This is a genomic window from Acidovorax radicis (assembly GCF_020510705.1).
Lineage (GTDB): Bacteria > Pseudomonadota > Gammaproteobacteria > Burkholderiales > Burkholderiaceae_C > Acidovorax > Acidovorax radicis_A.
In genome coordinates this window covers 3,211,720-3,267,255 of the sequence record NZ_CP075184.1, presented here as the reverse complement: position 1 = coordinate 3,267,255, position 55,536 = coordinate 3,211,720, and the positions used below count along the sequence as shown (strand labels likewise).

At 64.6% G+C, this 55,536-nt stretch carries 53 protein-coding genes, 1 tRNA gene and 1 riboswitch (2 of these 55 cut by a window edge); of the genes, 28 read left to right on the top strand and 26 right to left on the bottom strand.

From position 1 onward, the window contains the following. The 10 genes from cobN to cobT all read left to right on the top strand — a co-directional run. Positions 1-2,005: the 3' end of a cobaltochelatase subunit CobN gene (gene cobN / locus KI609_RS14925; protein WP_226444381.1), read on the top strand. 2,216 nt of this gene lie to the left of the window's left edge; the window shows 2,005 of its 4,221 coding nt (coding positions 2,217-4,221); its start codon lies off the left edge, out of view; its stop codon occupies positions 2,003-2,005. Positions 2,006-2,034: 29 nt separating this feature from the next. Continuing rightward, entirely contained in the window at positions 2,035-2,604 is a 570-nt protein-coding gene (gene cobO / locus KI609_RS14920) for a cob(I)yrinic acid a,c-diamide adenosyltransferase (RefSeq protein WP_226444380.1), read from the top strand. A gap of 113 nt (positions 2,605-2,717) precedes the next feature. Then, a complete protein-coding gene (locus tag KI609_RS14915; RefSeq protein ID WP_226444379.1) occupies positions 2,718-3,143 on the top strand; it encodes a DUF1636 family protein in 426 nt (141 codons plus the stop codon). 131 nt (positions 3,144-3,274) lie between these two features. After that, complete coding sequence (gene cbiB, locus KI609_RS14910) at positions 3,275-4,252, top strand: adenosylcobinamide-phosphate synthase CbiB (RefSeq protein WP_226444378.1); 978 nt, start codon at positions 3,275-3,277, stop codon at positions 4,250-4,252. Then, on the top strand, positions 4,249-5,361 hold the full coding sequence (locus KI609_RS14905) for an aminotransferase class I/II-fold pyridoxal phosphate-dependent enzyme (protein ID WP_226444377.1): 1,113 nt from the start codon (positions 4,249-4,251) through the stop codon (positions 5,359-5,361). Before cbiB ends, KI609_RS14905 begins: the two co-directional genes overlap by 4 nt. A gap of 4 nt (positions 5,362-5,365) precedes the next feature. Next, positions 5,366-6,151 carry a HipA family kinase gene (locus KI609_RS14900; RefSeq protein WP_226444376.1) on the top strand — a complete coding sequence of 262 codons (786 nt, stop codon included), beginning with the start codon at positions 5,366-5,368 and terminating at the stop codon, positions 6,149-6,151. After that, positions 6,138-6,530 (top strand): DUF3037 domain-containing protein, encoded by a 393-nt coding sequence (locus KI609_RS14895; RefSeq protein ID WP_226444375.1) that lies wholly within the window; start codon positions 6,138-6,140, stop codon positions 6,528-6,530. Before KI609_RS14900 ends, KI609_RS14895 begins: the two co-directional genes overlap by 14 nt. An 88-nt stretch (positions 6,531-6,618) precedes the next feature. After that, a complete protein-coding gene (locus KI609_RS14890; RefSeq protein ID WP_226450440.1) occupies positions 6,619-8,097 on the top strand; it encodes a cobyric acid synthase in 1,479 nt (492 codons plus the stop codon). Positions 8,098-8,118: 21 nt separating this feature from the next. Continuing rightward, a riboswitch (cobalamin riboswitch) is annotated at positions 8,119-8,309 on the top strand. 44 nt (positions 8,310-8,353) lie between these two features. Further along, on the top strand, positions 8,354-9,118 hold the full coding sequence (gene bluB, locus KI609_RS14885; RefSeq protein WP_226444374.1) for a 5,6-dimethylbenzimidazole synthase: 765 nt from the start codon (positions 8,354-8,356) through the stop codon (positions 9,116-9,118). Between the two features lie 78 nt (positions 9,119-9,196). Beyond that, positions 9,197-10,255, top strand: coding sequence for a nicotinate-nucleotide--dimethylbenzimidazole phosphoribosyltransferase (gene cobT / locus KI609_RS14880; protein WP_226444373.1), 1,059 nt, complete (start codon positions 9,197-9,199; stop codon positions 10,253-10,255). Between the two features lie 356 nt (positions 10,256-10,611). On the opposite strand, the gene KI609_RS14875 is transcribed toward cobT, so the two are convergent. The 5 genes from KI609_RS14875 to KI609_RS14855 form a co-directional block, all read right to left on the bottom strand. Further along, entirely contained in the window at positions 10,612-12,135 is a 1,524-nt protein-coding gene (locus KI609_RS14875) for an SLC13 family permease (RefSeq protein ID WP_226444372.1), read from the bottom strand. Positions 12,136-12,478: 343 nt separating this feature from the next. After that, complete coding sequence (locus tag KI609_RS14870; RefSeq protein ID WP_226444371.1) at positions 12,479-13,393, bottom strand: dioxygenase; 915 nt, start codon at positions 13,391-13,393, stop codon at positions 12,479-12,481. A 75-nt stretch (positions 13,394-13,468) separates the two neighbouring features. Continuing rightward, positions 13,469-14,452, bottom strand: a complete 984-nt coding sequence (locus tag KI609_RS14865) for a tripartite tricarboxylate transporter substrate binding protein (protein ID WP_226444370.1) — start codon at positions 14,450-14,452, stop codon at positions 13,469-13,471. A gap of 48 nt (positions 14,453-14,500) precedes the next feature. After that, positions 14,501-14,779 (bottom strand): muconolactone Delta-isomerase, encoded by a 279-nt coding sequence (gene catC / locus KI609_RS14860; protein WP_226444369.1) that lies wholly within the window; start codon positions 14,777-14,779, stop codon positions 14,501-14,503. A gap of 12 nt (positions 14,780-14,791) precedes the next feature. After that, the gene (locus KI609_RS14855; protein WP_226444368.1) at positions 14,792-16,012 is read right to left on the bottom strand and encodes a muconate cycloisomerase family protein; all 1,221 of its coding nucleotides are present in this window, start codon (positions 16,010-16,012) and stop codon (positions 14,792-14,794) included. 177 nt (positions 16,013-16,189) lie between these two features. Between KI609_RS14855 and cynR the strand changes: the two genes are divergently transcribed. After that, positions 16,190-17,056 (top strand): transcriptional regulator CynR, encoded by an 867-nt coding sequence (cynR, locus tag KI609_RS14850; protein ID WP_226444367.1) that lies wholly within the window; start codon positions 16,190-16,192, stop codon positions 17,054-17,056. 154 nt (positions 17,057-17,210) lie between these two features. On the opposite strand, the gene nth is transcribed toward cynR, so the two are convergent. Then, positions 17,211-17,849, bottom strand: coding sequence for an endonuclease III (gene nth, locus KI609_RS14845; RefSeq protein WP_226444366.1), 639 nt, complete (start codon positions 17,847-17,849; stop codon positions 17,211-17,213). Positions 17,850-17,896: 47 nt separating this feature from the next. Further along, the gene (locus KI609_RS14840) at positions 17,897-18,376 is read right to left on the bottom strand and encodes an AraC family transcriptional regulator (RefSeq protein WP_226444365.1); all 480 of its coding nucleotides are present in this window, start codon (positions 18,374-18,376) and stop codon (positions 17,897-17,899) included. A gap of 125 nt (positions 18,377-18,501) precedes the next feature. On the opposite strand from KI609_RS14840, the gene KI609_RS14835 reads away from it, so the two are divergent. Both KI609_RS14835 and KI609_RS14830 read left to right on the top strand, forming a co-directional pair. After that, positions 18,502-19,692 carry a PLP-dependent aminotransferase family protein gene (locus KI609_RS14835; RefSeq protein ID WP_056747178.1) on the top strand — a complete coding sequence of 397 codons (1,191 nt, stop codon included), beginning with the start codon at positions 18,502-18,504 and terminating at the stop codon, positions 19,690-19,692. 7 nt (positions 19,693-19,699) lie between these two features. Further along, positions 19,700-19,927, top strand: a complete 228-nt coding sequence (locus tag KI609_RS14830) for a SlyX family protein (RefSeq protein WP_226444364.1) — start codon at positions 19,700-19,702, stop codon at positions 19,925-19,927. 126 nt (positions 19,928-20,053) lie between these two features. Here the strand turns inward: KI609_RS14830 and KI609_RS14825 are convergent, their stop codons facing one another. Continuing rightward, a complete protein-coding gene (locus KI609_RS14825; RefSeq protein ID WP_226444363.1) occupies positions 20,054-20,698 on the bottom strand; it encodes a TetR/AcrR family transcriptional regulator in 645 nt (214 codons plus the stop codon). 103 nt (positions 20,699-20,801) lie between these two features. Here KI609_RS14825 and KI609_RS14820 point away from each other — a divergent pair, with 103 nt between their 5' ends. Next, positions 20,802-22,880 carry an NADPH-dependent 2,4-dienoyl-CoA reductase gene (locus KI609_RS14820; RefSeq protein ID WP_226444362.1) on the top strand — a complete coding sequence of 693 codons (2,079 nt, stop codon included), beginning with the start codon at positions 20,802-20,804 and terminating at the stop codon, positions 22,878-22,880. A gap of 71 nt (positions 22,881-22,951) precedes the next feature. Here KI609_RS14820 and KI609_RS14815 read toward each other — a convergent pair whose 3' ends face one another. The 3 genes from KI609_RS14815 to pstS form a co-directional block, all read right to left on the bottom strand. After that, the gene (locus tag KI609_RS14815; RefSeq protein ID WP_226444361.1) at positions 22,952-23,629 is read right to left on the bottom strand and encodes a 3'-5' exonuclease; all 678 of its coding nucleotides are present in this window, start codon (positions 23,627-23,629) and stop codon (positions 22,952-22,954) included. Between the two features lie 111 nt (positions 23,630-23,740). Next, complete coding sequence (locus KI609_RS14810; RefSeq protein ID WP_319003108.1) at positions 23,741-25,342, bottom strand: CYTH and CHAD domain-containing protein; 1,602 nt, start codon at positions 25,340-25,342, stop codon at positions 23,741-23,743. Positions 25,343-25,403: 61 nt separating this feature from the next. Beyond that, positions 25,404-26,474, bottom strand: coding sequence for a phosphate ABC transporter substrate-binding protein PstS (pstS, locus tag KI609_RS14805; RefSeq protein ID WP_226444360.1), 1,071 nt, complete (start codon positions 26,472-26,474; stop codon positions 25,404-25,406). A gap of 347 nt (positions 26,475-26,821) precedes the next feature. Here pstS and KI609_RS14800 point away from each other — a divergent pair, with 347 nt between their 5' ends. After that, positions 26,822-28,465, top strand: a complete 1,644-nt coding sequence (locus tag KI609_RS14800; protein WP_226444359.1) for a methyl-accepting chemotaxis protein — start codon at positions 26,822-26,824, stop codon at positions 28,463-28,465. Between the two features lie 125 nt (positions 28,466-28,590). Here KI609_RS14800 and KI609_RS14795 read toward each other — a convergent pair whose 3' ends face one another. Then, the gene (locus tag KI609_RS14795) at positions 28,591-29,877 is read right to left on the bottom strand and encodes a GGDEF domain-containing protein (protein ID WP_226444358.1); all 1,287 of its coding nucleotides are present in this window, start codon (positions 29,875-29,877) and stop codon (positions 28,591-28,593) included. A 93-nt stretch (positions 29,878-29,970) separates the two neighbouring features. Between KI609_RS14795 and KI609_RS14790 the strand changes: the two genes are divergently transcribed. After that, entirely contained in the window at positions 29,971-30,312 is a 342-nt protein-coding gene (locus KI609_RS14790; protein ID WP_226444357.1) for a DUF6172 family protein, read from the top strand. Between the two features lie 104 nt (positions 30,313-30,416). Here the strand turns inward: KI609_RS14790 and KI609_RS14785 are convergent, their stop codons facing one another. After that, positions 30,417-31,736, bottom strand: coding sequence for a DEAD/DEAH box helicase (locus KI609_RS14785; RefSeq protein ID WP_226444356.1), 1,320 nt, complete (start codon positions 31,734-31,736; stop codon positions 30,417-30,419). A gap of 293 nt (positions 31,737-32,029) precedes the next feature. Between KI609_RS14785 and KI609_RS14780 the strand changes: the two genes are divergently transcribed. Genes KI609_RS14780 through KI609_RS14770 form a run of 3 tightly spaced genes read left to right on the top strand, consistent with a single transcriptional unit; the run spans position 32,030 to position 33,106 of the window. After that, positions 32,030-32,497, top strand: coding sequence for a DUF2721 domain-containing protein (locus tag KI609_RS14780; protein WP_226444355.1), 468 nt, complete (start codon positions 32,030-32,032; stop codon positions 32,495-32,497). After that, positions 32,494-32,856, top strand: a complete 363-nt coding sequence (locus KI609_RS14775) for a translation initiation factor Sui1 (RefSeq protein ID WP_226444354.1) — start codon at positions 32,494-32,496, stop codon at positions 32,854-32,856. Before KI609_RS14780 ends, KI609_RS14775 begins: the two co-directional genes overlap by 4 nt. 37 nt (positions 32,857-32,893) lie before the next feature. Next, positions 32,894-33,106, top strand: coding sequence for a DUF3820 family protein (locus tag KI609_RS14770; RefSeq protein ID WP_226450436.1), 213 nt, complete (start codon positions 32,894-32,896; stop codon positions 33,104-33,106). A 177-nt stretch (positions 33,107-33,283) separates the two neighbouring features. Here KI609_RS14770 and KI609_RS14765 read toward each other — a convergent pair whose 3' ends face one another. Beyond that, positions 33,284-33,730, bottom strand: coding sequence for a group III truncated hemoglobin (locus tag KI609_RS14765; RefSeq protein ID WP_226444353.1), 447 nt, complete (start codon positions 33,728-33,730; stop codon positions 33,284-33,286). 17 nt (positions 33,731-33,747) lie between these two features. Beyond that, on the bottom strand, positions 33,748-34,485 hold the full coding sequence (ytfE, locus tag KI609_RS14760; protein WP_226444352.1) for an iron-sulfur cluster repair protein YtfE: 738 nt from the start codon (positions 34,483-34,485) through the stop codon (positions 33,748-33,750). Between the two features lie 89 nt (positions 34,486-34,574). Here ytfE and KI609_RS14755 point away from each other — a divergent pair, with 89 nt between their 5' ends. Next, positions 34,575-35,069: an RrF2 family transcriptional regulator gene (locus KI609_RS14755; RefSeq protein WP_226444351.1), complete on the top strand. Its 495-nt coding sequence runs from the start codon at positions 34,575-34,577 to the stop codon at positions 35,067-35,069. 155 nt (positions 35,070-35,224) lie between these two features. On the opposite strand, the gene serB is transcribed toward KI609_RS14755, so the two are convergent. From serB to mfd, 4 genes are all read right to left on the bottom strand, one after another. Then, entirely contained in the window at positions 35,225-35,938 is a 714-nt protein-coding gene (gene serB, locus KI609_RS14750; RefSeq protein ID WP_226444350.1) for a phosphoserine phosphatase SerB, read from the bottom strand. Positions 35,939-36,120: 182 nt separating this feature from the next. Further along, on the bottom strand, positions 36,121-36,309 hold the full coding sequence (locus tag KI609_RS14745) for a DUF3149 domain-containing protein (protein WP_226444349.1): 189 nt from the start codon (positions 36,307-36,309) through the stop codon (positions 36,121-36,123). A gap of 100 nt (positions 36,310-36,409) precedes the next feature. After that, on the bottom strand, positions 36,410-37,078 hold the full coding sequence (locus KI609_RS14740) for a hypothetical protein (protein ID WP_226444348.1): 669 nt from the start codon (positions 37,076-37,078) through the stop codon (positions 36,410-36,412). A gap of 76 nt (positions 37,079-37,154) precedes the next feature. Beyond that, positions 37,155-40,619 carry a transcription-repair coupling factor gene (gene mfd, locus KI609_RS14735; RefSeq protein WP_226444347.1) on the bottom strand — a complete coding sequence of 1,155 codons (3,465 nt, stop codon included), beginning with the start codon at positions 40,617-40,619 and terminating at the stop codon, positions 37,155-37,157. Positions 40,620-40,715: 96 nt separating this feature from the next. Between mfd and KI609_RS14730 the strand changes: the two genes are divergently transcribed. Beyond that, on the top strand, positions 40,716-41,681 hold the full coding sequence (locus KI609_RS14730; RefSeq protein WP_226444346.1) for an IspD/TarI family cytidylyltransferase: 966 nt from the start codon (positions 40,716-40,718) through the stop codon (positions 41,679-41,681). A gap of 56 nt (positions 41,682-41,737) precedes the next feature. After that, on the top strand, positions 41,738-42,244 hold the full coding sequence (ispF, locus tag KI609_RS14725; protein WP_226444345.1) for a 2-C-methyl-D-erythritol 2,4-cyclodiphosphate synthase: 507 nt from the start codon (positions 41,738-41,740) through the stop codon (positions 42,242-42,244). Positions 42,245-42,286: 42 nt separating this feature from the next. On the opposite strand, the gene KI609_RS14720 is transcribed toward ispF, so the two are convergent. Next, entirely contained in the window at positions 42,287-43,816 is a 1,530-nt protein-coding gene (locus tag KI609_RS14720) for an ATP-binding protein (protein WP_226444344.1), read from the bottom strand. A gap of 6 nt (positions 43,817-43,822) precedes the next feature. Next, positions 43,823-44,554, bottom strand: a complete 732-nt coding sequence (gene ompR / locus KI609_RS14715; protein ID WP_226444343.1) for a two-component system response regulator OmpR — start codon at positions 44,552-44,554, stop codon at positions 43,823-43,825. 217 nt (positions 44,555-44,771) lie between these two features. Between ompR and KI609_RS14710 the strand changes: the two genes are divergently transcribed. Beyond that, a complete protein-coding gene (locus KI609_RS14710; protein WP_226444342.1) occupies positions 44,772-45,485 on the top strand; it encodes an SIMPL domain-containing protein in 714 nt (237 codons plus the stop codon). Positions 45,486-45,725: 240 nt separating this feature from the next. On the opposite strand, the gene KI609_RS14705 is transcribed toward KI609_RS14710, so the two are convergent. After that, entirely contained in the window at positions 45,726-46,508 is a 783-nt protein-coding gene (locus KI609_RS14705) for a 3-hydroxybutyrate dehydrogenase (RefSeq protein WP_226444341.1), read from the bottom strand. Between the two features lie 116 nt (positions 46,509-46,624). Between KI609_RS14705 and KI609_RS14700 the strand changes: the two genes are divergently transcribed. The 3 genes from KI609_RS14700 to KI609_RS14690 all read left to right on the top strand — a co-directional run bounded on the left by KI609_RS14700 (position 46,625) and on the right by KI609_RS14690 (position 49,966). Then, a complete protein-coding gene (locus tag KI609_RS14700; RefSeq protein WP_226444340.1) occupies positions 46,625-47,593 on the top strand; it encodes an alpha/beta fold hydrolase in 969 nt (322 codons plus the stop codon). After that, positions 47,590-49,803 (top strand): RelA/SpoT family protein, encoded by a 2,214-nt coding sequence (locus tag KI609_RS14695; RefSeq protein ID WP_226444339.1) that lies wholly within the window; start codon positions 47,590-47,592, stop codon positions 49,801-49,803. The genes KI609_RS14700 and KI609_RS14695 overlap by 4 nt, the downstream gene beginning before the upstream one ends. A gap of 86 nt (positions 49,804-49,889) precedes the next feature. Continuing rightward, positions 49,890-49,966, top strand: a tRNA-Val gene (locus KI609_RS14690). On the opposite strand, the gene KI609_RS14685 is transcribed toward KI609_RS14690, so the two are convergent. Continuing rightward, positions 49,961-50,173, bottom strand: coding sequence for a hypothetical protein (locus tag KI609_RS14685; protein WP_226444338.1), 213 nt, complete (start codon positions 50,171-50,173; stop codon positions 49,961-49,963). The two genes, KI609_RS14690 and KI609_RS14685, sit on opposite strands and share 6 nt — an antisense overlap. A 24-nt stretch (positions 50,174-50,197) precedes the next feature. Then, positions 50,198-51,286, bottom strand: coding sequence for a mechanosensitive ion channel family protein (locus tag KI609_RS14680; protein ID WP_226444337.1), 1,089 nt, complete (start codon positions 51,284-51,286; stop codon positions 50,198-50,200). Between the two features lie 342 nt (positions 51,287-51,628). Here KI609_RS14680 and phaR point away from each other — a divergent pair, with 342 nt between their 5' ends. Further along, positions 51,629-52,141, top strand: a complete 513-nt coding sequence (gene phaR / locus KI609_RS14675) for a polyhydroxyalkanoate synthesis repressor PhaR (RefSeq protein WP_226450434.1) — start codon at positions 51,629-51,631, stop codon at positions 52,139-52,141. A 177-nt stretch (positions 52,142-52,318) separates the two neighbouring features. Then, positions 52,319-53,710 (top strand): 30S ribosomal protein S12 methylthiotransferase RimO, encoded by a 1,392-nt coding sequence (gene rimO / locus KI609_RS14670; RefSeq protein ID WP_226444336.1) that lies wholly within the window; start codon positions 52,319-52,321, stop codon positions 53,708-53,710. Positions 53,711-53,878: 168 nt separating this feature from the next. Here the strand turns inward: rimO and efp are convergent, their stop codons facing one another. Continuing rightward, on the bottom strand, positions 53,879-54,433 hold the full coding sequence (gene efp / locus KI609_RS14665; protein WP_226444335.1) for an elongation factor P: 555 nt from the start codon (positions 54,431-54,433) through the stop codon (positions 53,879-53,881). A 149-nt stretch (positions 54,434-54,582) separates the two neighbouring features. Continuing rightward, positions 54,583-55,536: the 3' portion of an elongation factor P maturation arginine rhamnosyltransferase EarP gene (earP, locus tag KI609_RS14660; protein ID WP_226450432.1), read on the bottom strand. 228 nt of this gene lie beyond the right edge of the window; the window shows 954 of its 1,182 coding nt (coding positions 229-1,182); its start codon lies off the right edge, out of view — the gene reads right to left on this strand; its stop codon occupies positions 54,583-54,585.

Here is a 55,536-nt window from a genome sequence, read left to right as displayed (position 1 = left end):
GCGCAAAGCGCTGATCGAGGCGCTGGGCGAAGACATCGACGAAGCCTTTCTCATCAAACACGACGCCGTACTGGCTGCGCGCCCCGCGCGCTGGCTGGAAGTGGCCTTGAAGGACGCCGAGGCCGCAAGCGTGCTGGACCTGCGCCCCGCGCTGCCCGACGCGCAGCCCGCGCAGGACGGCTTGGTGCGCGCCGAAGACCACGTGCCCAACCGCGCCGCGCGCAAGCCCATCGACACGCCCGCGCTGCAGCAGCTTGCCCAACGCGCGCAAGAACTGGAGCGCCTGCTGGCCACCGAAGGCGAAATGCCCGGCCTTCTGGCCGCGCTGGAAGGCCGCTACCTGCCTGCCGCCTACGGTGGCGACCCCATCCGCAACCCCGACAGCCTGCCCACGGGCCGCAACCTCACGGGGCTGGACCCGAGCCGCCTGCCCACGCGCCAGGCCTATGCCGTGGCGCAGACGCTGTTCAACGACTGGTTCAAGGACTACCAGGCGCGCCACGGCGGCCAGGCGCCAGAGCGCATGGCGCTGTCGCTGTGGGCGGGCGAAACGCTGCGCCACCAGGGCATCATGGAAGCCCAGGCGCTGGTGGCGCTGGGTATGCGCCCGGTGTGGGACGACGCGGGCCGCCCGGTGCGCGTGGAGACCATTGCCGCCGACGAGCTCAAACGCCCGCGCGTCGATGTGCTCATGAGCATCACCGGCTCGTACCGCGACCAGTTCCCCGCGCTCATGGCGCTGCTCGACCGCTCCGTGGCCCAGGCCGCCACGGCCGAGCCCGGCAATGTGATCGCACGCAACACAGCGCAGATCGACCAGGAGCTGCGCAAGCAGGGCGTGCCCCGCGCACAGGCCGAGCAGCTGGCACGCGTGCGCGCGTTCGGCAACGCGGTGGGCGACTACGGCACCGGCCTGTCCGACGCGGTGCAGAGCGACGGCCTGCAAACCAACGATGCGCGCCTGGGCCAGATGTTCCTCGAACGCATGAGCCAGCCTTATCTGGAGGGCGAACCGGTGACCGGCGTGGCGGGCGGTGTGGCGGCCCAGGCATTGGGTGCCCACCTGCGCCGCACCGATGCCGCCATCCTGTCGCGCAGCTCGCACCTGTATGCCATGGTCAGCTCGGACGACCCGTTCCAGTACCTGGGCGGCCTGTCGGCTGCAGCCCGGGTGGCCGGGCGAGCGCAGGGGCTGGAGCTGCATGTGGCCCAGCTGCAGGATGCAGGCGAGCCCACCACCGAGACCGCGCAGCGCGCCATTGCGCTGGAGATGCAGTCGCGCTACCTGCACCCGGGCTGGCTCCAGGCGCAGAAGGCCGAGGGCTATTCGGGCACGCTGCAGGTGCTCAAGGCCGTGCAGTTCGCCTGGGGCTGGCAGGCCGTCGCGCCCGACACGGTGCGCAGCGACCATTGGCAAAGCTTTTATGACGTGCTGGTGCGCGACAAGCACCAGCTGGGCCTGCCCGAGTGGCTCAAAGAGCATCCGCAGGCCTATGCCCAGTCGCTGGAGCGCCTGGTGCAGGCGCAGCGCCAGGGCTACTGGCAGGCCGATGCCGACACGCAAAAACAGCTCGCGCAGATGTACCAGGAGCTGACGCGCGCCGCGCCGCTGGCGGCCGAGCTGCCCAGCGTGCGCCGCTGGGTGGAGCGAGCGGCTCGTGGTGAGTCCGTAGAGCTGACCCCGCCTGCAGGCATGGCCATTGCCGCGCCGCAGTCGCCAGCCCTGGCAGCGCCACAGCCTGCGTCTCCCGCCGCTGACCTGCCCGCGCCGCCCGCCCAGGCAGAAGCACCACCCTCCGCGCCCGCCGTGCCTACCATGGGCGTGTTGCTGGAGCGCCAGCCCGAGCGCGAAGCCCCCGACGCCGTCAAAGAGCCCAGCCCCGTGGAGCGCATGGCGGGCATCGTGGCCCTGCTGGTCATGGCCCTGGTGGCGATGGCGGGTGCCGCGTGGCAGGCGCGCCGTCCGTCCTCGTTGTTTTCCCCGTTGCAACCGGCCGGCGTGTGATGCCCGGTCTCTCTGAAAGAACCGACACCATGCAGATCGAAACCCCGCCCACCGAAAAACGCTACGAAAAGCCCGAGGGCGAACGCCGGGGCCTTGTCATCGTCAACACCGGCGACGGCAAGGGCAAAAGCACGGCCGCCTTTGGCCTGGCGCTCCGCGCCCATGGCCGGGGCAAGGCCGTGAAGATTTTTCAGTTCATGAAAGTGCCCACGGCGCGCTTTGGCGAGCACCGCATGTTCGAGCAGATCGGCCTGCCCATCGAAGGCCTGGGCGACGGCTTCAGCTGGAAGAGCAAGGACCTGGAGCACTCGGCCCAGCTCGCGCGCGACGGCTGGGAAAAGGCGCGCGCCGCCATCCTGTCGGGCGAGTATTTTCTGGTGGTGCTCGACGAGATCACCTACCCGCTGATCTATGGCTGGCTGCCGCTCGACGGCGTGCTGCAGACCCTGCGCGAGCGTCCGAAGGAGGTGCATGTGTGCCTCACCGGCCGCCGCTGCCCGCCCGAGATCATCGAGCTGGCCGACACCGTGACCGAGATGCAGATGGTCAAGCACGCGTTCAAGGCGGGCATTCCTGCGCAGCGTGGCATTGAAGATTGATGAGCGCGTTGCCGCTGCCGCTACGGGTATCCATGGCACAGCCGCCTGCTCCTCAAGAAAGCCGGATGACCCGGACCGAGTGCGCTGTGGCGCCCAGTTATGAATCCAGCACCATGACCGAGACCCCATCCGAAATCACCCGTGAGTCCGCGATCACCGAAGTGATCGTCTGCACCACCTGTCGGCCCGCTGGTGCATCGCGTGACGAGCCCGCCGCCGGTGCCGGGCTGTTCGACGCCGTGCAGATTGCCCAGTTGCAGGACGATACGGGCGCATTCGACCGCGTGCGTGCGCGCGGCGTGGCGTGCCTGAACAGCTGCTCGCGGGCTTGCAGCGTGGCGTTTCAGGCGCCGGGCAAACATACCTACCTCTTTGGCGATCTGGTGCCGGATGCCGAGACCGCCCAGCAGGTGCTGGTATGCGCCGCCCTGCACGCCAGCGCCGTGGATGGAACACTGGTTCGCAACGATCGCCCGGCGCAGTTGCGCAGTGGAATCCTTGCCAAGCTGCCGCCCTTCCTGCAGGCGCTCGCCGCGTAGGTGGTGGTCAGGCCCGTGGTGCTGTTTACACTCGCCAGGATGGTTTTCAACCCCCTCTCCCAGAACCCCTGCCGCATGTGGGTTCCCCTGGCATCCAACCACCTCAGCGTGCACGCCCCATGGGCGGTTTGATGGCGTGGCTCGTTCCCGACGTGGGCTGGCACAGCCTGCGCGTGCTGCTGTGGGTGCCTGCGCTGGCCTTGTTGCTTGACTGGTGGCTGGGCGAGCCTCCCGCTGTCTGGCACCCCGTGGTGTGGATGGGCAAGGCGTTGCAGCGTGCGGGCGACTGGCTGGCGCCCACCGCGCCGGTGGCCCAGGATTGGAAGTGTTTTTGGCTCGCTGCGCTTGTGTGGTGTGCGCTAGCAGCTATTGTTTTGATAGTGTCTGCGTTCTTGCAGCACTCGGTATTGGCGTTGCACGACCTGCTCGCGGCGGCGGTGTTGGCGGTGCTGCTCAAGCCCCTGCTGGCCTGGCGCATGCTGCGTGGCGAGGTGCAAGCGGTCGAAGTGGCGCTGGGCCAGTCGCTGGCCGATGGCCGCACGCGCCTGTCGTGGCTGGTGAGCCGTGACGTGAGCACACTGAGCGCCCAGCAAGTGCGCGAGTCGGCAATCGAGTCGCTGGCCGAGAACCTCAGCGATTCAGTGGTGGCCCCACTGTTCTGGTTTGCCCTGCTGGGCTTGCCTGGCGCCGCGCTGTACCGGTTTGCAAACACCGCCGACGCCATGTGGGGTTACCCCGGCATGCGCGGCGGGCGCTATTGGCAGTGGGCGGGCAAATGGGCGGCGCGGGCTGACGATGTGCTGTCGTGGGCCCCCGCGCGCATCACGGGGCTGCTGGTGGCTGCGGGCATACGCGGCCTCACATGGCGGCGGCTGGCGCGTCATGCCTGCAAGACACCGTCGCCCAACAGCGGCTGGCCCATGGCGGCCATGGCTTTGGCGCTCGGTGTGCGCCTGAGCAAGCCAGGGGTCTATGCACTCAATGGCCGGGCGCGCCAGCCCGGGCCGATGGATACGCGGCGTGCCATGCGGCGGGGTGACGGCGTGGTGTTGGCCTTGGTGCCGCTGGTCGCGGCGATTCAGTTGCTGGTGGTGATGGCGTGGGCATGAGCGCTGCCGCATTTTCTGGCGCAAAGAGCGGCGGCCAGGCTCCGGGCCTCTGCGCAGCGCCCCATGGCGGGCCTGATGCAGAGGGCGTCCCCCTGCACGACTTTTCAACCAACAGCAATGCCTGCGGTCCGTGCCCGCAGGCGCTGCACGCCGTGCAGGTGGCCGATGCCACGCGCTACCCAGACCCTGCCTATACCGACCTGCGCGCGGCATTGGGCGCCTTCCATGGCGTGGCGGCGCACCGCATCGTGATGGCAGGCAGCGCCAGCGAATTCATTCACCGCATCACGGCGCTGGCGGCGCGGCGCGGGGGGGGCACCGTCGCCTTGCCTGCGCACAGCTATGGCGACTATGAGCACGCCGCGCAGGCCTGGGGCCTGCCGGTTGCTCGAGGCATCCCGGGCGCTGAAGAGCGCCCCCTGGCCCGCCTGCATTGGGCTTGCGAGCCCTCCAGCCCACTCGGGCTGCCAGACCCGGCGCTGCAGCACTGGCGCGCGCAGGATGACCGGCCCCACGCCGCGACGACTGGCCGCGATGAAGAGGTGCTGCGCGTGCTGGACTGTGCCTACGTGCCGCTGCGCCTTGACGGCTTTCGCACCGAGGTGCCACACACCGCCTGGCAGCTGTGGACACCCAACAAGGCGTTGGGTCTGACCGGCATCCGTGCTGCCTATGCGATTGCGCCAGCACAGGTATCAATGGACCTTGTTCACGCGCTGCAGAGCCTGGCGCCGTCGTGGCCTTTGGGCGCGCATGGCGTGGCGCTGCTGACGGCCTGGGTGCAGCCGCCGGTGCAGCAGTGGCTGCAGGCCAGCCTGCTGACGCTGCGCGGCTGGAAGATCATGCAACAGGCGCTGTGCCAAGCGCTGGGGTGGTATGAAGTGCCCGGCAGTCTGGCCAATTATTTTGTGGCGCGGGTGTCGCCTGTTGCGGCGCCAGCGCTGGCGTCGGCACTACAAGCTGTGCGAGCGCAAGGTATCAAGCTGCGTGATGGTGCATCGTTCGGGCTTCCTGGCCATGTGCGGCTGGGGGTGCTGGCGCCTGCATCGCAACAAGCGCTGCAGCAGGCGTGGCAACGCGCCATTCAACCGATGGAACAAAGGACCTGAACCCATGCGCACCATCACCGTCAGCCGTTACGTCACGCCGCTGCGTGAAGGGGGCTCCATGCCCGCAGTGGTCGAAGGGGACGACCTGGGTGTGTATGTGCTCAAGTTCCGGGGCGCGGGGCAGGGGGTGCGCGCCTTGCTGGCCGAGATCATCGCGGGTGGCATCGCTCGAGCCCTGGGTCTGCCGGTGCCGGAGATCGTGCTCGCCCAGCTCGACCCCGCCTTGGCGCAGACCGAGCCCGATCCGGAGATTCAGGACCTGATCCGCGCCAGCGCTGGCCTCAACGTGGGGCTCGACTACCTTTCAGGCGCACTCACGTTCGACCCCGCAGTGGACGAGGTCTCGGCTGACTTCGCCTCGCGTCTGGTGTGGTTCGATGCCCTGGTAGCCAATGTGGACCGCAGCGCGCGCAACACCAACCTGCTGATGTGGCACCGCAAGCCCTGGCTCATTGACCACGGTGCAGCGCTGACGTTTCACCATGCGTGGAACGGCGCGGTGGCAGACCCTGCCAAGCCTTTTCCATCCATCGCCGACCACGTGCTGCTGCCGCGGGCCAGGGCCCTGGCAGACGTCGATGCCGAACTTGCCGCGAAGCTATCCCCCGAGGTGCTTGCACAAATCCTGTCCGATGTGCCCGATGAGTTTCTGGCAGGGGCTGGCGCCGAGCACCCACAAGGGCCGCTGGCGGCGCCCCACACCCATCGCCAGGCGTACGTTGATCATTTCTGTGCGCGCCTGGCCGGGCGCGAGGCCTGGGTGAAAGGAGCGATCAATGCGCGCGGCTGATGTGTATGACTACGCCATCGTGCGGGTGGTGCCGCGTGTGGAGCGCGAAGAATTCATCAACGCTGGGGTGATCCTGTCGTGCCAGCGCACGGGATTTTTGCAGGCCGCGATGGCGCTGGACGTGCCGCGCCTGCTGGCGCTGGACCCGGCCGCCGACGTGGACACCGTGCACCGGCACTTGCAGGCCATCGTGGCCATCTGTGCGGGTGAGCCCGGGTGTGGGCCCATCGCGCAGTTGCCTTATCGGTCGCGTTTTCACTGGCTCACGGCGCGGCGCAGTTCCATCATCCAGACATCGCCGCTGCACACCGGGCGCTGCACTGACGCTGCCGCCGCACTTGAGCACATCATGGACCGCATGGTGCGGCCCTTGCGATAGCCACGTCGCCCCCGCCTGGTTTTTCCCCATGACTATGTATTCCAACGCGCCTTCCCGTTCCAGTTCACCCGCTCTGGCCCGTTGCGTGATGGTGCTGGGCACCACCAGCGGCGCTGGCAAAAGCTGGCTCACCACCGCGCTGTGCCGCTACTACAGCAACCAGGGCCTCAAGGTCGCGCCATTCAAGGCGCAGAACATGAGCAACAACGCGCGTGTGGTGCCGGGCCCCGCTGGCAATGGCGCGCAAGCAGGGGCCTTTGGCACCTGGGGCGAGATCGGCAGTGCCCAGTATTTCCAGGCCCTCGCAGCCCGCGCCGAGCCCGAGGTGCGTATGAACCCGCTGTTGCTCAAACCCGAGGCCGACACGCACAGCCAGGTCGTGTTGATGGGCCAGGTGAGCGCAGAACTGACCGCCATGCCCTGGCGCGGCCGCAGCGAAAAGGTGTGGCCGCAGATCGCCGCCGCGCTGGATGCGCTGCGCGTCGAGAACGATGTGGTGGTGATCGAAGGCGCGGGCTCGCCCGCCGAGATCAACCTGCACGCCAGCGACATCGTGAACATGCGGGTGGCCCGCCATGCCGATGCGCGTTGCCTGCTGGTGACCGACATCGACCGGGGCGGAGCGTTTGCCCACCTGTACGGCACCTGGGCGCTGCTGCCCGAGGACGAACGCGCGCTGATCCATGGATTTGTGCTGAACAAGTTTCGGGGAGACGCAGCGCTGCTCGCGCCCGCCCCACAGATGCTGCAGGAACTGACCGGCGTGCCCACCGTGGCCACCATCCCCATGCAGTGGCACCACGGCCTGCCCGAGGAGGATGGCGTGTTCGACGATCGCAGCACCACCGCAGGTGCCGTGCACACCACCGTGGCCGTGGTGGCCTACCCGCGCATCAGCAATCTCGACGAATTCCAGCCGCTCAAGAACGTGCCCGGCCTGCGCCTGCAATGGGTGCGCAGCCCGGCCGATGTGGCGGGCCTGCGGCCGACGGACTGGATCGTGCTGCCCGGATCGAAAGCCACGGCGGCCGACCTGGCCTGGCTGCGCGCTCAGGGGCTGGACCAATCCATCGCCGCGCACGCGGGCCGGGGTGGCACCGTGCTCGGCGTGTGCGGCGGCCTGCAGATGCTGGGCGAGGCGCTGATCGACCCCGAGGGCATCGACGGCAACGGCCCCGGCCTGGGCCTGCTGCCGCTGGTCACCGTGTTCGAGCCCGCCAAAACCGTGCGGCGCACCAGTGCGGCCTTCGGGCCGCTCGTGGGCGCCTGGGCGCCGCTCTCGGGCGTGGCTGCCTGCGGCTACGAAATCCACCACGGCCAGACCGCCCAGCACCCGGCCATGGCCGCCAAGGGCGACGTGGCGCGCGAGGTCATCCCCGGCATCGCGTGGCAGAACCCGGTGGGTAACGTGCTGGGCGTGTATCTGCACGGCCTGTTTGAAGACCCAGTCGTGTTGACAGCCCTGTTTGGCGCCCAGGCGCCCACGCTGGAGACGGTGTTCGACGGCCTGGCCGACGGCGTGGCTCGGCACTTCGCACCGGGCGTGCTGGATGCGCTGATCGCGTAAGAAATACGCAGCCTGCGGCTGCTATCATCGCGCCCCTCAGGTGCCCGATGCGATGAAGCAAAGGGAGAATCGGGAAGGCGGTGCAAACCCGCCGCGTGCCCAACGCTGTAAGGATGATGCCTCGCGCAAATGCCACTAGCTGCCAAGCCGGGAAGGTGTGTGAAGGCAGACGACTCCAAGCCAGAAGACCGGCCTGAATATCCAACGCGCTGCAAGGCCAGGCAGCGCGCTACCTATTCACGCACAGGGGACTGCAATGAATACCGCACCGGCGCAAGCCACGCAAAGCGTTCACGCCTTCACGCAAGAGGCCCGCGACGCCATTTACCACACCATCTTTTCACGCCGCGATGTGCGCGGGCAGTTTTTGCCCACACCCGTGCCCGATGAGGTGCTGAGTCGCATCCTGACGGCCGCGCACTACGCACCCTCGGTGGGCTTCATGCAGCCCTGGAACTTTCTGGTGGTGCAGTTGCAGGAGACCAAGCGCCGGGTGCACGGCGCCTTCGCCAAGGCACATGCCGAGGCCGCCGACATGTTTGAGGGTGACAAGCGTGCGGTGTACCAAAAGCTCAAGCTCGAAGGCCTCGTCGAGGCGCCCATCGGCATCTGCATCACCTGCGACCGCGAGCGCACCGGCCCGGTGGTGGTGGGGCGCACCCACATGAAAACCATGGACCTGTACAGCAGCGTTTGCGCCGTGCAGAACCTGTGGCTGGCCGCGCGCGCCGAAGGGCTGGGCGTGGGCTGGGTCAGCATCTTCCACCAAGCCGACCTGCAGGAGGCGCTGGGCATTCCCAAGGGCATTACGCCCATCGCCTACCTGTGCGTGGGCTATGTCAGCCACTTCCACGACAAGCCCGAGCTGGAAACCGCAGGCTGGCTGCCGCGCCTGCCCATGGAAGATCTCGTGTACTTCGACCAATGGGGCCAGCGCGACGACGAGCAGCCGCTCATCGCTCATTTGCAGCGTGACCAGGCGGCGGCGCAGCGCACCCGCCAGACCCTCGCCACGGCATAAGTCCGTCGCGGAACCACGATCCCACGCGCAGGCCCGTCTGCGGGCTGCGCTGAATCCTTGCTGAAAGTTGAACACGCCATGACCGCCCACCTTCCCCTGATTGCCGACCTCGCCGACCCACAGCTCACCCAGGCCCTGCAGCACAAGCTGAACAACAAAACCAAACCACTGGGCTCGCTCGGGCGCCTGGAAAACCTCGCGCTCACGCTGGGGCAGATCCAGGGCACAGAATCGCCCCGGCTGGAGCAGCCCCAGATGGTCGTCTTCGCAGGTGACCACGGCCTGGCAGCGCGTGGCGTCTCGGCCTTCCCGAGCGACGTGACCTGGCAGATGGTGGAGAACTTTCTGGCTGGCGGCGCTGCCGTGAGCGTGCTCGCGCGCCAGCATGGCCTGGGCCTCACGGTGGTGGACTGCGGTGTGGCCAAGCCCATCGCTGCGCGCGACGCCGCGCCCGGCCAGCCGCGCCTGTTGCTGCGCAAGGTGGCGCCCGGCACGCAGGATGCATCCGTAGGCCCTGCGATGAGCGCGGAGCAATGTGCCCAGGCGCTGGCCAACGGTGTGGAGGTGGTACGCGGGCTGCCGGGCAACGCCTTGCTGCTGGGCGAGATGGGGATTGCCAACACCTCGGTGGCATCGTTGTTGCTGGCGCGACTGGCAGGGCTGCCACTGGCCGAGGTGACGGGCGCGGGCACAGGCCTGGATGCCGCTGGCATCGAACGCAAGCGCGCCGTGCTGCAGCAGGCGCTGGATGTGAACGCCGAAGCCACGAGTCCCCTCGACGCGCTGGCCGCCCTGGGCGGCTACGAGGTGGCCACCCTGGTGGGCGCAGTGCTACAGGCCGCGGCCGAGCGGCGCGTGATTGTGGTGGACGGCTTCATCACCAGCGCGGCCGTGCTGGTGGCCAGCCGCCTGCAGCCCGCCGTTTTGCAGCGCTGTGTATTTGCCCACCGCTCTGGCGAACGCGGCCACAGCCTCATGCTGGCGCAGATGCAGGCCGAACCGCTGCTGGACCTGGGGTTGCGCCTGGGCGAAGGCTCTGGCGCGGCCCTGGCCTGGCCGCTGCTGCAGTCGACCTGCGCCGTGTTGCGGGAGATGGCGAGTTTTGAGGCTGCGGGGGTGGCTACGCAGTCGGTTTGAAGCCTTTTTTGCCTCTAGCGCCCGCGTAACAAGCGCGGAAAGCTATCAAAAGAGGAGCTTCATGGGGCATTCATCACCCCCGCACAACCGCCTGCATCTGACGCGCGCCCTTGGCCCGGTGGGGCGGCGTTGATGGGGCGTGGCAACGGGCGCCATTGCGACCGCTGATCGCGCGCGGCGCGCGCAGCGTGCTCAGAGCCGCCAAAGTTGCTAAGGGTGCCTGTCCGGCCCTGTCCCGCCGTGTTCTGGCCGGATTGCCGATAGGCCATCGGCACAGCCATACATGCTTCTAAAAAGAGAGCTGCTAGCGATTGATGGATAAGCGCTGGCGGCTATTTTTACCCCAAGCCCTGTTTTCAGGCACCCGGCAGTGTCATGTAGCCCATCCATGGCCAATAGGTCAGTGCAAAAACCACCAGCAGGACCATCGCGGCGAGCGTGATGACCAGGCCGGTGCGGATGAAGTCGCGCGCCTCGAAGGTGTCGGTGCCGTAGGCAATCATGTTCTGGGGGGCGTTCACTGGCAGGATGAAACCAAAGCTCACCACAAACTGCAGCAGCATGGTCATGCCGATGACGTTGATGCCCGGCGTTTGCACGGCCATGAGCACGCTGATGATGATCGGGACCATGGTGGAGGCCAGCGCTGTAGCGCTGGCAAAGCCCAGGTGGATGATGATCAAGAACAGCGACAGCAGCATCAGGATGGCGAAGGCGCTGGCGTTTTGCAGGCCCAGGTGCGTCACGATCAGGTGGGCCAGCCAGCCGGCGGCATTGGTCTTGAGCAGCGCCGAGCCCACGCTGATGCCCACGGCGAACAACACCACCGTGCCCCACGGAAACCCCTTTTGCGACTCCTTCCAGTTCATCACGCCGACGCGTGGCGCCAGCATGATGGCAATGGCGGCGATGGTGGTCGATGAGGTGTCGAAGTCGTGCAGTACCTTCTCGGTGGACCAGAACGCGAGCAGGGCCAGCACCAATGCCAGCAGTTTCCATTCTCTGGCCGTCATGGCGCCGAGCGCGTCGAGTTGCTCACGGATAGCGGTTTTGCCGCCCGCGATTTCGTCCATCTCGGGCCGCATCATGCGCGTCATGATGACGTACAGCGCGATCGACAGTGCCGCCGCGAACGGCGCGCCAGCGATGAACCAGTCGGTCCAGGTGATGCTGGTGCCAAACTGCTTTTCGATGAAGCCCACGGCCACCATGTTCTGTGCGGCGGCGGTCTTGATGCCGATGTTCCACACGCTGGCGGTCTGCGCGGCGGTGATCACCAGCAGGGCGGCAAAGCGGCTGCGTTTGTCCACCTTGAACGCGAGGATGAAGCCCATCATGATCGGCATCAGGCAGGCCACGCGCGCCGTGGTGCTGGGCACGATGAACGAGAGCAGAAAACCCACCCCCATGGCGCCGATGACGATGTGGTTGGACTTGGCGTCCACCTTGGACAGCACCACGAGCGCGATGCGCCGGTCCAGCCCCGTGGCGGTCATGGCCGCAGCGATAAAGCAGGCCGCCGCCACCAGTGCCACAGCGCTGCTGGAAAAGCCGGACAACGCCAGGTTGAGCGCGCCGCTCGTGCCCATGTCCATGGCGCCGGGCTTGTCGGTGGCGGGCGTGAAGGCCAGCAAGAAAATCATCAGCGCACCGATGGCCACGGCGCTGACGGCATAGTCCAGCGCCTCGGTCATCCACACGATCACGGCGAAGGCCAGGATACCCAGCATCACCTGGCCCGACGCCGGCAGGCCTTGCGCGGCGGGCATCCACACGACGGCGGCCAGGGCCAGCAGCGCAGCGATCAGGCCCGTACGTTGAACCCCGCTCGCACCGGGTGCTGCCGCAGGGGCGGTTGGGGTTGCAGGGGAGGTGCCCATGGTGTTCTCCTTGTGGTGAGTGCATTGCAGAGCGCGCGCTTGCGTCCCGAACACGTGCTCTCAATCATTGTGCGCCGCTATGGGGCCCGGCCGTGTGTCAGAGCTGGCCTGCTTGCGCAGGCACAGCGCTACCAGGCAGCTGCCACCTAGTGCCTGGCACCCGGCATAGGACATTTATCCATGGCGGTCAGGACTGAAAATTCAAGCGTTTTTTGCCTCAAGCGCTTTATGGATAAGCGCTAAAAGCTATAAAAATAGTAGCAATCAAACAAAAAAACCGTCTTCGTCAGAAGGCGGCCGTGTGCCAGATCAGCAGGCAGCCATGCTGCCACGGCGTGGGCGCTCAGCCCGCCACGCGCTCCATGCGGGTCAGCGGCAGCGCTTCATTTTCGTCCTGGGCCTTTTGCATCACGAAGTTGAAGCGCGAACGCGTGAACGGTGCGGTGATGCCCAGCGACTCGTAGCCTGCGGGCGCCACGTTCTTCTCCAGGTTCACGATCAGGCCGTCGCGCGTGGCGAAGGCAAAGTCGTCGTCGATGTAGGTGTCGCCTGGGATGTTGACTTGTGTGGTCAGTGTGCGCAGGCCCGGCGCAGCCACCAGGAAGTGGATGTGCGCGGGGCGGTTGCCGTGGCGGCCGAGGGCTGCAAACAGATCGGCCACCGGGCCGGTGGGTGGAATGGCATAGCCCGGGGGCAGGAAGCTGCGCAAGCGGTAAAAGCCGTTGGCGTCGGTCTCGATGCGGCGGCGCAGTTCGTAGGGCTGCATGCCCGGGAAGAAGTGCGAATAGCCGCCTTGCTCGTTGGCATGCCACACATCGACCATGGCATGGGGAACGGGCGTGCCGTCGAGGTCCAGCACCTGGCCTTCCATGACGAAGATCTCGCCCTTGGGCTCGCCCTCGTCCACACGCGCCTCCGCCTTGGATGTTGGGGCGCCAGCTACGAACAGCGGTCCTTCGATGGCTCGGGGTGTGCCACCGGCACGGCCGGCGCGCTGGTCGGCCTCATCGGCGCGGATGTCCAGCAGGCGGTCAAAACCCAGCCCGGCCGTGATCAGGCCGGTCTGGCCGGCCGCGCCCAGGCGGGTGAGCCAGGCGATGCCCGCCCAGAATTCGTCGGGGGTCACATCGAGCTCGTTGATGGTCTTGAACAGGTCGGTGACGATGCGCTCGGTGAGCTGGCGCACACGGGCATTGCCGGGGGCGATCCTTTTGGTGTTGACCAGTTCGAGCAACTGGGCCTGGGTGAGTTCTGCCATGTTTGTCTCCTCTGCGGGAATGGATGAAGGGATCGTGGGCAAAAAAGACGGAGGCTTTGCAAGCCCGCGTCTGCATCAGTCCAGCTTGATGCCGCGCTCTGCGATCAGTTTGGCCCAGCGGTCGGATTCGCGCGCCAGGTGCTTGGTCAGTTCGCCGGGCGTGGAGCCCACGGGCTCGGCGCCGATGCTCTCAAAGCGTGCCACCACGTCGGGTTGTTTCATGGCATCGCGCAGCGCGGCGTTGAGCTTGTTTACCACGGCCGGTGGCGTGCCTGTGGGCATGAACACGGCAAACCAGGGCGATACCTCGTAGCCGGGCAGGCCGGCCTCGGCCAGCGTGGGCACGTTGGGCAGGGTGGCCGAGCGCTTGGCCGTGGTCACCCCCAGTGCGCGCAGCTTGCCCGACTGGATGTGCGGCCGGGCCGAGGTGATGCTGTCGAACATGTAGTTGATCTGCCCGCCCAGGAGGTCGGCCAACGCCGGGCCGCTGCCCTTGTAGGGGATGTGCAGCATATCGGTCTGCGCCAGCGAGTTGAACACCTCGCCCGCCAGGTGAATGGACGTGCCATTGCCTGCCGAGCCGTAGGTGAGCTTGCCCGGTGTCTTGCGCGCGGCGGCGATCACGTCGGCGGCAGTCTTCACGTCGGGCTGGGTGGCGTTGGTCACCAGCACATTGGGTACCACGGCCAGCAGGCTCACGGGCGCAAAGTCCTTGATGGGGTCGTAGGACAGCTTGCCATACAGCGGCTTGTTGGTGGCCATGCCGATAGAGGTGATCATCATCGTGTAGCCGTCACCCGGCTGCTTGGCCACGTAGTCGGCACCGATGTTGCCGCCCGCACCCGCCTTGTTCTCGATGACGAAGGGCTGGCCGAGCGCCTTGCCGACCTTGTCGCCCAGCGTGCGGGCAATGGCGTCCATGGCGCCACCTGGCGGGAAGGGCACCACCCAGCGGATGGGTTTGTTTGGCCAGTCGGCGCCCGGTGCCTGGGCGTGCGCGGCGGGCAGGGCGGCCAGCGCCATGCCGGCGGCCAGCAGGGTCAGCAGTTGTCGTTTCATGGGGTGTTGTCTCCGGGTTTTACTTTTAATAAAAATGCGCGGCGGGGCTTAGCCAATGGCCGAGGGGTGCCGTGCCAATGGTGTGACCGATATCTTCATGAAAGGGAACAGCGGCAGCCCTTGCAGCAACTGGTGCAGCTCGTCATTGGAGGCCACGTTGAAGACGCTGTAGTTGGCGTACTCGCCAACCACCCGCCAGATGCTCTGCCAGCGGCCATCGCGCTGCAGGTCCTGCGAATAGGCCTTTTCGCGGGCCTTGATGTCGTTGACCTGCTCAGCGGGCAGGCTGTGGGGGATGTTTACATCCATGCGAACAAGAAACAGCATTGGGGAGTCTCCTTAAACGGTGGCCTGGGTAGTTGTTTGGGTGGTGGCTGACGTGGTGGCCTGGCGGCCCATGTCCATGTGCAGCGGTGCCTTTCCCTCGCGTGCGCGGTCAAAGCGGTCGAGTTGTGCGAGCGAGACCTGCACGCCAAAGCCGGGGCCGTCGGGCAGCTGCAGCGCAAAGTCGGCAATCGGCATCTGCGACTCCACGATGTCGTCCACCAGCAGTTGCGGGCCAAAGAGCTCGCAGCCGTGGTGTTGGCCACCCAGGGTGGCAAAGACATGGGCCGATGCGGCGCTGCCCAGCGACGTCTCCAGCATGGTGCCGCCGTACCAGCCAATGTCGGCGGCCTCGGCCACGGCCGCCACCTTGCGGGTGCGCAGCAGGCCGCCGTGTTTGGCCACCTTGAGCGAGAAGACATGGGCAGCCTGCTCGCGCGCCAGCATCAGCGCGTCTTGCGGGGTGCATACGGTCTCGTCGGCCATGATGAGGGCGCCGCCCAGCGTGGCGGTCAGGGCCTTGAGGGCTTGCACGTTCCAGCGCGCCACGGGCTGCTCGATGAGGGTCACGCCAGCCTCCACGAGCTGCGGCAGGTAGCGGCGGGCGGTGTTGCCATCCCAGGCTTGGTTCACGTCCACTGTCAGCGTGGCGCGGCCCTGCAGGCCGCGTGCAATCTGCGCCACATGGGCCACGTCATCGGCCGGGGCGTTGGCGCCTATCTTCATTTTGAAGATGTGGTGGCGCTTTTGTTCAAGGCGCAGTTGCGCCTCTTGCAAGTCGCGGTCCACGTTGCCGCTGGCTAGCGTCCAGGCCAGGGGCAGGCTCTGGTGCACCTTGCCGCCCAGCAGCTGCCAGGCGGGCTGGCCCAGGGTGCGGGCCACGGCATCGAACAGGGCCATCTCGACGGCGCTCTTGGCAAAGGCGTTGCCTTTGCAGGCCTTGTCCATGCGCGCCAGGGCCACTTCAAAGCCGCCCCCGTCCTGGCCGACCAGGGCCGGTGCCAGGTAGTTGGCAATGGCGTGGTGAATGCTTTCAGGCGATTCTTCGTTCCACGAGGGGCCGCCGATGGTGGCCGCCTCGCCGAAACCGCAGGCGCCACCCTTGAGCCACAGTTGCACGATGACCGGGCTTTGGCGGCTGATCGAGCCGAACGACAGCTTGTGGGGCCGGATGGTGGGGATGTCCAGGATGCGCACGTCGATGCGCTCGACGGTGAATCCATCGCGGGGGGTCATGCGGGGCCTTTGGTTGATCGGAATGTGAAAGCGCTGCTGCGCCCCTGAATAGGGCCGCGCAATGCAAGATTAGTGGCACCTCATAAACAAATCCAATGAATCATTTTCAACCGACCATTCGATATGATCGATGAATAACCGGCCGTGCCGCCACGGTGCGGCACCGGGAGCACGTTCATGGAAATCCGTCAGCTTCGCTACTTTCTCGACATTGCGCGCACCGAGCACCTCACGCAGTCCGCGCAGAACCTTTTCGTCACGCAGTCCACGCTGTCGCACGGTTTGCGCCAGTTGGAGCAGGAGCTGGGGGTGGCGCTGTTCGACCGGCTGGGCCGGGGCCTCAAGCTGTCGCAGGCGGGGGCGGCTTTTCGCATCTACGCTGCGCGGGCGCTGCAGGAGATCGAGGCGGGCCGCATGGCCTTGGCGGACATGGGGGCGTTGCAGTCGGGCTCGCTTGTCGTCGGCGTCATCCCGACGTTTCTTCACACACTGGTGCCCGCCGCCGTGGCGGCCTTCAGCATGGCCTACCCAGGCGTGAACGTGGTGGTGCGCGATCTGCGCGCCGGCCCGATCGAGGAGCAACTGGTGGAGGGGCAGCTTGATGTGGGCATTGCCTTCTATCCCACCGAGCGCGAAGAGATCGACACCGAGCCCCTGTTTGAAGAGCGCATGCAGCTGGTGGTGAACCGCCAGCACCCGCTGGCGCGCCGCCGCACGCTCGCCCTTAAGGAACTGGCCCAGGTGCCGCTGGCCATGTTGCCCCGGGCTTTTACCACCCGCCGCCTTATCGACGACAGCCTGCGCGCGGCGGGTGTGGTGCCCATCGTGCGGGTGGAGATGGAATCCGTGGAAGGGTTGCTGGACGTGTGCCGCTGGGGTGATCTGGCCAGCATTGCGCCTGAGCGCGCGGCGCAGCAGGCGAGTGACCTGCACGCCGTCGACCTGCATTCGCCCGCCATGCTGCGGCATGCGGGCATCCTGTGGCGCAAGGGCGCCTCGCGCAGCCGGGCGGCGCTTGAGTTCGCGGCCTTGCTCAAGGCATGAGCAGAACTGCCAACGCGTCGGTTCGCGCCTTTCCCCCGATGGGACGCCGCCTGCGCCTGCGCAGTGCGCAAGGGGCCTTGTGTGGCGGCCAAAGGGTTGGGCCGCGCGCAGGGCATAGGTTGTGGGGAGCGCTACGCAGCGCTGATTTGGCGGGTCAGGGTGCCAGCGTCTTGGGCTCGTAGTCGCAATACGGTGACACCACACATTCCCAGCATCGCGGCTTGCGCGCCTGGCACACGTAGCGGCCCAGCAGGATGAGCCAGTGGTGCGAGTCCACCGCGTAGGCCGCAGGCACGCGCTTCATCAGCTGCAGCTCCACCGCCAGCGGGTTTTTGCCCGGCGCCAGGCCCGTGCGGTTGCTCACCCGAAAGATGTGCGTGTCCACCGCCATGGTGGGCTGGCCAAAGGCCACGTTGAGCACCACGTTGGCCGTCTTGCGGCCCACGCCGGGCAGGGCTTCCAGGGCTTCGCGGGTGCGGGGCACCACGCTGCCGTGCTGCTCCACCAGGATGCGGCACGTCTCCATCAGGTGTTTGGCCTTGCTTTTGTACAGGCCGATGGTTTTGATGTAGCCCTCCAACCCTTCCAGTCCCAAATCCAGAATGGCCTGCGGCGTGCCCGCCACCGGAAACAGCTTGCGCGTGGCCTTGTTCACCCCCACATCGGTGGCCTGGGCCGACAGCAGCACGGCGGCCAGCAGTTCGAACGGGGTGGTGTATTCCAGCTCCGTGTTGGGCATGGGGTTGGCCGCCTTCAGGGTGGCGAAGAAGGGTTCGATCTGGGCGGTTTTCATGGGGTCGTCTGGTCGGATTCGTGGGCGTGCAAGCGAGGGGGCATGGCTCAGCGGCAGCGCTGCACCGGCACACACAGCCAGCACGGAAAGCGCCCCGTGGCCGGGTCCACTGCAAAGTCCTCGTCGTAGATCTCCAGCGCAGCACGCGGCTCCCATTCCCAGCCGTCGGGGATCTGGCCCGGCGTGCCCATCTGCGCCCAGGCGGCGCCGATCTCTGGTCCCGTGCCCACAAAGTGCATGCAGGCGTAGTCGCCGCCTTCGTAGTCCATCACCTGCACATCGGGCCCGGTGCGCAGGCCCACGCCAATCTGCACCGCTGCGTCATAGCGGCACTGCTCGGGCGGCGTGCAGGCCGGGTCATCGTGGCTGAAGCCATAGAACTTGGGGCGCGGATCATTCAGCCGATGGGCGGCACACCAACTGCCAAAACGCTCCCACAACTCGGTCAGGCCCGGGTGGCCGTAGGCGCCGGTGTGGCGCATGGTGGCAAGGCGCATGCGGGGCAGGGTGCGGAGGGTCAGGGTCATGGCGGACAGGGCAGTGTCGATGGAGGGAAAACCCAGTTTAGAGCCTCTTGGAAAGACACCGCATGAATCCTGCGTCGCAATTGGCGACAATGCAGAGTTTGTTGCCAACCACTTCTGTCCACGCCATGCAATTTGCCGACCGCCTGAACAACGTAGAAACCTCCGCCATCCGCGAGCTTTTCAAGCTGCTGGGCAAGCCCGGCATCATCAGCTTTGCGGGTGGCTTTCCGGACAGCGCGATGTTTGACGTGGAAGGCATCCGCGCAGCCAGCAACGCCGCCCTGGCCGAAGAGCCCGGCGCAGCATTGCAATATGGCGCCACCGAGGGCTACAACCCGCTGCGCGAGCAACTGGCCGCCTTCATGACCAGCAAGGGCGCCAAGGATGTCGCGGCCGACAACCTCATCGTCACCACCGGCAGCCAGCAGGCGCTGGATCTGCTGGGCAAGACCCTCATCAGCCCCGGCGACAAGGTGATTGTGGAAGGCCCGACCTTCCTCGCAACCATCCAGTGCTTTCGCCTGTACGGCGCCGAACTCATCAGCGCGCCCATCGATGGCAATGGCGTGAAGACCGACGAGCTGGAAAAGCTCATCGCCGAGCACAAGCCCAAGTTCGTCTACCTGATCCCCACCTTCGGCAACCCCAGCGGCGCCATGCTGAGCCTGGAGCGCCGCAAGGCCGTGCTGGAGATGGCGGTGAAGCACAACACCCTGATCGTCGAGGACGATCCCTACGGCGATCTGTACTTTGGCGATGCGCCTCCACCCAGCCTGCTCAACCTGTCGGCCACCGTGCCCGGCAGCCGAGAGCTGCTGGTGCACTGCGGCAGCTTGAGCAAGGTGCTGTCGCCCGGCCTGCGCGTGGGCTGGATGATTGCCCCGGCTGAACTGCTGGGCAAGGCCACCATGTGCAAGCAGTTCAGCGATGCACACACCAGCACCTTTGCGCAGGCCACGGCCGCGCAGTACCTCAAAGCCGGCCGCATGCCTGGCACCCTGGCCCATGTGCGCAAGGTGTACGCCGAGCGCGCCCAGGCCATGGGCGATGCGCTGCGCAAGGAGCTGGGCGACGCCATCGAATTTGTGCAGCCCCAGGGCGGCCTGTTCGTGTGGGCGCGCCTCACGGGTGCAGGCGGCAAGGTGGCCGATGGCAACGTACTGGCCAAGCGCGCCATCGAAAAGGGCGTGGCCTTTGTGCCCGGCACGCCGTTCTTCTGCGCCAACCCGGACCACGCCACCTTCCGCCTGTCGTTTGCCACGGCCGATGTGGACAAGATCCGCGAAGGCGTAGCGCGCCTGGGCCAGGCGATCTGACGCCTCCATGTCCGACACCAACGATCTCGCCAACATCCTCCAGCGCCTCGAAAGCCTGGAGATCAAGGCCAGCTTTACCGAAGACCTGCTGGACCAGCTGAACATGACCATCTACCAGCAGCAGCAACTGATCGACCGGTTGACGCACGAGGTCATCCAGCTGCGCCAGCAGGCGCCCGAAGGCGGCTCGAACGGCCCGCGCAACCTGCGCGACGAGCTGCCGCCGCATTACTGACGGTCGGTCACGCCGCGCCGCGTCGCATTGGTCTTCCATCACCGTTCGGGCTGGGCTTGTCGAAGCCTCGCGCTGCGCTTCGACAGGCTCAGCGTGAACGGTTTTTGTTTTGTGAATCTTGCGGTGTCAAGCCCGCACAGCCCGCCACGCCGCATCCGCCAACTCAGCGCGGTACGTAATGGGCGAGGGCAGGCCACCCAGGCCTGAACGCTCAGACAGCCACGCCCTGCAGTAGCTCTGCACCGGCCCCATCACCAGCGACGGCATCAGCTCGCACGGCAGGTCGCGCAGCGCGCCGGACTGGCGGTGGGGCTCGAACCAGGCCACCAGCGCCTGGTTGCGGCGCCGCGCTGCCTCGGCCAGGTCCGGGGTGCGCGGGCCCGCAGCCACCGCGCCGCGCGCCTGGAACATGAACCGTGCCCGCTCGGGCTGCGCCACCACCCAGTCCAGATAGCCCGTGACCAGGGCCAACACGCCCGCTTCGACGCCCTGGGCGGCATCAAGCTGGGCCTGCACGCTGCGTGACTGGTCGTGAAAGATGTCGAAGAACAGCGCGGCCACGATGCCGTCGCGGTTGCCAAAGTGGTGATAAATGCTTCCCACGCTGGCCCCGCAGCGCGCGCGCACGCCATCGATGGTGACCGCATCCACGCCGCCTTCGGCCGCGCAGGCCAGGGCGGCGTTCAGGATGTCCTGGCGGCGGTCCACGGGCTCTGCGGGCTGGGCGGCGGCTGGGGTGGTGGGTGATTTTGTGGAAGTACGGCTTGCCATGGAAGCGTATTATAGAATAAAGTTCTAGAAAATAATTCTAGAACCCTGCTCGCAGATTTCTGGTTGCCCATTCCCCATCTGCCGCACCCCACGCATGCCCACCATGACATCGATCACCAGCCAGTCGCTGCCCGGCAACGCCCTGTATCCCCACCTGCTTGCACCTTTGGATCTGGGTTTCACCACCCTCAAGAACCGCGTGCTCATGGGCTCCATGCACACGGGGCTGGAGGACGGGCGCGACCTCATGCGCATGGCGGCGTACTTCCGTGAGCGGGCCGAGGGTGATGTGGGCCTGATCGTGACGGGCGGCTTTGCGCCCAACATCGCGGGCTGGGCCAAGCCCTTCGCGGGCACGCTGGCAACCTCGGGCGCGGCCAGGCGCCACCGCGTGGTGACCGACGCGGTGCATGGTGCGGGCGGCAAGATCGCTTTGCAGATCCTGCACACGGGCCGCTATGCCTACCACCCGCTGGCCGTGGCGCCGTCGCGGCTGCAGTCGCCCATCTCGCCGTTCACACCGTTCGCGCTGTCGGCACGCGGGGTGGAACGGCAGATTCGCGCGTTTGTGAACTGCGCCGTGAAGGCGCGTGAGGCGGGCTACGACGGCGTGGAAGTGATGGGCTCCGAGGGCTACTTCATCAACCAGTTTCTGTCGCAAACCACCAACCTGCGCACCGACGCCTGGGGCGGCGACTACAGCCACCGCATGCGCCTGCCGGTGGAGATCCTGGCCCGCATGCGCGAGGCCGTGGGGCCAGATTTCATCATCATCTATCGCCTGTCGATGATCGACCTGGTGCCCGGCGGCAGCGCGTGGGACGAGATCGTCACGCTGGGCAAGGCCGTGGCCACGGGCGGGGCCAACATCGTCAACACCGGCATTGGCTGGCACGAGGCGCGCGTGCCCACCATTGCCACCAGCGTGCCGCGCGCAGCGTTTGCCTGGGTCACGCAGAAGATGAAGGCCGAGTTCGCGGCGGCGGGCATCACCACGCCGCTGGTCACCTCCAACCGCATCAACACGCCCGAGGTGGCCGAGCAGGTGCTGGCCGATGGCTGCGCCGACATGGTGTCGATGGCGCGGCCGCTGCTGGCCGATGCGGCGTTTGTGAAGAAGGCCGCGCAGGGGCGGGCGGATCGCATCAACACCTGCATTGCCTGCAACCAGGCCTGTCTGGACCATGTGTTCCAGAACAAGACCAGCAGCTGCCTGGTCAACCCGCGCGCCTGCCATGAGACGGAACTGGTGTACCGCCCGGTGTCGTCGCGCAAGCGTGTGGCGGTGGTGGGCGCCGGGCCGGCGGGTTTGACCGCTGCCACGGTGGCCGCCGAGCGCGGGCACGAGGTGCATCTGTTCGATGCCGCACCCGCCATCGGCGGCCAGCTCAACATGGCCAAGGTGATCCCGGGCAAGGAAGAGTTCCACGAAATGCTGCGCTACCTGGCCACACGCGTGGAAGACACGGGCGTGCAACTGCACCTGAACCAGCGCGTGTTGGCCGCCGACCTGGCGGGCTTTGACGAAGTCATCGTCGCGACCGGCGTGGAGCCGCGCGACCCGAAGATCCCCGGCCAGGACCACCCCAAGGTGCTGAGCTACATCGACGTGCTGAAGCGCGGCAAGCCGGTGGGCGAGCGCGTGGCCATCATCGGCGCGGGCGGCATCGGCTTTGATGTGGCCGAGTTCCTCACGCACGGTGAGCACCCCTCCACCACGCTCGACCTGCCCGCCTGGAAGGCCGAGTGGGGCATCACCGACCCGGCCGAGGCGCGCGGTGGCCTGGCCGCCAGCGGCCCGCGCGTGACGCCGCCCGCACGGCAGGTGACGCTGCTGCAGCGCAAGAAGGGCAAGCTCGGCGGATCTTTGGGCAAGACCACGGGCTGGATCCACCGCGCCACGCTCAAGATGAAAGCGGTGGAGATGGTGGGCGGCGTGAACTACGAGCGCATTGCCGACGAAGGCCTGCTGGTGTCGTACGGAGAGAAGCGCGAAAACCCGACCTGGATTGCCTGTGACACCGTGGTGCTGTGCGCAGGCCAGGTGCCCTTGCGCAGCCTGGCGCAGGACCTGGAGGCCCAAGGCCGCAAGCCCCACCTCATCGGTGGTGCGCTGGAGGCAGGCGAGCTGGATGCCAAACGCGCCATCGACCAGGCGGCGCGGCTGGCGGCGCGCTTGTGAGGTGAACAGGTTCTATTTTGAGGGAAATAGGCCGCTAGCGCTTGATGGTTAAGCGCTAGCAGCTATTGTTTTTATAGTGGATGACTGGCCGCTGCCGCGTCCTGCGGTGTGGCTGAACTCTGCAGTGCGTTGAACACCCGCAGCGCCGCCCAGGCGTCGTTGGCGGCGTAGACCAGTTGGGCCTCGGTCAACCGGGCGTTGGCCCAGTTGGAGGTGGCGGCCTTTTTGGACTTGATGAAGCGCCGGTTGAACAGCACCGCCACCGCCCCCTTCACCCCCATGTCCTTGCGGTAGCCGCGTTGGCGGAACACGGTGTTCAGCTCCAGCACATCGGCCGCTTGCACGCCCAGTTTGTGCTGGATGCGTTTGGTGTCATCCCCCAGGCCAAAGCCCGCCTTGGTCACACCCTGCAGGGCCAGCAGCTCGGCCACGCGGGCGCGACAGCCTGGGTCGTGCAGTTGGAACACCCAGGCTGTGTCGAGCGTGGCCAACTGCACGATGTGGGGTCCGTCGGACTGCTCGCCCTGCACAAAGGTGGGTTTGGATTCGGTGTCGAACCCCCAGGCGCTGGCAGCCGCCAGCGCATTGCAGGCCTTGTCAGCCTGCTCTGGGGTGGAGATGAGTGCGATGCGGTCCGTGCCCAGGCGCTCGAAGGGTTCCAGCAGGGCAATCTGGTCTTTGTCGGGAGTGCTGCGGTGGGCGGTGCGCGAAGGCGGGTGGGGGCGCTGGGGAGGGGGAGATGCCGTCATGGGGCCATTGTGCCGTTATGCCGTGTAAGCGCTTCAACCCTGCCGTGCCCCACACCGGGGGGCTGCGGCGCATCCGCTTCAGTCACCGCCTCTCAGAAAGTGTTCACGATCTCAGCGCTTGCCCGTCTTGCGCAGGCGGGGCATGTCGGCCATGTGGCCCAGGGCCTCTGCGCAGGCCGCCACGGTCAACGCCTGCCGTGCAGCCAGCCAGCCCACGCCAAACCAGGCCTTTGGGTCCGTGGCGGCGATCTCGCCATACAGCGCACTGGCTACGCGTTCATCGTTCAGCCGCCCCAGGGCCGACAGAGCGGGCTGCAGGCTGGCGAGGAAAGATTCCCCCTCGGCGTTCAGCGCAGGCGCCACAAATTCCGTGAGATAGCGCAAGCGCTTGAGGCGCTTGCGCAGGCGGTGTTGCTCTTGCACCGGCAGCGCGGCAAAGCCCCGGGCGCCTTGGTGCACCTTGGCGTGCAGCTTGCGCAATCGCTTTTGCAGCAGGCGGCGGGTGTCCTTGGCATCCAGGGCCTCTTGCCCGGTCGTCGGCGAGGCATCGTGGCCCTGGGCCGTGAATGCCATCAGGGCAATCAAAGCCGCCTGGAACGCTGGCGTGCGCACGATGGCGGCGGCGGTGGATTGGCCGGGGGCTTCCTTCGCCGCTGCCCGCACATCCAGTGCGGGTGCGCCTGCATCGCGCAGGTCGGCAACGATGGCCTGCAAGGCCTGGCCCCGATCGCGCAGCTGGCCCAGGCGCTGGAACACTTCTACCAGCGGCGGCTCCCATGCGGGGTTGAACGCGCCAGTGGCCAAAGGCGCCAACTCGCCCAAGGCGGTGCGCAAACGGCGGATGCCAATGCGCAGCTGGTGCACATGTTCTTCATCGCCACCGCCTTCCACGATCTCGCTCGTATTGCCCAGGACCTGCTCAAGGCAATGGGCCACCACCACGCGCTGCAACGCGCGCCTGTTCAGAAGGTGCTGTTGAGGGCCACTGGATTTCATCGGAGCGGCCTTGGTGGCTGGCCTGGCCCATTGCGGGGCCAGCAGCCGTTCGCCACGCTCTGCCTTGGACACGGTGCTCAAAAACAGCCCATGCCGTGTGGCCCACCGGGTGGCGAGGGTCTCCAGGCCTGCCAGCGGCCCGGCCTTGAGTTCCAGCTCCAGCTCGCAGATGCGCGCCTCTTTCTGCTGCGGCGTGCCGCGATGGGCAATGACCCGCCCGGTGTCCAGGGCCAGCTCCACCACACTGCCCTTGATGGCGATGTCCCGCGTCACGCGGTCCATCTCGGTGCCATAGGTTTCGGTCAGGGCGCCATTGGCTGCCTGCAGCGCGTTCAGCAGCCGCATGCCCGCCACGGTGTCGGCGTGCAGTTCAGGGCGTGGTTCGGGGGCCGGGCCTGTGGCATGCGCTTGGCCCCGGTCCACGTTGTGCTCCTCGCGGTCCAGCGGTCCGTTGCCCAGGGCCTTGACGGTCTGCACCCACTGGTCGCCCTCGCGGCGCAGTCGAAAGGCAATGCCACGGGATGACAGCGCTGCGTCGGGTGTGTCGAAGTAGCGGGCCTCCATGCGGATCAGCGCATGCGTGCCCCTGCGCGCGGCGGCCTGCACGGCAGCCAGGCGCTCGGGGGGAATGCAGAACTTGAACTCGATTTCCATGGTGGCCATGCCCTTGCCCGGTCGGGGGGATTTTTGAACGGAACCCAAGGATATCGCTTTCATGTGGATACCTGACGGCACTTCTAGATAACCACGTGCTGAATTTAGATAATCAAATATTAATTCAATGCTGCATGGAGTTTGACGAGGAAATCAAGCTCATTCCCAATGGATTGCCATTTTTATTGCGGATCGATGTAATCACCTTGAAGGCCGAAGCCTGAACCCGGTCTGGCAGGCGGACAAAATTATTCTCCTGGACGAGGGTATCGCCGTTGAGAAATGACCAGATAATGAATTTAAGGGCCTGCGTGGTTTGCTCGGGTGTGTCTGTAACCTTGGGGAAGACCACAAAGGTGCCCATGGTGATGGGCCATACCGATTTGCCGGATTTTTGCGTCAGCGTCTGATGAAAGGCCCCAGTGGCCGACCATTCGCTATTCGCCAATGCAGCCTTGAATGCGTCGATGGAAGGTTTGACAAAAACACCCTCGGCATTCTTCATCTGCACCGCTGCCAGGCCGTATTCGGCGACATAGCCAAAGTCCACATAGCCGATGGCGCCCGCCGTGTCGCGCACCCCCTTGGCCACACCATCACTGCCTTTGAACGCCAAAAACCCCTGCGGCCACGGGATGCTGGTCTTGGCCCCGTAGGAGGACTTCCATTTGGGACTGACCTTGCCCAGGTAATCGGCGAAGTTGTAGGTAGTGCCCGAACCGTCAGCGCGCACCACCACCTGGATGGCCAAGTCTGGCAGCGAGACATCGGGGTTCAACGCCGTGATCTCGGGGGCGTTCCAGCGGCTGATTTCGCCCATAAAGATGCGGCTGAGCACGTCCCCGGTCAGGCGCAGCTGTGCGTTTTGTACCTTGGGCAGGTTGACGATGGGGCTGATGCCCGTGATGGCCACCGGCAAGGCAATCAGTCCGTGATCGATGAGGTCTTTTTCAGTGGGGTAGACGTCGGTGGCCCCGAAGCCCACGGCCTGTTGCTGGATCTTCTTCATGCCGGCGCTGGAGCCGACCGGGTCATAGTCCACGTGGGCGCCCGTGGCCTTGGCATAGGCTTTGGCCCAACTGCGGTAGATGGGCGCCGCCGCAGACGAGCCCGCGCCTGTCACCGTTTGCGCGTTGAGGTTACCCGCTTGCAGAAACGCACACGACACTAGAAAAATGGCGTAAATATATTTCATATATTTTCTGTTATTTATATTGAATGAATGGCTATTTACCGGTGCGCCACGGTGTATTGGCGCACGCACTGCAGGCGCTTTGTCTAACGCGCAGAGGCGGAGAGCTTATCAAAAAGAATATGTGATCAGATGGGGTATCTTTAGAAAATTGGTGTGCCTATTCGTCATGAGTTTGTCATTTGAAACAAATAGTATCTTTGGCGGGCAGGCCAAGCCGTGGCTGCAGATCGCAGGTGTGAAAGAAGGGGGAGTGGTTTCGCTGCGCCCTCGTGTATCACGCCCCCCGTTGACATGTGATGGTGGTGGCCGTGTGCGGCTCGCCCCGGAGTCATTCACAAGAGTTTCAGATGCTTCAAAAAATCAAGATCGGCACCAGGCTCGCCCTGGCGTTTGCTGTGCTTCTGTTGTTGATTTCTGCGCTGGCCGCCGGTGGTATCAGCGGTGCCAAGCGCCTGGCCGAGCGCAGCGCCGCGCTGTATGGGGACCGCACGGTCCCGCTGGGGGTGTTGACAGAGATCAGCCACCTGACGCAGCGCAACCGCGTGCTGGTGATGGACATGCTGATGGACCCCGGCACCAGTAACCTGCAGGCCAGCCATGCGGCGCTGACCGCCAATGTCGAACGCATTCGGGCCCTGTGGGAGACCTACACCGCCAAGCCGCTGGCAGCACAGGAGCAAGCCCTTGCCAAGGCGTTTGTGGCCGCCAATACCACGTATCTAGACAAGGGGCTGCTCCCGGCAGCGGCGGCGCTGGTGGCGGGTAAATACGACGATGGCTCTGAGCTGTACATCACCCAGATCCGGCCCAACGCCCTGAAGGTACAGGAGGCCATCGAGCAACTGGTGGCCTTGCAGATCCACGTGGCCGAGGAGGAGTTCGGCGCTGCCAAGACCATGAGCGAAACCATCCATGTCTGGATGCTGGCCGCCACTGCGCTGGCGCTGCTGGTGGGCGCCGTGATGGCCTCTGTCATCACGCGTTCCATTTCGCGCCCACTGCGCCAGGCCGTGGTGCTGGCCCGCACGGTGGCCGGCGGAGATCTGAGCACGCAGATCGTGGTGCGCGGAACCGACGAAACGGCTGAACTGCTGGGCGCCCTGCGGGAGATGAACCACCAACTGGTGCGCGTGATCACCGAGGTGCGTGACAGCACCGAAACCGTGGCGCGGGATGCCGTGCAGATGGCCGGTGGCACGGAAGACCTGGCTCGTCGCACCGAGGTGCAGGCTTCGAATCTGCAAGAGACTGCCGCATCGATGGAGCAGCTCACCATCACGGTGCAGCACAACACCGACAACGCGCATCGGGCCACGGCACTGGCGCAGGAAGCCAGCAAGGTGGCGAACGAGGGGGGGAGCGTGATGCGCGACGTGATTGCCACCATGCAGGAGATCAACAGCCAGTCGCAGAAGATCACAGACATCATCAAGGTGATCGATGACATTGCGTTCCAGACCAACCTGCTGGCCCTGAACGCGGCGGTAGAGGCCGCCCGTGCGGGCGAACAGGGGCGGGGGTTTGCCGTGGTGGCGGGCGAGGTGCGGGGACTGTCCCAGCGCAGCAGCACGGCGGCGCGGGAGATCCGGGGGCTCATTTCGGCCAGCGTGCGGGGTGTTGAGCGTGGCTCAACGCTGGTGGGACAGGCCGGCGAGCGTGTGGCCAATACCGTTCGGCATGTCAATCAGGTGGTGGCGCTCATCAGCGAGATCAAGGACGCGGGCCAGGAGCAGGCCCGGGGAATCGCGCAGATCGGCGAGGCCGTGCGGCAACTGGACATGGCCACGCAGCAGAATGCCGCCCTGGTGGACGACAGCTCGTCGGCCTCGACGGGGGTGAAGAACCAGGTCCGGCGCCTGCTGGAGGTGATTCACCAGTTCCGGCTGGCGCCAGAGAGCGCTGTGTTGGATCCGCACGAGGCTGGGCAGCCGCTGCTCGTTTTGCCGGCGGGGGCTGCATCGCCTGCGCAACTGTCGATGGTTCCGCGTTAAAAACGTGTCCACGCGCTAAGTGGGGTGCGTTCCCCGGTGGCTGAGGGTGCAGCGAAATCGGGCCTGTTTTTTTGAATCGGTCCCGGCGGGGCGCTGAAACGGGGTGGGGTGTCAGCTATCCCGTGTCAGACGGTTGATGCGAGAGGGTTCTCGTCGTCCGGGGTTTCCAGCGACACGATGCCATCGCGCCCGCGGTGTTTGGCTTGGTAAAGCGCCTGGTCTGCGCGGTCGAGCAGGTCGCGGGGGCTGAGGTCGCTTTGGCGAAAAGCGCCGACCCCCACGCTGGCGGTGATGCGATAGCGCTGGCCCGTTTCGTCGGCCAGTTGCAGTGCACGGATGCTTTGCAGAATGCGCGTGGCCACTTCCAAGCCTTCTTGCAGCGCGGTCATTGGCAGCAACACGCCAAACTCCTCGCCGCCGAGTCGGCCCACCGCATCGCTCACGCGCAGCTGGCTCTTGACGGCTTGTGCAAACGCCACCAGCGCACGGTCACCCTCCAGGTGACCAAAGCGGTCGTTGATGGTCTTGAAATGGTCCACGTCGAGCATCAGCAGCGTAAGGGGCTCGCCGTTGCTGCGCGAGCGCATGTACACGGACTCGGCGCACTCCAGAAACGCGCGCCGGTTGGCAATGCCGGTGAGCATGTCGGTGGTGGCCAGGCGGTGAAGCTCGCGTTCAAGGTTCTTGCGCTGTGTCACGTCGCGGTAAATGCCCTCGACCCCCGCAAAGTTGCTCGCATGGTCGTAGAGCGCATGGCTGCTGATGGAGATGTCGATCACCTGGCCGTCGCGGCGCACCATCTGGCCGGGGAAATCAGATACCTCCCCCTGCTCCAGAATGGCTTTCTTGAACGCATCGCGGTCAGAGCTGTGCGGGTAGTAGGACTCGGCCGTGCGGCCTTCGATTTCGTGTGGCTCATAGCCCAGCACGCGCCGCACGCCCGGGCCCACGTGCTGAACGACGCCTTGTGCATCGGTGCGGTAGTAAACGTCCTGCAGGTTCTCGAACAGGCGGCGAAAGTTCTGCTCGCTCTCGCGCAGCTGCGCTGCGATTTCACTTTGGTGGGTCATGTCCATGCCGGCCATCAGCACGGCGGGGGCGCCGTCCCACTCGATGGCCACGCTGCTGACCAGCACCATGCGCAGCTCCCCTTGCAAGGTGCGTACACGAAACTCCGATGACTTGTTGGGCAGGCCTGCCTGGGCAGGGACAGACACCTGTTGCACGCGGTTGGCAGACCGATGCTGGTCCAGCGGATGCACAAAATCACTCAGCACCATGCCCACAAGATCCGTTGCGGTGGTAGCCCCCAGCAACTGCGCGCCTGCTGCGTTGGCAAAGCGGACGATGCCATTTTGGGTGACCAGTACGGCCGCTGGCAATGCGTGCAGCAGATGAAGGTCGGAGTGCATGGGGCGTGCAACAGTCACCAAAAGTAGTCTGGCATTGTGGCACTGGTGCTAGCGGCTGCAAAAGGATATCTGTCGCAGGCGCTACCATCGCCTATGCGAAAAACTTTTCAACTCCACGTCGAAGGCAAGAACCGCGACCGCGTGCTTGACGCCGTCAAGCACGAAATCCGCAAATACATCAAGCGTGAACGGCGCCGCGACCTTCCCGAGGGCGCCGATTTTTGGGACTTCGATTGCCGGTTTGGCCGCACCAAGGACGTTGCCGAGGCGGTGCACCTGTCCGCCCTGACCGGCCTGATCAATGAGGTCGCTGGCGAAGGCGGCGCCCAGTTTCACGTTGAAATCATCGCCAAGCCCGGCAAGCGCACGCCCCGGGCTCCAGGTGAAGCCGACCCTGAACGCGATGACATGCAAGAGGGCGACGAAGGCGTTTGAGCCTTTTACCCCAGGGCTGCCGCTGTATCAGACACAGCGTGCCGCACGCTGTTTCCTGACAGGCTCCTTATTAGAACGTGAACATGTTCTTGGGAGCCTTTTTTTTACCGCGCAGGATCTGTGGGCTTTTTTTCTGGCGTTGCAGTGGACGCCGCAGCGGCAGCAGCGCGCAGCTTGTCTTTTTTGCTGGGGCGTTTGCCCTTGATGCCCCCTGTGCCATCGGGGGCCTCAGCCGGGGCCTGCATGGGTGTTGCCTCGGTGCGCTCAAACCCCGCGATCTGCTCGCGCGGCAGGCTCAGGTGCTGGCGCTTTTCGATCAGTCGGAAATGGGCCTCGGCATCGGCGGTCACAAAAGTCACGGCGGTGCCACTTTCACCCGCGCGGCCCGTGCGGCCGATGCGGTGCACATAATCCACGGCAGAGCGCGGCAGGTCGTAGTTGACGACGGCTGGCAATTGCGCGATGTCAATGCCACGCGCCGCCAGGTCGGTGGTCACCACGACTTGCCAGCGCTCGTCCTTGAACTCCTGCAGCACTTGCTTGCGTGCACCCTGGCTGAGTCCGCCGTGGAAAGGTGTGGCAAAGATGCCGGCCTTGTAGAGTTTTTCGGCCACATGTTCGGCTGCGTATTGCGTGGCCACGAACACCAGCACCCGCGACCAGCCGTGTTCCTTGACCAGGTGGCGCAGCAATTGGGTGCGGCGTGCTGCATCTACGGCAATGGCGCGTTGCTCAATGGATGGTTCGTTGCCCGGCGTGTGGGGCACCTCCACACGCACAGGATTTTTCAGCAAGCCATCGGCCAGAATCTGCACGGCGGCTGGAAAAGTGGCTGAGAAGAACAGGTTTTGCCGCGCTTCGGGCAGCAGCGCCAGCACACGTTGCAGTTCTTCGGCAAAGCCCAGGTCCAGCAGGCGGTCGGCTTCGTCCAGCACCAGGTGGGCCACGGCGGACAGGCGGAGCGCGTTGTGCTCCACCAGGTCCAGCAGTCGCCCCGGTGTGGCTACCACAATGTCGGCCCCCCCGCGCAGGCCCATCATCTGAGGGTTGATCGACACACCACCAAAAATGATCGCCACCTTGGGGGGCAACGGCAGGTGCTGTGCCAGGCTGCGCAGCACTTCACCCACCTGGGCGGCCAGCTCACGCGTGGGGACCAGCACCAGCGCGCGCACACGGCGAGGCCCGCTCCCCGGTGCTCTTGCTGCTCCCGTGGAGCCGGAGGCTGCCCCTTGAAGTTGTTGCAGCAGGGGCAGCGCGAAAGCCGCTGTTTTGCCCGATCCGGTCTGTGCGGCGCCTAGCAGGTCTGTGCCCTGCAAAATGGCAGGAATCGCCTCCGCCTGGATAGGTGTAGGCGCAGAAAACCCCAGCTGGCTGGCAGCATGGACAAGGGCCGGAGAAAGACCGAGGGAAGCAAAAGGCATGGGCGGGGCACTGGGAGCGGCGTGGAGGATGACCGCACGGCAGCGCGAACGGGAAGAATGAAGGATTGTCGCCGCAGTTTGCGGTTTGGGCACGGCGACGCAGCCTGGGTGGTGGGCCAGGGCCCGCTGCGCGGGCGATCCCGCGCAAGCGGTGCGTGTCTCCCCTGGAGGGGCGTGTCCTGGGGCGGAAGGGCTGTTTTGCCACATGCCAGCGCTTGCATGGCTGTGCTGGCCCCTGTCGCCGCTGATAATCGCTTTCCTACTTTCGTTTTGATTGCTCTTCGTATCCACCCATGGCATTGCCTCTTGATACATCCGTCATCACCCATGGCATTCAGCTTGCGGTGGCGCCCGTGTTTTTGCTCACCGCCGTGTCCGGAATGATTGGAGCCGTGGCCGGGCGGCTGGCGCGCATCATCGATCGGGCGCGGTTGGTGGAAGACCGCGCGCGCGCCAACCGAGACCCTGACTTTCTGTCCCGCGCTTACAGTGAGCTGGCCGAGCTGCGGTTGCGTGGTCGTCTTGCCAATGGATGCATCGGGTTGCTGACGTTCTGCGCGTTTCTGATCGGAATCACCATCATCTTGCTGTTTCTGGGGGAAACCACCGACTTCCAGTCCAGCCGGTTCGCCGTGAGCGGTTTTCTGGCAGGGGTGGTGTCGTTTCTTTTGGCGCTGGTGTGTTTTTTGACCGAGACCCTGCTGGCGACCCGCCTGCTCGACTTTCACATGCTGCAAGATGAAGTGGAGGGCAAGCAATGAAATCGTTCGCAGACCTGGGCGGGCTTGTCTATTCGACGGACGCGGGCCGCATGTGCCCCGGCTGCCGCGAGCCCGTGGCGCAATGCACCTGCAAGCGCAACAAAGCCCTGCCAACGGGCGACGGCATCGTGCGCGTCTCGCGCGAGACCAAGGGGCGCGGCGGCAAGGCCGTGACGCTGGTCAAAGGCGTGCTGGTGGACGAAGCCGCGCTGGAGCAACTGGGCAAGCAGCTCAAAGCGGCTTGTGGCAGCGGCGGTACGGTGAAGGACGGCGTGATTGAAGTGCAGGGCGACCACGTCGAACGCGTGGTGGCAGCGATGCAAAAGCTGGGCCATAAGGTCAAGCGCGCTGGCGGCTGAAGGAATCCACGCAACACGTGAAATACGCCCCATGGTGATCGACCCTGAAAAGCTGCAACGCCTGGTGACCATGCAGATGCCCTATGGCAAATACAAGGGCACGGTGCTGGCCGACCTCCCTGGCAATTACCTGCACTGGTTTGCGCGTGAGGGGTTTCCCAAAGGCGAGCTGGGTCAGTTGCTCGCGCTGATGCGTGAGATCGACCACAACGGCTTGTCGGATCTGCTCACACCGTTGCGCCGCCGGTGAGCGCTGGTGAAGGACATTGGTCGGCCGCAACGAGATGCGGCCACGGCACTGCCACGGTGTCCTGTCACTTTGGGTTTGTGTGTGGTTGCCAGCCATTGGCACCACCATCATCTTGAACGCAGGATCTGAGAAAGCCCGCAAGGCGTACCCATGAAGGGCCACCTCGTGCGGGCGGCTTCACGCTTGGGTGGCGGGCGCGTGGTGGGCGTCAGGTCGTTGTTCTAAAAACCCCGGGTCGCTGCCGAAATAGCCGCGAAACAGGTTGCGCGCAATGCCATGGGCCGCCAACTGCAACTCGCGCGCCACATCGGGCGCAAACAACTGTTGGGTGTGTTTTTGCCACAGCCCCACCCACGCCGCAAAGTGGGCGGGGGTGACGCCTTCCAGCGCCATGTGTTTGCCGAAAACGTTGCCGCGAAAACTGCGCGTGCCGAGCGCCACCGTGCTCCAGAAGTCCACCAGCCGTTGCAGGTGGGCGTCCCACCGGCCGTGCAATGCCTGTTCAAACACCGGCCCCAACAAAGCGTCCTGGCGCACGTCGGCATAAAAACCATGCACCAGTGCGGTGATGGACTCCAAGGTGGGCGCGGCAGCCGGTTCGGGCGTTGTTGATTCCGGGTTCATGGCGTGAGTGTGCCTTTTCAGCTGCAGCCGCAGCCTGACGAACCGCAACCTTGTGCAGGGGCCGCGCTGGCCTCGAATTGTGGAAACAACACGTTGTTTTCGAGGTGAATGTGGTTGATGAGGTCATCGCTCAGTTGACCAATACCGGCATACAGCGCGCGCCACGTGTTGCAGGCGCCCAGCGGCGGGGTGGCGTCGTTGGTGAGTTCGTTGAGCTTGTCCAGCGCTTCACCGTGGTCCACGTGCTCGGACCGCATCATGCCGATGGGTTGGCCCACCATGGGGTTGCCGCCGGCCTTGAGCATCGGGAACAGCACTTGCTCCTCCTTGAGCATGTGCGATTGCAGCTCTTCGTTCATTTCTTCCAGCAGATCCGCCAAGCCGGCCGGGACCTCGGGGTTTTCGCGGTGCACGGCTTCTACACGGCGCGCCATGCGGATCAGTTCAGGCAACTGTGCGCGATGGACGTCGTGGTAGCGGGCCACGATATGGTCAATCAAGGTGCTGGGGGATGCGGCCTCTGGCACGGCATCGCTGCGTTGCAGTGCTGACAACTCGGCCAGCACGGCGTTGGGGTCCAGGCCCTTTTCCGCAGCGGCCTTGGACAGGCTGACCTGGCCGCCGCAGCAGAAATCCAGCTTCAGGCGCCGGAACACCGCCGTAGCACCTGGAAGTTGCACCGCAATCTGACCGATTTGCTGGTCGGCGCTGAGGATTGGTTGGGCGGTTTGCAGTGTGTCGACGCGTGCGTTCATGGGAGTCCTTGAAAGATTCATACGATGTGAATATTTTATCCAATAAAATACACAGTCAGCACATCTTTCAATTGACTTAGGGCAAATTCATGCGGCTGACACAGTGGACCGACTACACCTTGCGCGTGCTGATGTATTGCGCGAGCACGCAAGGCCGGGTGCAGCCGGTCACGATCACGGAGGTGGCAGAGCTGTATGGCATTTCTCGCAGCCACCTGATGAAAATCGTGCAGCAGCTATCGGCGCAAGGGTTGCTCGAAACCACGCGCGGGCGGGGCGGCGGCATGCGCCTGATGCGGCCGGCATCCAGCATCAACATAGGGGCAGTGGTGCGCTCCACAGAAACCGATTTCAACCTGGTCGAGTGTTTTGACCCGTTGACCAACCAGTGTTGCCTGAGCGACCACTGCCGCCTCAAAGGGGTGTTGAGCCAGGCGATTCAGGCCTATTTGGCGGTGCTTGATGCGGTGACCCTGGCTGACCTGGTCGCGCCAGCGTCGCCATTGGTGGGGGGTGGGCTGGTGTCTATTGTTGCGCCCCCGATCAGTCGCAGCGCCAGTCGATCTACCAATTTGAATTTATAAAGAAAAGTGCCTATAGCGCTTATTGGATAAGCGCGAGCAGCTATCAAAAATACAGTGATTGACGCAAAGGTCCGCGCCGTGCAATTGCCGGGCACGGACGGGAGAGTGCGAGGCGGCAGTAATCGTTGACGTGGGGCCGATGCGGTGAAGCAGATTCAGCGCAGCACTTCCAGCAGCCGGTCGAGCCCGCCCAGGTTGATGGCCACATTGGCCTGCGCCCGCACGGCGGGTTTGGCGTGGTACGCCACCGAGAGGCCCGCAGCGCCCATCATGGGCAGATCGTTGGCGCCGTCGCCCACCGCAATGGCCTGTGTGGGGGCTATGCCCATGAGCGAGGCGACTTCCAGTAACGTGCGGCGTTTTTCCGCACCGTCACAGATGTCGCCCCAGGCTTGTTCCACCATGCGCCCCGTGAGTTGGCCGTTGTCGATCTCCAGCTGGTTGGAGCGGGCAAAGTCGATGCCTAGCCCGGCCTTCACGCGGTTGGCAAAGAAAGTGAAACCCCCCGACACCAGCAGCGTGGTCAGGCCTGCGGCCTTGGCGGCGGTGATCAGTTCTCTGGCACCGGGGTTAAAGCGCAGGCGTTCGGAAAACACGTGCTCCATGTGCTGCACCGTCACACCTTTGAGGAGGGCCACGCGCTGGCGCAGGCTCTCCTTGTAATCGGTGATGAGGCCCTGCATCGCGGCCTCGGTGATGGCTGCCACCTCGGCCTTGCGGCCTGCCGCGTCGGCGATCTCGTCCACACACTCGATGTTGATGAGGGTGGAGTCCATGTCAAAGGCAATGAGTTTGTAGCTGGACAGGAGCAGCTGCGGCGCAATGCCTTGAATGACAAGGCCAGGGGCGAATTCAGTAGCGTGGGTCATGGCAGAAATGGCGCGGCAAATGCAGTAACTAAAGCCCGCAATGGTATCGCCGCCTGTGCGCCGTTCCTGCGCTTGTCGGTGCGCATGTCTTGGCGCGTATCTCTGTGCTTGCCGCAGGCACCGGCCTTGCGTTACCGCGTGGCGCCTGGGGTGCCTGAGGCGCCTTACCAGTGAATGGGCCCTCAGCGCGAGGGTGGCAGGGTTTTGCTGCCGCCAGTCGGCACACTTTTACCGGGTTCGGGAGATTGTGGCGCGCCCATCTTGCCCAGGAACATGCGCAAAAAGAACCCCGCCATACACAGCATGAAGCCAATGCCGATGATGCTCATCAAGCCATAGGGGGTGGTGAAAAGGTCGTGCAGCAGTTTCATGAGTAACCTCGTTTTAAATGGGGTTACTGACTATTGCGCTATTCGGTGGGGTTGCCCTTGAGTTGCGTCAAACCCTGCGGCTGCCATGGCAAAAGCCACGTCATTCCGGACGTGGCAGGTACAGGCGATCCGACCACGTGGCCAGCCATTCAGGCTTGAAGGCCACAAAAATGGCGGCCAACATGCCGGTGACAAATCCGTCGCCCCAAGCCATGAGCCAGCGGGCCACCAGGGAGAGCTCGGTGCCTACGCCCGGCAACAGATGGCCACCCCACTGGGACAAGGCGCCTGCCGCGAAGACACACGCCACAGTGCCCAGAAAAGCCCGGCCCAGCACATACACAAACGGCTGGGTGCCGATGAAACGCCGAATCAACGCCCCCAGCCCCAGGGCCAGCGTGGCGGGCACCACGCCCATCCAGGTGACGGTGGACAGCGCCTCGGGCCAGGCCAGTGCGGGCGAGAGAAGCCCGGCACAGCCCCCCACCACGACCAGCACCGGGATGGCGAGCGGCCAGCCCAGCATCAGCACCACCAGGCACGCGCCAGACATTTGCAGCTGCAGCGGCATGGCGTGCAGTGCGGGCAGTGCGGGCAGTGCCCACATCCAGGGCAGAAACACCAGTGTGGCGAACAGCGGCGTCCACAGTGCAGACGGCGCAGCGTGGGTCTCGTTTGTCAGGGGCTTGCGGCTGGCCAGCATGCGCCAGGGCCGTGCTGCCACGGCAGCCGCCAAAGCAATGAGAACGAGAGCAGCCTCCAGCCACATGGGTTTTTTTACTACTCTATTGATAGCTGCCAGCGCTTTATGGATAAGCGCTAGAGGCCAATTTCATTCAAAAAAATCAAGCAGCCACCAGCGGCTGCCCCAGGCTGCGCAGAATGTCCCGCACCATCTGCGCGCGGTCCTTCGGGTCCTTCAGTTCACGCTCGATGCGCAGCTTTTCGTTGCCCGCCAGCTTGATGTGCTTGTTTTTCTGGATCAGCTCAATGATGCGCATGGGGTCGATGGGCGGCTGGGGTTTGAAAGTGATGTTGATCACCCCCGGGGCCGCATCCACCTTCACCACGCCATAGGGCTGGCTCAGCACGCGCAGGCGGTGCACGTCGATGAGTGTCTGCGCCTGCGGCGGCAGCTTGCCGAAGCGGTCCACGATCTCTTCAAGCAGCGCATCGATCTGGTCGCTGGTCTTGGCCGTGGCCAGCTTTTTGTAGAACGACAGGCGCAGGTGCACGTCACCGCAGTAGTCGTCGGGCAGCAGGGCGGGGGCGTGCAGGTTGATGTCGGTGGTGACGGACAAGGGCGCCAGCAAATCGGGCTCTTTGCCCGCCTTGAGCGCCTTGACGGCTTCGTTGAGCATCTCGTTGTAGAGCTGGAAGCCCACTTCGAGCATGTTGCCGCTCTGGTTCTCGCCCAGCACCTCGCCCGCACCGCGGATCTCCAGGTCGTGCATGGCCAGGTAGAAGCCGCTGCCCAGTTCCTCCATCTGCTGGATGGCGTCGAGCCGCTGCTGCGCCTGCTTGGTAAGGCCCTCCACATCGGGCACCATCAGATAGGCATACGCTTGGTGGTGGCTGCGGCCCACGCGCCCGCGCAACTGGTGCAGCTGCGCCAGGCCGAACTTGTCGGCGCGGCTCATGATGATGGTGTTGGCGGTGGGCACGTCGATGCCGGTCTCGATGATGGTCGAGCACAGCAGGATGTTGTAGCGCTGGGCCACGAAGTCGCGCATCACGCGTTCGAGCTCGCGCTCGGGCATCTGGCCGTGGGCCACGGCGATGCGGGCCTCGGGCAAAATTTCTTCGAGCTTCTGGCGGCGGTTCTCGATGGTCTCCACCTCGTTGTGCAAAAAGTAGCACTGGCCGCCGCGCTTCAATTCGCGCAGCACTGCCTCGCGGATCACGCCCGTGCCTTCGTTGCGCACAAAGGTCTTGATCGCCAGGCGCCGCTGCGGCGCGGTGGCGATGACCGACAGGTCACGCAGCCCTTCGAGCGCCATGCCCAGCGTGCGCGGGATGGGCGTGGCCGTGAGGGTGAGCACGTCCACCTCGGCGCGCAGGGCCTTCATCTGCTCCTTGTGGCGCACGCCGAAGCGGTGCTCCTCGTCGATGATCAAAAGGCCCAGGTCGTGGAACTTGGTGGATTCGGAGAGCAGCTTGTGCGTGCCCACCACGATGTCCACCGTGCCGTCGCCAATGCCCTTGATGGCCGCCGTGATCTCCTTGCCTGAGCGAAAACGGGACACCTCGGCCACCTTGATGGGCCATTTGCTGAAGCGGTCCACCAGCGTCTGGTAGTGCTGCTCGGCCAGCAGCGTGGTGGGCGCGAGGAAGGCCACCTGCTTGCCGCCCGTGACGGCCACGAAGGCCGCACGCAGTGCTACCTCGGTCTTGCCAAAGCCCACGTCCCCGCAGACCAGGCGGTCCATGGGCCGGGGGCTGATCATGTCCTGGATCACCGCGTGGATGGCGGCGTTCTGGTCGGCCGTTTCTTCAAAGCCGAAGTCGTTGGCAAAAGTCTCGTAATCCTGTGGGCTGTAGCGGAAGGCGTGGCCTTCACGCGCCGCGCGGCGGGCGTAGATGTTGAGCAGCTCGGCCGCGCTGTCGCGCACCTGCTCGGCGGCCTTGCGCTTGGCCTTTTCCCACTGGCCGCTGCCCAGCTTGTGCAGCGGCGCCTCGTCGGCGCTCACGCCGGTGTAGCGGCTGATCAGCTGCAGCTGGCTCACGGGCACGTAGAGCACGGCCTTGTCTGCGTATTCGAGGTGCAAAAACTCCTGCATGGCGGGCGTGCCGTCGGGGTTCTTGTTACCCACGTCCATGTTGATGAGGCCCCGGTAGCGGCCGATGCCGTGGGCGCTGTGCACCACGGGGTCGCCCAGGGTGAGCTCGGACAGGTCCTTGATCAGCGCCTCGACGTCGCTTACCTGCTCCTGCTTCTTGCGCCGGCGTGTGGTGGGGCCGGCGGCGAACAGCTCGGTCTCGGTGACGAAGTCGATGCCGTCTTCAATCCAGCTGAAGCCCACGTTGAGCCCGGCGGTGGCGATGCCCACCTTTTCGTCGGCTGTGCGCTGGAACTCGGCCAGTGAGTCAAAGGCTGGCGGGCTCACGCCGCTGGCGCGCAAAAAGTCCAGCAGGCTTTCGCGGCGGCCATCGCTCTCAGCCAGCAGCAGCACACGGCGCTGCGTGTTGCGGATGTGGGCATGCAGGCGGGCCAGCGGGTCTTCGGCGCCGCGCACCACCGACAGGTCTCCGAGCTTCTGGAAGTGCGGGTTGTCGGCAACGTCCTCCACCCCAGGGCGGATGGAAAGCTGCGCATGTTGGTTGGCGCGCGTGTAGAACTGGTCGATGGACAGGAACAGTGACTCGGGCGGCAGCGCCGGGCGCTCGGGATCGCCCTGGATCAGGCGAAACCGGTCCTTGGTGTCCTGCCAGAACCGCTGGAAGGCAGGCTCCAGGTCGCCATGCAACACCACCGTAGCCTCGCCGCCCAGGTAGTCGAACACGGTGGCCGTGTCGTCAAAGAACAGCGGCAGGTAGTACTCGATACCCGCCGTGGCCACGCCGTTGCCCATGTCTTTGTAAATGCGGCTCTTCGTGGGGTCGCCCTCGAGCATCTCGCGCCAGCGGCTGCGGAACTTGGCGCGCGCCTCATCGTCCATGGGGAACTCGCGGCCGGGCAGCAGGCGCACCTCGGGCACGGGGTACAGGCTGCGCTGGCTGTCGGGGTCGAAGGTGCGAATGGAGTCGATCTCGTTGTCGAACAGGTCCACCCGGTAGGGCACCAGCGAGCCCATGGGGAACAGGTCAATCAGCCCGCCGCGCACCGCGTATTCGCCGGGGCTAACCACCTGCGAGACATGGCTGTAGCCCGCCAGCGTGAGCTGGGCCTTGAATTTGGCTTCGTCGAGCTTTTGCTTGACCTTGAAGTGGAAGGTGTAGCCAGCCAGGAACGAGGGGGGCGCGAGGCGGTACAGCGCCGTGGTGGCCGGAACCAGCACCACGTCCGCTTCGCCCTGGCTGATGCGCCACAAGGTGGCCAGCCGCTCGCTGATCAAATCCTGGTGCGGCGAGAAGGTGTCATACGGCAGCGTCTCCCAGTCAGGGAACAGCGCACAGCGCAGCGTGGGCGCGAAAAACGCCATCTCTTCGATGAGGCGCTGCGCATCGGTGGCGTCGGCCGTGACGATGGCGGTGGTGCGGCCGCCGGCCTTGTCGCGCTCGGCAAGGCGTGCCAACAGCAGGGAATCGGCGCTGCCCGCAGGACGAGGCAGGGTGAAACGTTTACCGGGGGAGAGTTTGGGCAGTTCCATGCGGACGGTGTCGTCTGGGCCCGCCGCATCCCCTGGGGCGCGAAACGCGCACGGGCTGGATGGGGGGGCAGCGGGAGATTTTAGAATGAGCGACCGATGACTGCTCCTTTGTTGCACCCTCCGCTTGCCCCACTGTCTGCCCATGGGCGTTTTTGGGCCCTGGTGCCCTGTGCTGGGATTGGCTCGCGTGCGGTGCTGGCTCCCGCTGGCCGCGTTTCTGCGCCGTCGGTGCCTGGTCTGGAGGCGCCAACCGCAACCGCCGCAGAGCGTGCGGCGCCGACGGGTTCTACGCTGGGGGCCTTTTCTGCCACAAGTGCTGTTCCAGACGGGCCCAGCGTTTCAGGGCCCCGTGCGCCTTTGCCCAAGCAATACCACGCCGTGGCGGGGCACCCCATGGTGTTGCACACGCTCGCCGCTTTTGCTGGCGTTGCGCGGCTGCTCGGCACGCTGGTGGCTGTGGCGCCGGGCGACTATTTCCTGGACGCCCATGCACATCCCGCATTTTTTGTGGTCGAGTGCGGTGGCCCTACGCGTGCGGACACCGTGTTGGGCGGCCTGCGGGCGCTGCTTGCGCGTGGTGCCCTGGGCGATGACTGGGTGCTGGTGCACGATGCAGCGCGGTGCCTGGTGACGCCAGCGCAGATCGATGCGCTCATTGATCAATGTGCGGGTGACACAGTGGGTGGGCTTCTGGCCCACAAACTGGCCGATACGCTCAAGACATCGATCGACGGGCCGGGTGGCGTGCGGGTGGCGTCCACGATAGACCGCAGCGACAAGTGGTTGGCGCAGACACCGCAGATGTTCCGTATCGGCCCTTTGATGGAGGCCATCGAGAAGGTGGGCTCCAACGTGACTGATGAAGCCAGCGCCATGGAAGCCATGGGCTTGCACCCGCGCCTGGTGCCGGGCGGTGCGCAGAATTTCAAGGTGACGTATCCGGACGACTTTGCACTGGCAGCGGCCGTGCTGGCGCAACGTGCGCACGGCACCACACTGGATCGTTTTGGCGGCGAGCGCGGGCTGGTGGCGGCGACACCAGGCAAGGTGAAACTGTTTTGACCCCTGTGGGGCAGCACACGCCGGCCCTGGGGGCGGCGACAACACAAGGCAATGGGATGAATTTCAGGATTGGCGAAGGCTGGGACGTGCATGCACTGGTGCCGGGCCGCAAGTTGGTGATTGGTGGCGTGGACATTGATCACCCGATGGGGTTGCTCGGGCATTCGGATGCCGATGTGCTGCTGCATGCCATCACCGACGCATTGCTGGGCGCGGCGGCCCTCGGCGATATCGGCAGCCATTTCCCGGACAGCGATCCCACATATAGGGGCGCTGACTCGGGTGTTCTGCTGGCCGAGGCGGCACGCCGCGTGCGTGCTGCCGGTTTTGAAGTGGGCAATATTGACAGCACCGTGGTTGCCCAGGCGCCGCGCCTGGCCGCACACATTCCTGGTATGCGAGTCGCCATTGCGCGCGCGGTGGGCGTGGCCGAAGGGCGGGTGAACGTCAAGGCCAAGACCGCCGAGCGCCTGGGGCCGGTAGGGCAGGGCCTGGCCATGGAGGCGCGGGCGGTGGCGCTGATCTACGCAACGGACGAGGCTGGCGTCGGGCGCCGAGGTTGAGGCACAGGCCACTCCGGTCGTCGCGTCGTCTCGCCCGGCCGGTCAGGCCACCCGATCCTCAGAGCGGCGCCGAGGCAACTGGCGTTTGATGGAGGGCCGCTGCAGGCGCTGCTTGGGGTCGGCGCCTTCGGGCAGGTCCGTGGCGCGTTGCAGTTGCAGGTGGGCAACCAACCCGCCGGTGCTGGAGTTCGCCAGCGCAAAAATCCCCCCCATGCGCTGCACCGTTTTATCGACGATGGACAGGCCCAGGCCCGCTCCAGCGGCAGCGGTGCGAGCGGAGTCACCCCGGAAAAATGGTTTGGTCAGGTTGGACAACTGCTCGGGCGGAACGCCTGGGCCGTGGTCGCGCAGCTTCACCAGCACCCAGTTCTCTCGGCTTTTAGCGACGATGTCCACGCTGGTGATTCCGGTGTCCTCTGTCTTGCCATAACGCCTGGCGTTTTCAAGCAGATTGGAGATCACGCGCGCGAGCTCCACCTCGTCTGCCAGCACGTTGATGTCTTCGGGCACCGACATGGTGATCTGCAACTCTCGGTGGTCCTGCACGGCATAGACACACGACGACACCACGGCGCTCAGGTTGACGGGTGTCAGCGTGACGTGATCGGGCCGCGCATAGTCCAGAAACTTGTCGATGGTGGCGTCCAGTTGCACGATGTCGGCCACCATGTGTTCGCGGGCAACCTCATCGTTCACGCTCATCTCGGTTTCCAGCCGCAACCGCGCCAATGGCGTGCGCAGGTCGTGCGAAATGCCGGCCAGCATCACCGCGCGGTCTTGCTCCAGTTTGGCGAGTTTCTGGGCCATCCGGTTAAACCCGATGTTGACTTCGCGGATCTCGCTGGTCACCGCCTCTTCGTCCAGGTGGCTGGCTGCGAAGTCACCGTCCTTGACCCGGTTGGCGGCGTAGGAGAGCTGTTTGAGCGGGCGGTTGATCAGGCGCGCAATGGCCGCAGCGCCCGCCAGCGACAGTGCAGCCGCCGTGATCAGCCAGATCAGCCACGTGCGTCCACCGGCCGGGCTAAAGCGTGAGCTGTCCATGAGCAGCCAGTTGGGATCGCCGTTGATGTTGAATCCCACCCATAGCCCGCTCTCACCATTCACGCTTTCGGCGACGATCGTGTCGGGCCCCAGGCGCCGCGTCAGCTCATCGGTAAGGCGATTACCCAAAGCAGTGGGTGACATCACTTCAAACCGGTCCTTGGGCTCGCGCGGGAGAATCCGCACGCCTTCCTGGTCGGCCATGGTTTTGATGAGCGACACGCGTGCAATGGCGTCGGAGTGCACCAGCGCAGCCCGGCTCAGGTTGACCAGCGACGCGAGCTGTTGCGCTGTTTGGATCGTGCGGGGTTCGAACTCCAGAGCGCGCAGGGTTTGCAGCCACGCCAGGATGCTGCCCACCAGCAGCAAGGCCAGCAGGAAAAAAGTACGCCAAAAGAGATTCAGTCCCACACGGGCGCGTTGTTCACGCGCCCGGCGGATCGCTTCAAGTGGCGCCGGGCTCGTGGCGTCCGAGGGGGCGTTCACTTCCCTCCGGTCAGAAGACCTGCGCTTTCCCTCGGGTTTTTGCATGGGCGATCAGTTGGTTCCGTCTGGTACGAACACATAACCCACGCCCCACACCGTCTGGATGTAGCGCGGTGCGGCGGCATCGATTTCCACCAATTTGCGCAGGCGCGAAACCTGCACATCCAAGCTACGGTCAAAGGGTTCGAACTCACGGCCACGGGCCAGCAGGGCCAGCTTTTCGCGCGACAGCGGCTGGCGCGGGTGGCGCACCAGGGCCTTGAGCATGGCAAATTCGCCAGTGGTCAGCGGCAGTTCTTCGCCATTGCGGTGCAGCGCACGAGTGCCCAGGTCGAAGGTGAACGGGCCAAAGGTGACCACCTCGTTATCGCCGGAAGGCGCGCCAGGCGCTTCCTGGGCGGGGCGTCGACGCAGCACGGCATGGATACGGGCCAGCAGCTCGCGCGGGTTGAAGGGTTTACCCAGGTAGTCATCGGCACCCACTTCCAGGCCGACGATGCGGTCCACGTCCTCGCCCTTGGCGGTGAGCATGATGATGGGGGTGCGGTCGTTGGCGGCACGCAGACGCCGGCAGATCGACAGGCCGTCTTCGCCAGGCATCATCAGGTCCAGCACGATGATGTCCACTGTCTCGCGCAAAAGCAGCCGGTTCAGCGCCTTACCGTCTTCCGCGACCATGACTTCGAAACCTTCCTGCGTCAGGTAACGGCGCAGCAAATCACGGATTCGCGCATCGTCGTCCACCACGAGAACTTTGTCGGTGCGATTGGTTGTTGTGGCCATGTTGATCTCGAGTCCAATTTGTAACAGAGCCGATTCTGACCACTTGAGGCGCCGAAGTTCGGGTTTTGACGGTGGGTTTGACCAACTGTTACAAGTTTTGCCAGGCTTCGCAGGGTGTGTGTCTCGCCTTCGTCAAGGGATATTGGGCATGCGGTTAAGGTGGTGGCCCGCAGTGCCCGCAAGAAGGCATCGCACCGACCTGAAGGACATTTTTGCCATGAAACTGAAGACATCGCTGATTGCTGCCACCGCTGTGCTCGCCTGTGCGGGCGCGGCTTTCGCCCAAACCGCCCCGGTCTCCGAGCCACGCAATGTGGTCCAGTTGTCGGCCACCGGGACGGTGGAAGTTCAGCAGGATCTGTTGGTGCTCAGCCTGGCGACGAGCAAAGAAGCCGCCGATGCGGCCACGGTGCAAAGCCAGCTCAAGCAGGCACTCGACGCCGCCTTGACCGAAGCCAAGCGCAGCGCGCAGCCCGGCCAGCTGGATGTGCGCACCGGCCCGTTTGGCCTGTACCCGCGCTACGGCAAGGACGGCAAGATCAATGGTTGGCAAGGCCGCGCTGAGTTGGTGCTCGAAGGCCGTGACTTCGCCCGGATCACCGCGACGGCTGGCAAGATCCAGACGCTGGCCATCAACCAGGTGGCGTTTGGCTTGTCGCGCGAAGCCCGCGCCAAGGTGGAGGGCGAGGCGCAGACGCAGGCCATTGAGCAGTTCAAAGCCCGGGCGTCCGAGCTGGCCAAAGGCTTTGGTTTCAGCAACTACAGCCTGCGCGAAGTGTCTGTGAACAGCAATGAAATGATGCCCGGCCCGCGCCCACGCATGATGGCGGCAGAGGCGAAAATGGGCTCGTATGCTGACTCTGCCGTGCCGGTAGAAGCGGGCAAGGCGCAGGTCATCGTGAACGTGTCGGGCTCCGTGCAGATGCGGTAAGCACGGGCGGTGTTGTTGCGCCGAAAATTTAGGTGTAAATGGCTGCTAGCGCTTTATTTATAAGCGCTAGCAGCTATCAAAAGAAGAGTGCAAGAGTGCAAGGAGAGTGCTTTAGGGCGCACTCTCCACCATCCTCGCCGTGGCGTTGGCGTCTGTTGGTGCCCCCGCAGGGTCGCACGGCTTCACGTCGGTTGGCCCGTGCCCGTGTTTGGCTTGCTCAGGCCGGGGCGTTGTTCGTTGTTATTGGGCGGCCCAGCCGCCATCCATGTTCCAGGCCGCGCCGCGCACATTGTTGGCGGCGGGGGAGCAGAAAAATACCGCCAGCTCTCCCAGCTCTTCAGGCGTGGTGAACTGCATCGACGGCTCTTTTTCGCCCAGCAAGAGCTTTTTGGCGTCTTCGTTCGATATGCCATGCTCTGCCGCCTTGGCATCGACCTGCTTTTGCACCAACGGCGTGAGCACCCAACCCGGGCAGATCGCATTGCAGGTGACGCCCGTGGCCGCGTTTTCGAGCGCAATGACCTTGGTCAGGCCCACGATGCCGTGTTTGGCGGCCACGTAGGCGGATTTTTGCGCTGAACCCACCAGCCCGTGTACCGATGCCACGTTGATGATGCGGCCCCAGTTGGCGCTCTTCATGGCGGGCAGGGCCAGCCGTGAGGTGTGGAATGCGCTGCTCAGGTTGATGGCGATCACCGCATCCCAGCGCTCCACGGGGAAGTCTTCCACCGGGGCCACATGCTGGATGCCGGCGTTGTTGACCAGAATGTCCACACGTCCGAACTGCGAGGCGCTGTATTTGAGCATGTCCTCGATGTCCGCCGCGCGGCTCATGTCGGCGCCGTGATAGGCGACCTGCGCGCCGGCAGCGGCGCCCGCAGCCAGGACCTCGGCGCGCGGGCCGTCCACGTCGCCAAAGCCGTTGAGCACGATGTTGGCACCTTGGCGGGCCAGTGCCTTCGCGATGCCAAGACCAATGCCACTGGTGGAGCCTGTGACGAGTGCGGTTTTGCCGTTCAGCATGAGAGTCTCTCCGAATGAATTACGATGCAACACAAGGGAAGCCGGGTATGACTTGCACATTAAAGTGTGCCGACTTTCACTAGCATTATCGAGCGCTGATCCCGGATTTCGCACCCATGATTGAACCTACGCTGAACTACGTACTGTGCTCTGGCCCTGCCGCAGAGGGCACTTTACCGGTGACTCCGGCCATTGAGCCCGCGCCCTGCGGGCAGCACCGGATGGCGTACTGGGAATGGAACGCCACAGGCAACCCAGCGCACCCCCACGTGGTCATGTGTGTGCATGGCCTGTCGCGCCAGGGGCGCGACTTTGACACCCTGGCGCGCGCGCTCAGCCCTCATGCCCGCGTGATTTGCCCCGATGTCGTGGGGCGTGGCCACAGCGACTGGCTGGCTGACCCCCTGGGTTACCAGATACCGCAGTACGCAGCCGACATGCTGGCACTGCTGGCGCAGGTGCACCACGCTGCGCCCATCGCCACGCTCGACTGGGTGGGGACCAGCATGGGCGGGCTGATTGGCATGGCCGTGGCGGGTCAGGCCGGGTTGCCGCTACCCGCGCCAGTGCGTCGCCTGGTGCTTAACGATGTCGGGCCCACCATCCAATGGGAGGCGCTGCAGCGCATTGGCCAATACCTTGGGCAACTGGTGCGTTTCGAGTCGCTGCAACAGGCGGCTGACGCCATGTGGGCAGTTTCCACCAGCTTTGGCCCCCACACACCTGCACAGTGGCTGGAGCTGTCGCGCGCAATGGTGCGCCCGTTGCCAGAAGGGGGTGTCACGCTGCACTACGACCCCCGCATTGTTGTGCCATTCAAAAGCCTCACGCAGGCCGCCGCTTTAGAAGGAGAAAAGACGCTGTGGCAGCTGTATGACCACATCACGGCGCATACCCTGCTGCTGCGTGGTGCGCAGTCAGACCTGCTGACGCGCGACACTGCACATGCCATGGCGCTGCGGGGCCCGCGTGCACACATGGTTGAATTTGACGGTGTGGGGCACGCCCCCACACTGGTGGCGCCCGATCAGGTGGCCGCGGTCACCGGTTTTTTGCTGGCGTCGGAAAGTGTTATGGCCGGATGAAAACCAACCCTCTCGCACAGGCGCCTGCAGGCCCTCAGATGGATGTTGTCCCCCAGCTCATCGCGGCAACGGCCCACACGTTGCCTGAGCAGGTGAACGCGCTGGTGCGCGCGCGCTCTTTTGCCGAGCCCCTGATGGCTGGCGAGTTCCTGGATTCCGGTGAGAACACGCTCGCCCATGCCGATGCAGTGGCCGCCATTCTCAAAGGCATTGGTGGCTCGGAAGCCATGCAGGCGGCCAGCTACTTGGTGCACGCTTGCATTCACCTCAACAAGCCCGAGGAGGTCATTGCCAAGGCCTTCGGTGCCAACTTTGCCGCACTGGCTGTCGAAACCACCAACCTGATGCGCGTGCAGCTGCAGGCGCGTGGGGCGCAGCAGCTCGATGACCCGGCCATCCAGACCGAAAACGTGCGCAAGATGCTGCTCGCGTTTTCACGCGACTTGCGGGTGGTGATGCTGCGTCTGGCTTCGCGCCTGCAGACGCTGCGTTTTCATGCCGCCAGCAAGCGCCCGGTGTCACCCAGCCTTGCACGCGAATCGCTGGAGGTTTTTGCCCCGCTGGCCAATCGCTTGGGCATCTGGCAGGTGAAATGGGAACTGGAAGACTTGTCGTTCCGTTTTCTGGAACCCGACACCTACAAGGAAGTGGCCCGCCTGCTGGATGAAAAACGCGGTGAGCGCGAGGTTTACATGGAGCAACTGCGCGGGCGCCTGGAGTCCGACCTGCGCGCGCGCAGCATCAGTGCGAGCGTGCAGGGGCGCCCCAAACACATCTACAGCATCGTCAAGAAGATGCGTGGCAAGTCGCTCAACTTTGACCAGGTGTTCGACATCCGGGCGCTGCGTGTCGTGGTGCCTACGGTGAAAGACTGTTACGCGGCGCTCAGTTGGGTGCATGAACAGTTCTCGCCCATTGTGGAAGAGTTTGACGACTACATCGCCCGCCCCAAACCCAATGGCTACCAGTCGCTTCATACCGTGGTGCGGGATGATCACGGTAAACCCATCGAGATTCAGATCCGCACACAGGCCATGCACGAGCACGCAGAGCATGGCGTGGCGGCGCACTGGGCCTATAAAGAGGCGGGCAGCAAGGGATATGCAGGCGTTTCTGCGGCAGGGGAGTACGACTCGAAAATCGCTGTGCTGCGCCAGCTGCTCGCGTGGGAGCGCGACCTGGCGGGCGCCTCTGCGCACCGGGGGCTTTTTGAAGACCGCATTTATGTGCTGACGCCGGATGCGGCCGTGGTGGAGTTGCCCCAGGGCGCCACCCCGGTGGACTTTGCGTATACCGTGCACACCAGCCTGGGGCATCGGTGCCGTGGCGCCAAGGTCGATGGTTCGATGGTGCCGCTGAACACTGCCCTGCAAAACGGGCAGACGGTAGAGATATCCACCGTGAAAGAAGGGCGACCTTCGCGAGACTGGCTTAATGCCGAGCTGGGCTACCTTGTCAGCAACCGGGCGAAGGCCAAGGTGCGCGCCTGGTTCAACGCCCAGGCCACCCACGAAACCGTCGCCCGTGGCCGCGAAGCGGTGGAAAAGCTTTTGCAGCGCGAGGGCAAGACCGCCGTGAAGCTGGACGACCTGGCGATTCAGCTGGGCTTCAAGTCTGCCGACGCGTTGTTTGAAGTGGTGGGCAAGGACGAGTTCTCGCTGCGCAACATCGAAACAGTGCTGCGCCCTCCCGAGCCCGCCATTGCACCCGATGATTTTCTGCTGCTCAAAAAAGCCCGCAGCAATGAATCTGCGCCCAAGGGCGGCGTGCTGGTGGTGGGTATCGATTCGTTGCTTACCCAACTGGCCAAATGCTGCAAGCCCGCACCACCGGATGCGATCCGGGGCTTTGTCACACGTGGCAAAGGGGTCAGCGTGCACCGCGCCGACTGCAGCAACTTTCGCGAAATGGCGGTGCGCAATGGCGAACGAGTGATCGAGGTCGAATGGGGGGCCCCCAAGCAGGCCGCAAATGCAGCGGTGTACCCCGTCGATGTGGCTGTAGAGGCCGCCGACCGGCAAGGGCTGCTGCGCGATATCTCGGAAGTGTTCGCCCGCGAGAAAACCAATGTGATCGGCGTGCAGACTCAGTCCGTCAAAGGCACGGCATGGATGACCTTCACGGTGGAGGTCGCAGACTCAGGCCGCCTGAACAAGGTGTTGGGCATTGTGGCCGGCGTGGTGGGCGTGCGCTCTGCGCGGCGGCGCTGAGAAAAAAACTGCCCAACCTTGATTTGTTATCGAAGTGACCTGATCGGCGCTATTTTTATGGCTATAATCGCAGTCTAAACAACGACAGGCGCGTAGCTCAGCTGGTTAGAGCACCACCTTGACATGGTGGGGGTCGTTGGTTCGAGTCCAATCGCGCCTACCAAGTTTTTTGCTGAAAGAAACCAGCTTTCAGATACCAAAAAACTTGATGTGGATTTTTCAGAAATCCATACAACACCAAACCGCCCGAACAGGCGGTTTTTTGTTTTCTTTCCTCATTGCATGTTTGGCAGGTACGACGGGTGGCGCTGTGTTCGCCCGTTGGCCATTTGCCCATTTCCGTCCCGCATTTGTTCGGTTGTTCATTCATCGCGGCAATGTCGGTGCTTGCAAGTCACATCCCGTGTGCGCCCGTGGCTTGTACCGCGCCAGGCGCGCCCGTGTTTTTTTCGATGCGCCCCCGCACCTGGGGCAAACAGTCCGGGTATTCGCGCTGGATAAAGGTGACCAGCGCTTCGCGCACGCGGCAACGCAGGTCAAACGCCAGGCCCGATGAGCGCGCTGAAACCAGTACACGGATCTGTATCGTTCGCTCTGTCACGTCGGTGAGCTGCAGCACGCTCACGCGCCGGTCCCATTCGGGGGCGGTCTCCAGCACGCGTTGCAGTTCAGCACGCAACGGTTCCAGCGGCAGGGCGTAGTCAGCAAACAGGAAGACGGTGCCCAGAATTTCGGAGCTGGTGCGTGTCCAGTTTTGAAACGGATGCTCTATGAACCATTGCAGCGGAATGATGAGGCGCCGCTCGTCCCATATGCGCAGCACCACATAGGTGCTGGTGATCTCTTCCACCCGGCCCCATTCACCTTCAATGATGAGCACATCGTCGATACGGATGGGTTGGGCCAACGCGATCTGCAGCCCGGCGATGATGTTGCTGAACACCGGGCGTGCCGCAATGCCCGCCACGATGCCCACCACGCCGGCCGATGCCAGCAGGCTGGCGCCCACCTGTCGCGCGCCCGGAAAAGTCATCAGCATCATGGCCGTGCCCGTCATCATCACCCCTGTCATTGCGATGCGCGATAGCACGCGGGCCTGGGTGGCAATACGCCGGGCCGTGAGGTTGTCTTCGACGTCCGCCGGATGCTGCGCAATGATGCCGCTGGCGAGCCCGCCAATGGCGGCGATGAGCAGCCAGCAGGCGCACGCGATGATTGCCAACCCATTGAGATGGCGCACCGCGTTGATGTAACGCAGCTCATCGCTGGCAGCCTGCCAGACGAGTTGCAGTGCCAGCAGGGGCAGCAACACCCGCATGGCAGGGACGCAGCCCATGGCCACCGCATGCGCCACCGGGATGGGGCTGGTGGCGTGGCGCACCAGCACGGCGGCAATGCGGTGGGCAATGGCAGCCAGCAGCACCGCAACAATGGCGGCCAACGCGGTAGCCACCCAGGGAGAGAGATGAAGACCTTCGGGCATGGGCACAGACAAAGGCCGCACTGTCGCATTGGGGCGCCCCCGTGTCTGTCAGACAGCGTGCCGCATGCTCTTGGTGCCCATCGTGTGCCAATGCACGCGGTGTCGATGTTGCGGTTTGGAAAGAAAAGCCATTGAGTGGCTGCATGCGCCAAACCATAACCACCGGCTTGGGGGGGAGGGGGCGGGTGTGCAAGATATCGGTGCGAGGTGCGTGGTGTCTTGTGCCCGGTGTCTCAGGGTATTCCTCTGCCACTTTGGCGGTATGGTTTCCCTAGAATGTGTTGCACTGCAATACATGGGTTTCAACCCGAGGAGTTCGTTGTGTCCGAACAGAAAAGTGCGATGTCCAAGTCGGCCCAGCGCGTCATCAAGAAGTATCCCAATCGCCGTCTGTATGACACAGACACGTCCACCTACATCACGCTGGCCGAGGTGCGCCAACTGGTCATGGCCAGTGAGCACGTGGTGGTGCGTGACGCCAAGACGGGCGAAGACCTCACCCGCAGCATCTTGCTGCAGATCATTCTGGAAGAGGAGGCGGGCGGTGCGCCGATGTTCACCGAAGCGGTGCTGGCCAACATCATCCGGTTTTATGGCCATGCCATGCAGGGTTTCATGGGGGCTTATCTGGAAAAGAACGTGCAGGCCTTCACCGATGTACAGGCCAAGCTCGCCGAGCAGTCGCAGAGTGTGACGCCAGAGATGTGGGCGCAATTCATGAACCTGCAGTCGCCCATGCTCAAGGGCATGATGGGCAACTATGTGGAGCAATCTCAGTCCATGCTCACGCAAATGCAGGAGCAGATGCAAAAGCAGACCGAGCAGATGCTGGGTGCGTTTGGACTGAAGAGATAAGCCCCGAGGCGCTATGCGCCTGCCACCAGAGGGGGCGATGCCTTCGTTGCATGGCGGTCCGTGCCCGGCATCCCCCACGGGCGCCGCGCCCGTTTCATTTGCCCCAGCGGAAGGCAAACGGTCTCGGAATAGGGCATTCACACCGGTTCAACGCCGGAACTGGGACAATACGGGGATATGAGCGAAGTACTGTCCCCCACAAAAACCCCCAAAGTCGGATTCGTCAGCCTGGGCTGCCCCAAGGCCCTGACGGACTCTGAACTCATCCTCACGCAACTGAGCGCTGAGGGTTACGAAACCTCCAAAACCTTTCAGGGTGCGGATCTGGTCATCGTCAATACCTGCGGTTTCATTGACGATGCCGTGCGTGAAAGCCTGGACACCATTGGTGAAGCGCTGGCCGAAAACGGCAAGGTCATCGTCACCGGCTGCCTGGGCGCGCGTGCCGGTGAAGATGGCGGCAACATGGTCAAACAGATGCACCCCAGTGTGCTGGCCGTGACCGGTCCCCACGCCACGCAAGAGGTGATGGATGCTGTCCACCTGAATCTCCCCAAACCGCACGACCCTTTCATCGACCTGGTGCCGGGCGCGTTTGGCGTGGCCGGTATCAAGCTCACGCCCAAGCACTACGCTTACCTCAAGATCAGCGAAGGCTGCAATCACCGTTGCACCTTCTGCATCATCCCGTCGATGCGTGGTGATCTGGTGTCGCGCCCCGTCGGGGACGTGCTCAGCGAAGCCAAGGCCTTGTTCGAAGGCGGCGTGAAAGAACTGCTGGTGATCAGCCAGGACACATCCGCCTACGGTGTGGACGTGAAGTACCGCACCGGTTTCTGGGACGGCAAGCCCGTCAAGACCCGCATGCTGGAGCTGGTGCAGACGCTGGGTGAGATTGCCGAACCCTACGGCGCCTGGGTGCGCCTGCACTATGTGTACCCCTACCCGAGCGTGGATGAAATCATCCCGCTCATGGCCACGGGCCGCGTGCTGCCGTATCTCGACGTGCCGTTTCAGCACAGCCATCCCGACGTGCTCAAGCGCATGAAGCGCCCCGCCAGTGGTGAGCGCAATCTGGAGCGTATCCAGCGCTGGCGTGAGGCCTGCCCCGAACTGGTGATTCGCAGCACCTTCATCGCCGGTTTCCCTGGCGAGACCGAAGAAGAATTCCAGCACCTGCTCGACTTCCTGCGTGAGGCGCAGATCGACCGCGCCGGCTGCTTTGCCTACAGCGATGTGACGGGTGCTGCTGCCAACGAGTTGCCCGGCATGCTGCCGATCGAGGTGCGTGAAGAGCGCCGAGCCCGTTTCATGGCCGTGGCCGAAGAGGTGTCGATTGCCAAGTTGCAGCGCCGTGTGGGCGCCACCATGCAGGTGCTGGTGGACTCTGCCCCGGGCCTGGGCCGCAAAGGCGGCGTGGGCCGCAGCTATGCCGATGCGCCCGAGATCGACGGCACCGTGCAACTGCTGCCGCCCGAGAAAATCAGCAAGACGATGAAGGTGGGCGAGTTCACCAAGGCCCGCATCGTGGGCGTGCGTGGGCACGATCTGATCGGGCAGCCCTTCTAAAAAGTGATCAGGTAGCGCTTGGTGGCATTGGGTTTCATACTATTTAATTTGTGAAACTATTGCATAACAAGCGCTGACAGCTCACTTTTTTGTAGCGTTATGTGGCGTGACGCCATAAAAAAAGGCTTCCCGAGGGAAGCCTTTTTGCTGTGTGCGGTATCGGCACGATTACACGCGCTTGCGGTATTCACCCGTGCGGGTGTCGATTTCGATCTTGTCGCCTTGCGAGACGAACAGCGGCACGGGCACTTCAAAGCCAGTGGCGATCTTGGCGGGCTTGAGCACCTTGCCAGACGTGTCGCCCTTGACGGCGGGTTCTGTCCAGGTGATTTCGCGTTCGACGCTGGTGGGCAGCTCAACCGAGATGGCCTTGCCGTCATAGAACACCACTTCCACGGTCATGCCGTCTTCCAGGTAGTTCAGCGAGTCACCCATGTTTTCGGCTTCGACTTCGTACTGGTTGTACTCGGTGTCCATGCAGACATACATCGGGTCGGCGAAGTAAGAGTAGGTGCACTCTTTCTTGTCCAGGATCACGTTGTCGATCTTGTCGTCAGCCTTGAACACGTTTTCGGTGCCGAAGTTGCCGATCAGGCTCTTGAGCTTCATGCGCACGGTGGCAGCGCCGCGGCCGCCGCGGGCGTATTCGGTCTTCAGGACGACCATGGGGTCCTTGCCGTGCATGATGACGTTGCCGGCGCGGATTTCTTGAGCGATTTTCATAGCATGTTGCTTGGGTTGGGGCCGCTCAATGCACGGGCCGGCAAACTGGCTGAAGGATCTGCTGTTTGCCTTGCCGATGCATGTTCCGCGGCGGGAATGCGCGGGGTGGGGCACTGAAGCGCCACCTGTTTTGCGCAAAGCCTCGGATTTTACCGTTTTTCGGCGACAAAGCCCAAAAGTTGTGCGACGAGGTTGTCCTGCGTCAGCAGGCGTGCACGGGCGGCCTCAATACAGGCCGTCCACTCTGCCAGGGTGTGGGGGTCGGGCCATTGCAGCGGCGCGGTGTCCAGCCCGTTCCAGGTGGCGTGGAATTGCCGCAGCGACGCGGGGGCCTGCAGCCAGTCCAGAAACGCCCAGAGCTTGTCGTGGTGCGCGTTGTCGTGCTGCGGGTAGATGTGCCAGACCAGCGCCTGGCCCGCCCACAGTGCGCGCACCAGCGAGTCTTCGCCGCGCACGGCGTTGAAGTCGCAGGCCCACAGCATCTCGTCAAACGCAGGCTGCGGGCGTGCGGAGAGGTATGAAATACATAGCTGGTTACGTTTGTCAGATAAGCGCTGGAGGCTGATTTGACCCGTAATTTCTGCCAGTGCCGACCGCACGGCCGCCGCAGGGCGGCCCGGGGTGACGAGCAACTGCGTGGGCTGCTTTTCGCACTGCCGCAGCAAATCGGCCAGGGCCGGGGGCTCGTAGCAGAACAGCGATACCCAGCGTTGCCCCGGATCGCCGTCGCCTTCGTCTTCGCCGTCTCTATCCCCATGGCCCAGGCTGAACGCGGCCCTGTGCGCGGCACGCCAGGCAAGGCGGTCGAATGTTGCCCGGCGCGCCATGAGGTCGGGTTCGCGCAGCAGGCCGCCCGTGGCCGGGGTGAAGCCGGGGTAGAAAAACCAGCGCGTCCAGCCGGTGGCGGGGCCTGACAGGATGGGTGAAGGCAGCCGGTGGTTGCGTTCCACATAACTTTCTGCCGACAGGTATTCCAGGTTGATCCAGACGGGTTTGGGGCTGTTTTCGGCTGCAGCGCTTGATTGGCGTGCGCTATATGCTATGAATTCAGGATCGATGTCACACCCGAAGGCCTCCACCATCACGTCAGGCCTGCGTTCGTG

What these genes read in the sequence shown, in the direction of transcription:
- serB (WP_226444350.1), bottom strand. Translation starts at nt 35,938, where the DNA reads ATGACCCACGCTACTGAATTCGCCCCTGGCCTTGTCATTCAAGGCATT.
- KI609_RS14915 (WP_226444379.1), top strand. Translation starts at nt 2,718, where the DNA reads ATGACCGAGACCCCATCCGAAATCACCCGTGAGTCCGCGATCACCGAA.
- KI609_RS14720 (WP_226444344.1), bottom strand. Translation starts at nt 43,816, where the DNA reads ATGCAAAAACCCGAGGGAAAGCGCAGGTCTTCTGACCGGAGGGAAGTG.
- cynR (WP_226444367.1), top strand. Translation starts at nt 16,190, where the DNA reads ATGGAAATCCGTCAGCTTCGCTACTTTCTCGACATTGCGCGCACCGAG.
- KI609_RS14685 (WP_226444338.1), bottom strand. Translation starts at nt 50,173, where the DNA reads ATGAATGAACAACCGAACAAATGCGGGACGGAAATGGGCAAATGGCCA.
- ispF (WP_226444345.1), top strand. Translation starts at nt 41,738, where the DNA reads ATGAATTTCAGGATTGGCGAAGGCTGGGACGTGCATGCACTGGTGCCG.
- KI609_RS14700 (WP_226444340.1), top strand. Translation starts at nt 46,625, where the DNA reads ATGATTGAACCTACGCTGAACTACGTACTGTGCTCTGGCCCTGCCGCA.
- KI609_RS14830 (WP_226444364.1), top strand. Translation starts at nt 19,700, where the DNA reads ATGTCCGACACCAACGATCTCGCCAACATCCTCCAGCGCCTCGAAAGC.
- ompR (WP_226444343.1), bottom strand. Translation starts at nt 44,554, where the DNA reads ATGGCCACAACAACCAATCGCACCGACAAAGTTCTCGTGGTGGACGAC.
- cobO (WP_226444380.1), top strand. Translation starts at nt 2,035, where the DNA reads ATGCAGATCGAAACCCCGCCCACCGAAAAACGCTACGAAAAGCCCGAG.
- KI609_RS14825 (WP_226444363.1), bottom strand. Translation starts at nt 20,698, where the DNA reads ATGGCAAGCCGTACTTCCACAAAATCACCCACCACCCCAGCCGCCGCC.
- cbiB (WP_226444378.1), top strand. Translation starts at nt 3,275, where the DNA reads ATGGCGTGGCTCGTTCCCGACGTGGGCTGGCACAGCCTGCGCGTGCTG.
- KI609_RS14800 (WP_226444359.1), top strand. Translation starts at nt 26,822, where the DNA reads ATGCTTCAAAAAATCAAGATCGGCACCAGGCTCGCCCTGGCGTTTGCT.
- KI609_RS14740 (WP_226444348.1), bottom strand. Translation starts at nt 37,078, where the DNA reads ATGTGGCTGGAGGCTGCTCTCGTTCTCATTGCTTTGGCGGCTGCCGTG.
- KI609_RS14815 (WP_226444361.1), bottom strand. Translation starts at nt 23,629, where the DNA reads ATGACGGCATCTCCCCCTCCCCAGCGCCCCCACCCGCCTTCGCGCACC.
- cobT (WP_226444373.1), top strand. Translation starts at nt 9,197, where the DNA reads ATGACCGCCCACCTTCCCCTGATTGCCGACCTCGCCGACCCACAGCTC.
- KI609_RS14790 (WP_226444357.1), top strand. Translation starts at nt 29,971, where the DNA reads ATGCGAAAAACTTTTCAACTCCACGTCGAAGGCAAGAACCGCGACCGC.
- KI609_RS14835 (WP_056747178.1), top strand. Translation starts at nt 18,502, where the DNA reads ATGCAATTTGCCGACCGCCTGAACAACGTAGAAACCTCCGCCATCCGC.
- efp (WP_226444335.1), bottom strand. Translation starts at nt 54,433, where the DNA reads ATGAAAATCGCTCAAGAAATCCGCGCCGGCAACGTCATCATGCACGGC.
- bluB (WP_226444374.1), top strand. Translation starts at nt 8,354, where the DNA reads ATGAATACCGCACCGGCGCAAGCCACGCAAAGCGTTCACGCCTTCACG.
- KI609_RS14865 (WP_226444370.1), bottom strand. Translation starts at nt 14,452, where the DNA reads ATGAAACGACAACTGCTGACCCTGCTGGCCGCCGGCATGGCGCTGGCC.
- KI609_RS14870 (WP_226444371.1), bottom strand. Translation starts at nt 13,393, where the DNA reads ATGGCAGAACTCACCCAGGCCCAGTTGCTCGAACTGGTCAACACCAAA.
- KI609_RS14895 (WP_226444375.1), top strand. Translation starts at nt 6,138, where the DNA reads ATGCGCGCGGCTGATGTGTATGACTACGCCATCGTGCGGGTGGTGCCG.
- KI609_RS14875 (WP_226444372.1), bottom strand. Translation starts at nt 12,135, where the DNA reads ATGGGCACCTCCCCTGCAACCCCAACCGCCCCTGCGGCAGCACCCGGT.
- KI609_RS14730 (WP_226444346.1), top strand. Translation starts at nt 40,716, where the DNA reads ATGACTGCTCCTTTGTTGCACCCTCCGCTTGCCCCACTGTCTGCCCAT.
- KI609_RS14900 (WP_226444376.1), top strand. Translation starts at nt 5,366, where the DNA reads ATGCGCACCATCACCGTCAGCCGTTACGTCACGCCGCTGCGTGAAGGG.
- KI609_RS14745 (WP_226444349.1), bottom strand. Translation starts at nt 36,309, where the DNA reads ATGAAACTGCTGCACGACCTTTTCACCACCCCCTATGGCTTGATGAGC.
- KI609_RS14905 (WP_226444377.1), top strand. Translation starts at nt 4,249, where the DNA reads ATGAGCGCTGCCGCATTTTCTGGCGCAAAGAGCGGCGGCCAGGCTCCG.
- phaR (WP_226450434.1), top strand. Translation starts at nt 51,629, where the DNA reads ATGTCCAAGTCGGCCCAGCGCGTCATCAAGAAGTATCCCAATCGCCGT.
- KI609_RS14840 (WP_226444365.1), bottom strand. Translation starts at nt 18,376, where the DNA reads ATGACCCTGACCCTCCGCACCCTGCCCCGCATGCGCCTTGCCACCATG.
- KI609_RS14680 (WP_226444337.1), bottom strand. Translation starts at nt 51,286, where the DNA reads ATGCCCGAAGGTCTTCATCTCTCTCCCTGGGTGGCTACCGCGTTGGCC.
- KI609_RS14780 (WP_226444355.1), top strand. Translation starts at nt 32,030, where the DNA reads ATGGCATTGCCTCTTGATACATCCGTCATCACCCATGGCATTCAGCTT.
- KI609_RS14710 (WP_226444342.1), top strand. Translation starts at nt 44,772, where the DNA reads ATGAAACTGAAGACATCGCTGATTGCTGCCACCGCTGTGCTCGCCTGT.
- KI609_RS14705 (WP_226444341.1), bottom strand. Translation starts at nt 46,508, where the DNA reads ATGCTGAACGGCAAAACCGCACTCGTCACAGGCTCCACCAGTGGCATT.
- KI609_RS14765 (WP_226444353.1), bottom strand. Translation starts at nt 33,730, where the DNA reads ATGAACCCGGAATCAACAACGCCCGAACCGGCTGCCGCGCCCACCTTG.
- KI609_RS14795 (WP_226444358.1), bottom strand. Translation starts at nt 29,877, where the DNA reads ATGCACTCCGACCTTCATCTGCTGCACGCATTGCCAGCGGCCGTACTG.
- KI609_RS14890 (WP_226450440.1), top strand. Translation starts at nt 6,619, where the DNA reads ATGGTGCTGGGCACCACCAGCGGCGCTGGCAAAAGCTGGCTCACCACC.
- pstS (WP_226444360.1), bottom strand. Translation starts at nt 26,474, where the DNA reads ATGAAATATATTTACGCCATTTTTCTAGTGTCGTGTGCGTTTCTGCAA.
- KI609_RS14775 (WP_226444354.1), top strand. Translation starts at nt 32,494, where the DNA reads ATGAAATCGTTCGCAGACCTGGGCGGGCTTGTCTATTCGACGGACGCG.
- KI609_RS14855 (WP_226444368.1), bottom strand. Translation starts at nt 16,012, where the DNA reads ATGACCCCCCGCGATGGATTCACCGTCGAGCGCATCGACGTGCGCATC.
- catC (WP_226444369.1), bottom strand. Translation starts at nt 14,779, where the DNA reads ATGCTGTTTCTTGTTCGCATGGATGTAAACATCCCCCACAGCCTGCCC.
- KI609_RS14785 (WP_226444356.1), bottom strand. Translation starts at nt 31,736, where the DNA reads ATGCCTTTTGCTTCCCTCGGTCTTTCTCCGGCCCTTGTCCATGCTGCC.
- rimO (WP_226444336.1), top strand. Translation starts at nt 52,319, where the DNA reads ATGAGCGAAGTACTGTCCCCCACAAAAACCCCCAAAGTCGGATTCGTC.
- KI609_RS14695 (WP_226444339.1), top strand. Translation starts at nt 47,590, where the DNA reads ATGAAAACCAACCCTCTCGCACAGGCGCCTGCAGGCCCTCAGATGGAT.
- mfd (WP_226444347.1), bottom strand. Translation starts at nt 40,619, where the DNA reads ATGGAACTGCCCAAACTCTCCCCCGGTAAACGTTTCACCCTGCCTCGT.
- KI609_RS14820 (WP_226444362.1), top strand. Translation starts at nt 20,802, where the DNA reads ATGACATCGATCACCAGCCAGTCGCTGCCCGGCAACGCCCTGTATCCC.
- KI609_RS14810 (WP_319003108.1), bottom strand. Translation starts at nt 25,342, where the DNA reads ATGAAAGCGATATCCTTGGGTTCCGTTCAAAAATCCCCCCGACCGGGC.
- ytfE (WP_226444352.1), bottom strand. Translation starts at nt 34,485, where the DNA reads ATGAACGCACGCGTCGACACACTGCAAACCGCCCAACCAATCCTCAGC.
- nth (WP_226444366.1), bottom strand. Translation starts at nt 17,849, where the DNA reads ATGAAAACCGCCCAGATCGAACCCTTCTTCGCCACCCTGAAGGCGGCC.
- KI609_RS14755 (WP_226444351.1), top strand. Translation starts at nt 34,575, where the DNA reads ATGCGGCTGACACAGTGGACCGACTACACCTTGCGCGTGCTGATGTAT.